52 protein-coding genes and 2 pseudogenes are annotated in these 57671 nt (G+C 40.4%); 24 read left to right on the plus strand and 30 right to left on the minus strand.

Features of this window, described 5'->3' with window-relative positions:
* The coding region (locus tag I8751_RS20475; RefSeq protein ID WP_214440955.1) for a transposase at positions 1-294 on the plus strand (294 nt) is incomplete at its 5' end.
* A 110-nt stretch (positions 295-404) separates the two neighbouring features.
* Here the strand turns inward: I8751_RS20475 and I8751_RS20480 are convergent.
* The 10 genes from I8751_RS20480 to I8751_RS20520 form a co-directional block, all read right to left on the minus strand.
* Complete coding sequence (locus I8751_RS20480; RefSeq protein WP_214440956.1) at positions 405-5525, minus strand: nSTAND1 domain-containing NTPase; 5121 nt, start codon at positions 5523-5525, stop codon at positions 405-407.
* Between the two features lie 750 nt (positions 5526-6275).
* On the minus strand, positions 6276-6596 hold the full coding sequence (locus I8751_RS20485; protein ID WP_225894284.1) for a DMT family transporter: 321 nt from the start codon (positions 6594-6596) through the stop codon (positions 6276-6278).
* 407 nt (positions 6597-7003) lie between these two features.
* A complete protein-coding gene (locus tag I8751_RS20490) occupies positions 7004-7360 on the minus strand; it encodes an iron uptake porin (protein WP_214440957.1) in 357 nt (118 codons plus the stop codon).
* Positions 7361-7490: 130 nt separating this feature from the next.
* The gene (locus I8751_RS20495; RefSeq protein ID WP_225894285.1) at positions 7491-7745 is read right to left on the minus strand and encodes an MFS transporter; all 255 of its coding nucleotides are present in this window, start codon (positions 7743-7745) and stop codon (positions 7491-7493) included.
* Positions 7746-7826: 81 nt separating this feature from the next.
* A complete protein-coding gene (locus I8751_RS20500) occupies positions 7827-8825 on the minus strand; it encodes an ABC transporter permease subunit (protein ID WP_214440958.1) in 999 nt (332 codons plus the stop codon).
* The gene (locus I8751_RS29775) at positions 8822-9082 is read right to left on the minus strand and encodes a hypothetical protein (RefSeq protein WP_225894286.1); all 261 of its coding nucleotides are present in this window, start codon (positions 9080-9082) and stop codon (positions 8822-8824) included. Before I8751_RS29775 ends, I8751_RS20500 begins: the two co-directional genes overlap by 4 nt.
* A gap of 48 nt (positions 9083-9130) precedes the next feature.
* Positions 9131-9631: an ATP-binding cassette domain-containing protein gene (locus I8751_RS29780; RefSeq protein WP_225894287.1), complete on the minus strand. Its 501-nt coding sequence runs from the start codon at positions 9629-9631 to the stop codon at positions 9131-9133.
* A 136-nt stretch (positions 9632-9767) separates the two neighbouring features.
* Positions 9768-10103 carry a hypothetical protein gene (locus tag I8751_RS20510; protein WP_225894288.1) on the minus strand — a complete coding sequence of 112 codons (336 nt, stop codon included), beginning with the start codon at positions 10101-10103 and terminating at the stop codon, positions 9768-9770.
* Positions 10039-10455, minus strand: a complete 417-nt coding sequence (locus tag I8751_RS20515) for a type 1 periplasmic-binding domain-containing protein (protein ID WP_318780351.1) — start codon at positions 10453-10455, stop codon at positions 10039-10041. Before I8751_RS20515 ends, I8751_RS20510 begins: the two co-directional genes overlap by 65 nt.
* A gap of 724 nt (positions 10456-11179) precedes the next feature.
* Positions 11180-11500, minus strand: coding sequence for a DUF1815 family protein (locus tag I8751_RS20520; protein ID WP_214440959.1), 321 nt, complete (start codon positions 11498-11500; stop codon positions 11180-11182).
* A 136-nt stretch (positions 11501-11636) separates the two neighbouring features.
* Between I8751_RS20520 and I8751_RS20525 the strand changes: the two genes are divergently transcribed.
* Complete coding sequence (locus I8751_RS20525) at positions 11637-12665, plus strand: LacI family DNA-binding transcriptional regulator (RefSeq protein ID WP_214440960.1); 1029 nt, start codon at positions 11637-11639, stop codon at positions 12663-12665.
* Positions 12666-12719: 54 nt separating this feature from the next.
* On the opposite strand, the gene I8751_RS20530 is transcribed toward I8751_RS20525, so the two are convergent.
* From I8751_RS20530 to I8751_RS20545, 4 genes are all read right to left on the minus strand, one after another.
* Complete coding sequence (locus tag I8751_RS20530; RefSeq protein WP_214440961.1) at positions 12720-13106, minus strand: nuclear transport factor 2 family protein; 387 nt, start codon at positions 13104-13106, stop codon at positions 12720-12722.
* 32 nt (positions 13107-13138) lie between these two features.
* Positions 13139-14329, minus strand: a complete 1191-nt coding sequence (locus I8751_RS20535) for an FAD-dependent oxidoreductase (protein WP_214440962.1) — start codon at positions 14327-14329, stop codon at positions 13139-13141.
* Between the two features lie 82 nt (positions 14330-14411).
* The gene (locus I8751_RS20540; protein ID WP_214440963.1) at positions 14412-15755 is read right to left on the minus strand and encodes an aromatic ring-hydroxylating dioxygenase subunit alpha; all 1344 of its coding nucleotides are present in this window, start codon (positions 15753-15755) and stop codon (positions 14412-14414) included.
* A gap of 177 nt (positions 15756-15932) precedes the next feature.
* Complete coding sequence (locus I8751_RS20545; protein ID WP_214441020.1) at positions 15933-16295, minus strand: Lin0512 family protein; 363 nt, start codon at positions 16293-16295, stop codon at positions 15933-15935.
* A 210-nt stretch (positions 16296-16505) separates the two neighbouring features.
* Between I8751_RS20545 and I8751_RS20550 the strand changes: the two genes are divergently transcribed.
* On the plus strand, positions 16506-17528 hold the full coding sequence (locus tag I8751_RS20550) for a S66 peptidase family protein (protein ID WP_214440964.1): 1023 nt from the start codon (positions 16506-16508) through the stop codon (positions 17526-17528).
* 171 nt (positions 17529-17699) lie between these two features.
* On the opposite strand, the gene I8751_RS20555 is transcribed toward I8751_RS20550, so the two are convergent.
* The 4 genes from I8751_RS20555 to I8751_RS20570 form a co-directional block, all read right to left on the minus strand.
* Positions 17700-18320: a Uma2 family endonuclease gene (locus I8751_RS20555; RefSeq protein WP_214440965.1), complete on the minus strand. Its 621-nt coding sequence runs from the start codon at positions 18318-18320 to the stop codon at positions 17700-17702.
* A gap of 517 nt (positions 18321-18837) precedes the next feature.
* Positions 18838-19227: a type II toxin-antitoxin system VapC family toxin gene (locus tag I8751_RS20560; protein ID WP_225894289.1), complete on the minus strand. Its 390-nt coding sequence runs from the start codon at positions 19225-19227 to the stop codon at positions 18838-18840.
* Between the two features lie 2 nt (positions 19228-19229).
* Positions 19230-19448 (minus strand): type II toxin-antitoxin system VapB family antitoxin, encoded by a 219-nt coding sequence (gene vapB, locus I8751_RS20565; RefSeq protein ID WP_214440966.1) that lies wholly within the window; start codon positions 19446-19448, stop codon positions 19230-19232.
* Positions 19449-19805: 357 nt separating this feature from the next.
* A complete protein-coding gene (locus tag I8751_RS20570; protein WP_214440967.1) occupies positions 19806-20381 on the minus strand; it encodes a hypothetical protein in 576 nt (191 codons plus the stop codon).
* Positions 20382-20505: 124 nt separating this feature from the next.
* Here I8751_RS20570 and I8751_RS20575 point away from each other — a divergent pair, with 124 nt between their 5' ends.
* The 3 genes and pseudogenes from I8751_RS20575 (at position 20506) to I8751_RS20585 (ending at position 22959) form a co-directional block, all read left to right on the plus strand.
* Positions 20506-21522 (plus strand): hypothetical protein, encoded by a 1017-nt coding sequence (locus I8751_RS20575; RefSeq protein WP_214440968.1) that lies wholly within the window; start codon positions 20506-20508, stop codon positions 21520-21522.
* A 122-nt stretch (positions 21523-21644) separates the two neighbouring features.
* A pseudogene (locus I8751_RS20580) lies at positions 21645-21758 on the plus strand (LD-carboxypeptidase); the annotation flags it as partial.
* A gap of 103 nt (positions 21759-21861) precedes the next feature.
* A complete protein-coding gene (locus I8751_RS20585) occupies positions 21862-22959 on the plus strand; it encodes a hypothetical protein (protein WP_225894290.1) in 1098 nt (365 codons plus the stop codon).
* Here the strand turns inward: I8751_RS20585 and I8751_RS30490 are convergent.
* Positions 22916-23194 (minus strand): DUF1345 domain-containing protein, encoded by a 279-nt coding sequence (locus tag I8751_RS30490; protein WP_404800444.1) that lies wholly within the window; start codon positions 23192-23194, stop codon positions 22916-22918. The two genes, I8751_RS20585 and I8751_RS30490, sit on opposite strands and share 44 nt — an antisense overlap.
* 161 nt (positions 23195-23355) lie before the next feature.
* Positions 23356-24873, minus strand: a complete 1518-nt coding sequence (locus I8751_RS20595; RefSeq protein ID WP_214440971.1) for a phenylacetate--CoA ligase family protein — start codon at positions 24871-24873, stop codon at positions 23356-23358.
* 218 nt (positions 24874-25091) lie between these two features.
* Between I8751_RS20595 and I8751_RS20600 the strand changes: the two genes are divergently transcribed.
* The 3 genes from I8751_RS20600 (at position 25092) to I8751_RS20610 (ending at position 29691) form a co-directional block, all read left to right on the plus strand.
* The gene (locus tag I8751_RS20600; protein ID WP_214440972.1) at positions 25092-26786 is read left to right on the plus strand and encodes a serine/threonine-protein kinase; all 1695 of its coding nucleotides are present in this window, start codon (positions 25092-25094) and stop codon (positions 26784-26786) included.
* A gap of 93 nt (positions 26787-26879) precedes the next feature.
* Positions 26880-29036 carry a serine/threonine-protein kinase gene (locus tag I8751_RS20605; RefSeq protein WP_214440973.1) on the plus strand — a complete coding sequence of 719 codons (2157 nt, stop codon included), beginning with the start codon at positions 26880-26882 and terminating at the stop codon, positions 29034-29036.
* A 196-nt stretch (positions 29037-29232) separates the two neighbouring features.
* The gene (locus I8751_RS20610) at positions 29233-29691 is read left to right on the plus strand and encodes a DIP1984 family protein (RefSeq protein WP_214440974.1); all 459 of its coding nucleotides are present in this window, start codon (positions 29233-29235) and stop codon (positions 29689-29691) included.
* A gap of 327 nt (positions 29692-30018) precedes the next feature.
* Here I8751_RS20610 and I8751_RS20615 read toward each other — a convergent pair whose 3' ends face one another.
* Positions 30019-31014, minus strand: a complete 996-nt coding sequence (locus I8751_RS20615) for a DnaJ C-terminal domain-containing protein (protein WP_214440975.1) — start codon at positions 31012-31014, stop codon at positions 30019-30021.
* Positions 31015-31138: 124 nt separating this feature from the next.
* Positions 31139-33196 carry a molecular chaperone DnaK gene (gene dnaK, locus I8751_RS20620; RefSeq protein ID WP_214440976.1) on the minus strand — a complete coding sequence of 686 codons (2058 nt, stop codon included), beginning with the start codon at positions 33194-33196 and terminating at the stop codon, positions 31139-31141.
* A 318-nt stretch (positions 33197-33514) separates the two neighbouring features.
* Between dnaK and I8751_RS20625 the strand changes: the two genes are divergently transcribed.
* The 5 genes from I8751_RS20625 (at position 33515) to I8751_RS20645 (ending at position 37223) form a co-directional block, all read left to right on the plus strand.
* Positions 33515-34363 (plus strand): M28 family peptidase, encoded by an 849-nt coding sequence (locus I8751_RS20625; protein ID WP_214440977.1) that lies wholly within the window; start codon positions 33515-33517, stop codon positions 34361-34363.
* A gap of 110 nt (positions 34364-34473) precedes the next feature.
* Positions 34474-35697, plus strand: a complete 1224-nt coding sequence (locus tag I8751_RS29785; protein WP_225894291.1) for a site-specific DNA-methyltransferase — start codon at positions 34474-34476, stop codon at positions 35695-35697.
* Positions 35698-35717: 20 nt separating this feature from the next.
* Positions 35718-35993 carry a hypothetical protein gene (locus tag I8751_RS20635; RefSeq protein WP_214440978.1) on the plus strand — a complete coding sequence of 92 codons (276 nt, stop codon included), beginning with the start codon at positions 35718-35720 and terminating at the stop codon, positions 35991-35993.
* 5 nt (positions 35994-35998) lie between these two features.
* Positions 35999-36652, plus strand: coding sequence for an XcyI family restriction endonuclease (locus tag I8751_RS20640; RefSeq protein WP_214440979.1), 654 nt, complete (start codon positions 35999-36001; stop codon positions 36650-36652).
* Positions 36653-36800: 148 nt separating this feature from the next.
* Positions 36801-37223 (plus strand): XcyI family restriction endonuclease, encoded by a 423-nt coding sequence (locus tag I8751_RS20645; RefSeq protein WP_214440980.1) that lies wholly within the window; start codon positions 36801-36803, stop codon positions 37221-37223.
* Between the two features lie 3 nt (positions 37224-37226).
* Here I8751_RS20645 and I8751_RS20650 read toward each other — a convergent pair whose 3' ends face one another.
* From I8751_RS20650 to I8751_RS20670, 4 genes are all read right to left on the minus strand, one after another.
* Positions 37227-38123, minus strand: coding sequence for a bestrophin family protein (locus I8751_RS20650; RefSeq protein ID WP_214440981.1), 897 nt, complete (start codon positions 38121-38123; stop codon positions 37227-37229).
* A 991-nt stretch (positions 38124-39114) separates the two neighbouring features.
* Positions 39115-39582 (minus strand): serine hydrolase domain-containing protein, encoded by a 468-nt coding sequence (locus tag I8751_RS20660; RefSeq protein WP_214440983.1) that lies wholly within the window; start codon positions 39580-39582, stop codon positions 39115-39117.
* Positions 39583-39862: 280 nt separating this feature from the next.
* Complete coding sequence (locus I8751_RS20665; RefSeq protein WP_214440984.1) at positions 39863-40243, minus strand: hypothetical protein; 381 nt, start codon at positions 40241-40243, stop codon at positions 39863-39865.
* A 540-nt stretch (positions 40244-40783) separates the two neighbouring features.
* A complete protein-coding gene (locus I8751_RS20670; RefSeq protein ID WP_214440985.1) occupies positions 40784-41848 on the minus strand; it encodes an NAD(P)/FAD-dependent oxidoreductase in 1065 nt (354 codons plus the stop codon).
* Between the two features lie 124 nt (positions 41849-41972).
* Here I8751_RS20670 and I8751_RS20675 point away from each other — a divergent pair, with 124 nt between their 5' ends.
* The 4 genes and pseudogenes from I8751_RS20675 (at position 41973) to I8751_RS20690 (ending at position 45599) form a co-directional block, all read left to right on the plus strand.
* Positions 41973-42815, plus strand: coding sequence for a YaaW family protein (locus I8751_RS20675; protein WP_214440986.1), 843 nt, complete (start codon positions 41973-41975; stop codon positions 42813-42815).
* A complete protein-coding gene (locus I8751_RS20680; RefSeq protein ID WP_214440987.1) occupies positions 42797-44155 on the plus strand; it encodes an O-antigen ligase family protein in 1359 nt (452 codons plus the stop codon). Before I8751_RS20675 ends, I8751_RS20680 begins: the two co-directional genes overlap by 19 nt.
* 471 nt (positions 44156-44626) lie before the next feature.
* Positions 44627-44977, plus strand: a pseudogene (locus tag I8751_RS20685) (MBL fold metallo-hydrolase); the annotation flags it as partial.
* A 76-nt stretch (positions 44978-45053) separates the two neighbouring features.
* Positions 45054-45599 (plus strand): protein-tyrosine phosphatase family protein, encoded by a 546-nt coding sequence (locus I8751_RS20690; protein WP_214441023.1) that lies wholly within the window; start codon positions 45054-45056, stop codon positions 45597-45599.
* A 183-nt stretch (positions 45600-45782) separates the two neighbouring features.
* Here I8751_RS20690 and I8751_RS20695 read toward each other — a convergent pair whose 3' ends face one another.
* Complete coding sequence (locus I8751_RS20695; protein ID WP_225894293.1) at positions 45783-46292, minus strand: GNAT family N-acetyltransferase; 510 nt, start codon at positions 46290-46292, stop codon at positions 45783-45785.
* Between the two features lie 367 nt (positions 46293-46659).
* Here I8751_RS20695 and I8751_RS20700 point away from each other — a divergent pair, with 367 nt between their 5' ends.
* The 5 genes from I8751_RS20700 (at position 46660) to I8751_RS20720 (ending at position 52187) form a co-directional block, all read left to right on the plus strand.
* Positions 46660-47010: an ArsR/SmtB family transcription factor gene (locus I8751_RS20700; protein WP_214440989.1), complete on the plus strand. Its 351-nt coding sequence runs from the start codon at positions 46660-46662 to the stop codon at positions 47008-47010.
* 349 nt (positions 47011-47359) lie between these two features.
* Positions 47360-48151: an IS5 family transposase gene (locus tag I8751_RS20705; protein ID WP_214440990.1), complete on the plus strand. Its 792-nt coding sequence runs from the start codon at positions 47360-47362 to the stop codon at positions 48149-48151.
* A gap of 42 nt (positions 48152-48193) precedes the next feature.
* Positions 48194-48931 (plus strand): peptidylprolyl isomerase, encoded by a 738-nt coding sequence (locus I8751_RS20710; protein WP_214440991.1) that lies wholly within the window; start codon positions 48194-48196, stop codon positions 48929-48931.
* Between the two features lie 444 nt (positions 48932-49375).
* Positions 49376-50914, plus strand: coding sequence for a phytoene desaturase family protein (locus I8751_RS20715; RefSeq protein ID WP_214440992.1), 1539 nt, complete (start codon positions 49376-49378; stop codon positions 50912-50914).
* Positions 50915-50966: 52 nt separating this feature from the next.
* The gene (locus I8751_RS20720) at positions 50967-52187 is read left to right on the plus strand and encodes an FAD-dependent oxidoreductase (RefSeq protein ID WP_214440993.1); all 1221 of its coding nucleotides are present in this window, start codon (positions 50967-50969) and stop codon (positions 52185-52187) included.
* A 50-nt stretch (positions 52188-52237) separates the two neighbouring features.
* Here I8751_RS20720 and I8751_RS20725 read toward each other — a convergent pair whose 3' ends face one another.
* Both I8751_RS20725 and shc read right to left on the minus strand, forming a co-directional pair.
* Positions 52238-52912 carry a phosphate ABC transporter substrate-binding protein gene (locus tag I8751_RS20725; RefSeq protein ID WP_263973530.1) on the minus strand — a complete coding sequence of 225 codons (675 nt, stop codon included), beginning with the start codon at positions 52910-52912 and terminating at the stop codon, positions 52238-52240.
* Positions 52913-53773: 861 nt separating this feature from the next.
* Positions 53774-55696 (minus strand): squalene--hopene cyclase, encoded by a 1923-nt coding sequence (shc, locus tag I8751_RS20730; RefSeq protein ID WP_214440994.1) that lies wholly within the window; start codon positions 55694-55696, stop codon positions 53774-53776.
* A gap of 118 nt (positions 55697-55814) precedes the next feature.
* Between shc and I8751_RS20735 the strand changes: the two genes are divergently transcribed.
* Positions 55815-56984, plus strand: coding sequence for a glycosyltransferase (locus I8751_RS20735; protein WP_214440995.1), 1170 nt, complete (start codon positions 55815-55817; stop codon positions 56982-56984).
* A gap of 16 nt (positions 56985-57000) precedes the next feature.
* Here the strand turns inward: I8751_RS20735 and tmk are convergent, their stop codons facing one another.
* Positions 57001-57639 (minus strand): dTMP kinase, encoded by a 639-nt coding sequence (gene tmk, locus I8751_RS20740; protein ID WP_214440996.1) that lies wholly within the window; start codon positions 57637-57639, stop codon positions 57001-57003.
* Positions 57640-57671 lie beyond the last annotated feature (32 nt).

A 57671-nucleotide genomic window follows, 5' to 3' on the forward strand; every position in this document is an offset into this window, starting at 1 on the left:
CAAGATATCCATATTATTCAGTTAGATAATGGAGCTTTTCATTTTAGCCAGCATCTTCAAATACCAGAAAATATCATTTTATTATTTCAACCTCCACACACACCCCAAGTTAATCCAATTGAGCGATTATGGGAGGAAATTAAAAGGCATTTAGCTTGGGAAAGCTTTGGAACTTTAGATGAGTTAAGACAATTTATCTGGAGGCGTTTGGAAAAATTAAACACATCAATCGTTGCTTCTATTACAGGTTGGGATTTTATTCTTGATGCTTTATTTGAATCAAATTTTTCGTGAATTGGTATAACGTATCACTGATGATTTTAATTAACCATAATGTAGCTTGAATGGCGATCGCAGCACAACATTTTTGGTCGCCATTTGTTTTGATTGGTGATGCACGTTAATTAATCGCCAAAACAACGTTGATATTCTTCTTGAGTGATATTGGGGTTAGTTATGAGATAATCGTGCAGGCGATCGCAAGCTTGAGTGAGTAATTGATTGAGATCTAATGTTTGTAGCTCTATCCCTTCCAGATTCCAGAGTTTGACTGTAGCATCCTGTCCACCAGAAGCCAGCATTGTGCCGTTAGGGCTAAAACTCACGCTTCTGACACCACCATGATGACCTGAGAAAGTTTTGAGCAAAGTCCCATTAGCAACATTCCAAAGTTTGATGCTGCCGTCATCACTCGCTGAGGCAATCATTTTACCATCTGGGGAGAAATTCACATTGGCAACCAAATCACTATGTCCCTGGAGGGTTTTGAGCAACTGACCATCCAGGCTCCAGATTTTTACAGTTTTGTCTTGACTGGCTGAGGCGAGAGTTTGACCATCGGGAGCGAAGCTAATACCCCAGACACTAGCACTATGCCCTTGCAGGGTTTTGAGTAGACGACCATCTAGACTCCAAAGTTTGATGGTTTTATCTGCACTGGCGGAAGCAATAGTTTTGCCGTCTGGGCTAAATTTGATGTTTGTTACCCAACCATTATGCCTTTGGAGGGTTTGGAGCAAGCGACCATCCAAACTCCAGAGTTTGATGGTTTTGTCAGCACTGGCTGAGGCTAGGGTCTTCCCATCTGGGCTAAAATCCATGCTCATTATCCATTGGGTATGACCCCCAAGGGTGCGGAGCAAAGTACCCTCACGCCTACGAATTTGGATAGTTTGGTCTGTGTTGGCTAAGGCAACTATGTTGCCATCGGCAGAAAAGCTAATACTGGTAACATTGTTAAGTGGAGAGATTAAGGTTTTGAGCAACTGACCATCCAAATTCCAGAGCTTCATAGTGTTATCAGCGCTAACTGAGGCAATGTTACTGCCATTAGAGATAAAACTAACGTTACTCACACTGCCTCTATGTCCGTAAAAGGTTTTTGGCAATGTTCGCTCTAGGTTCCAAAGTCTGACTGTGTTGTCATCACTAGCTGAGGCAATAATCTTACTATCTGGACTAAAACTTAAACTATTCACTTCATGGTTATGTCCTAGAAGAGTAGTCAGCAAGTTGCCATCACGACTCCAGAGTTTGATAGTTTTATCAGCACTAGCAGAGGCAATTATCTTCCCATTTGGCGAGAAAATAACTTGCCAAACACGATCTTTATGTCCCTCCATAGTCCGCAACAAAGTACCTTCACGACTCCAGAATTTAACAGTATAATCGGCGCTGGCAGAAGCAATTGTCTGTCCATCAGGGCTAAAACTAACACTTAAAACTCCTTTGGTATGTGCTGGTATGGTTGTCACTAGGCGACCATCCAAACTCCAAAGTTTAACTGTACCGTCATCACTAGCGGAGGCAATCATATCACCTGCTGAAGAAAAACTAACTCTGTTCACACCTTGGCTGTGTCCGTTGAAAGTTGTGAGTAACTTGCCACTAAGACTCCACAGTTTGATGGTATTGTCGTTGCTACCAGAGGCGATGAGTTTGCCATTAGGTGAAAAACTAACGCTATTGACTCCATCTAAATGTCCATTAAAAGTTGCAAGTAATTTACCACTGCGATTCCAGAGTTTGATGGTATTGTCAGTACTAGCAGAGGCTAAAATTTGACTATCTGGTGAGAAACTAACGCTGTTGACTCCATCGCTATGTCCGTTAAGAGTTGCCAGCAACTTACCACTAGGATTCCATAGTTGAATGGTGTTGTCAGCACCAGCAGAGGCCAGACTTTGACCATCTGGTGAGAAACTGACGCTAGTTACCCAAGAATTATGAATTAAACGATTGCGTTCTTGAGTTCCATAAACTGCTTGCTGGAGGATGGTTGCAGTGTGAGTTTGAACATCTGCTGGGATTGCGGGGACAATTTGCTGTAATTCCTTCCCGGCTTGCACACTAGCTAATAATGCTTCTAGTTGCTTATTGGAGAGAAGGAAGTTTTCTGACAAGGAATTGAGAGCCTGTATTTCTTGCAACTGGGCTTTTTGAGTTTGTTGGTAAGCTAAAACAGCTAAACCGAAAGCAGTTAGTCCTAAAATACTGATCATTGCTACAGCTCTTTGAGCTTGTCTGAGTCTGCTTTTTTCTTTTTGTTGTTGTCTTTGTCTGGCGATTAAGCAAGCTTCAATAAAACATTGCACATCAAAAGATAATTCATCGATGCAATTGACATAAATTTCTTCTGCCTCTGCTAGGCGCACACCTTGTAAAAGAAAATCAGCTTGTTCGTTGTTGTGCTTCCACAAAGCGGCTGCTTGCTCAATTTGACGCTGCGATCGCAAACGGGTACGATTTTCTTCTAGCCACCATCGCAATGTTGACCAGTAACGAATTAATACTTCGTGAGCTACTTCTATAGTTACAGGGGAATTAGGAAAGAAAGAATTGCTGTTTAGTTCTCCTTTGCTTCTTTGCCTGTCGTCTCCTTCTAAATTCACAACTACCAGTTTGGCAGCAGTTAAAACTTGCAATGTTCTTTCAACTAATGCCACAGGATATTTTCTAACGATTAACTCGGATTTGAGTATTCGTCGTCTGGTATCTTCTGTACCTTCACCTAACTGCGTCAGTGACAAAAAAATCCAGCGGGCGCACTCTTGTGCTTCTGGGTCTAAACTGTCGTAAACTTCTTGTGCTTTATTTTCTAGTGCCCCTTTAATGCCACCCAAGTTTTTTTGGTACGCCTGTAAGGTAATTACACCATGCTCACGACATTCCCACAATTGTTCTAATACAAATTCTAATAAAGGTAAATCTCCCGGTGATTGATTTAACTCTTGGATTAGCACTTCCACTAATTCTGACTCGACTGTTAAACCTACTTGTTCAGCGGGGTTAACAATGATGCGGCGATATTCTGCTTCAGTTAAGCAAGGGGGAAGCAATACACTCGATTGCTGTAAAAGCTTAGCTAGTGTGGGTATTTCTAAACAAGGCGCAATAAAATCGGCTCGCAAAGTAATAAGCAATTTAAACTTGTCTGGTGCATACTCTAGCGTCCCTAAAACAAGTTCTAAAAAACGCTGTCTATCTTCATTTGGTGCGAGGGTGAATAATTCTTCAAATTGGTCTATCACCAAAACTACCATTGGTTCTGGTCGCTGAAGTACCCAGTGAGCAAATCCTTTGACTCCTTGGTACAACATTCCTTCTAGCTGCATTTGCTGGTAAGATTTTTCTCGCTCTGTCCCGCTATCTACTAAGCAACGCGATAAAGCGTCTGAGGGATTTGTCCCAGGGCGAAAGCTTTTCATCCACCAGTCTTGACTACCTAGTAACTGTTTACCAAGTCGCAATTGGGCAATTAAACCCGCCTGCACTACGGAAGATTTACCACTCCCGGAAGCTCCCACCACGGCGATAAATGACTTCAATACCAAATCGCTAATTAGCTCTTGAGTAATGGTTTCTCTACCATAAAAATATTGTGCATCGGCTTCTTTAAAAGCCCGCAATCCCCGGTAAGGACAAATTCCTAAATCAATATTACCTGGAGACTTAATGCTTTTACTAGCGGGTATAACTTCAATAACGCCTTGTATGCCAGATAGCCAAACATGCAATGGCAAAACATTTTTACAAGCTAATTGTAATTCTGTAATCCAAGCGGCTGCTGATAAGCTATTTTGTTGGGCTGCTTGCAAAGTTGAGTGTAAAGCTTGGGCAAATTGTTCGGGGTGTTCTTTAGGGGAATTAGCAGCAATGATACATTGTCCTTGCTCAGATTCTAGTTGTAAGTCTTCTACCCAATCTTGTAAAACCTCACAACTTTGTGCTTCGATCAAGCAATCTAAGATAATGATTTGTTGGGTATAGGGAGAACGTCGGAGTTGTTGTCTTAGCCAAGAACGACTCAGGCGGATGTCTTCTACCATGACTAAGGCAGCTTCACCAACTTCAGATTCTTCAAGTCTGCCACGCAGATATAATAGTACTGTGGCAAAAGTGTCGAGATGACGTTGAGTTTTTGATTCAGTGGTGTCTAAACATTGCCCAATAGCTGCGTGTAAATCTTTAACAGTATGACTTGGCGTAGACGGCCAATACTCTAACTCAAAACCACCAACACTCTGGAGTAGTTTACCCAAAGCCAGGGTAGTTTGGTTGGTCAAAAGTCCTTCTAAAATTAGCGCCTGTCGCGGATGGGATAATTCCACAACCGCTGGTTTGAATCCCAAAATTACTTCTCCCACTCCTTCGACAATACGCTTGGGAGTTTGCTGTGGGTATTCAGAATAAAGTTTGGTATCGCCTCTACTTCTATTTTGTTGATTAATTAGCCGTAATTGTTGATTTGTTTGTTCAATATATTGCCGCGTCTGATGATAAACATATCGATAAAGTCCGTCAGCATCAATTAAACCCTGTGCATCAGCGGCTTCACCACGCAATCCGCGCATCAAATAATAAGTAACTACTCCATGTCCCAATTCGGGAAATTCCCAAGATTGTTGATTGGTATCACAAGAAAGTAGAGCATAAAATCCTTTGCTTTGTTTGGCTCGTTGGCGTAATACTTCCACCATAAGGGGTGTAGGGTTGGGCAAAGATGTTACTGTTGGGTTGCTTCTGGCTCCTCTAAATGTCAAACTACCACTATGACAAGCGTCTAGCCAGACTAACTGAGTTTGCGCCTCACTGTTTCCCAACAATTGCAAAAGTTCTTGTAAACCTAAACTGGTGTTGAGTAGGTTATCTGTTTGAGTATCTGTGAGGCACAAAACTGCTTGCTGCGAATTTGGCTCTAGTATTCCGTGTCCCGAAAAATAAAATAAAATTGTGTCTTGTGGTTGAGCCGCAGCAGTAATTTGGCTTAAACTAGCGCGCACAGTAGCAAGGGTGGGCAACTGTGAAGCAAAATCGTGGTAAGCTCGTTCTTCTCTATGGGGAAATCCTTGGGTAGCATCTGCTAAAGCGGCTGCTAAACCTTGACAATCAACAGCTGAGTAGCGGAGGGATGGTAGTCTTGGATCTTGGTATTGGTTGACTCCCACCAGCAACAGCCAAAGTTTAGTTTCCCCTACTTCTAGAATATGAGTTGAGTGACTGGTAGCAACACCGAGTGGAGACATACCGATTTGGGATGGGGAATTGGTAAATTGTGTAATTCAAAAAGTAGTAGGCGATCGCTAACAGCAAAAGCTCTTTTGTGCGATATTTACCCTATAGTTAACATGTTTGCTGATTTCGTTCAGCAATTTTTGTGTCAATAATTATATTATGAATACCATCTTGACATACTGTGGTGTCTGCTATGTGAAGTTATCATAAATCAGGTAGACAAAAATAGATACAAGTGTGTTTTAGTTATAAAAATCTTCATATCGGTGTTGACGCACTAACTACAAACTGTAACAGTTTGATGGCTATCTAAGTTATAGTTCCATCTTGGTTTTCAGTTAAGCAAAATTACATTGGCCGGATTGCGTCATCCATAAGTTTTCACAAGACCTCAAAAACCTAGTTTTTGAATGTAATCATGTTTGAACCTAAATTATTTATAAAAAATCAGCCAATTTGGCTACATTCATTTGATTACCTCTGCTAAAGTATGAACAGTAAATGACATAAAGGTTTTCTCCTTTGAGATTTACTACTCCTGGAAAAGCAGATGAAGCAGTATTTAAATCTGCTTAACATGCTTTCGCTAACAGCTTACTACTGTTCTTGTGGTAGCGATTGTCATAACTCCTCCTTACTTCAAAAGTAACAACTAGTAAAAGTCCTTGTTGGTTTAGTTATTGCTTACCTCGTCCATTTTAAGATGGATGAGGTATTTTCATTTGAGGCGATCGCTGTTCTTACCCTCAAACCATCTATATTTATTTCCTTGAGTTTAGTCCAATTACCCCTATAATAATTAAAATAATGGATAAAAATTTGACGGGTGTAAAAGATTCCCGAAACCAGAGAACACCAATAGTAGCAATTAAGGTAGTTCCTAACCCTGACCACACCGCATAAGCAACACTAACTTCTAATCTTTTAAGCGCGAAAGTCAAAAAAGTAAAACAAATTCCATAAAATACAAATATTAATATTGAAGGAACTGTTTTAGTGAATCCTTCAGAAAGTTTCATGCAAGTTGTGCCAGAAACTTCAAATATGATTGCTGCAATGAGATAAAGCCAACTAATTAACATAACTGTTATGGATGCTTGATAATGATATAAGAGCAACAGAAAACTTAATTATTTCTATTTAGCAGAAATACATTAGGTTATAGATTTTATGTTGAGTAATGTAAATACTTCTGCTACTATTACGACAAATTAATTTTGTGAATTCTTCCATATATCAAGAGTAATAATTTATTTATAGCAATTCTCGGTTATTTATATTTTGAGGAGTCATGCGTCTCATTTGCTAAAAGTATGTCTGACAAGCTTTGTTGGAGGTAATAGCAATGATGGGTATATTTTGGTTTTTGATTTTTTGCTTTTTTTTGCTGATTGGCTTAACGCTGTGGGCAGAGAGTTGGTTCTATGAAGAAGAGCAACGTTTATAGAAGTAGCTAATCCATTAATGAGATTTGATATTGAAACAGGAGTCAAAATACAGAAAAACTCTGTGTTTTGACTCCTGTCTTCAATAAATCGATTATACTGCAAATTAAAAATCGTAAAGTTGTACGAACTACCCCCACATACTGGGTATCATTATTGCTATTATTCTCTGGGTTAAGAATCACCCACAAACCAGGGGTTACTGAGATGTTGTCATTGACCCGCCAGCGATAAAATGCTTCGATGTGGTAAGCATTGTCATTCTCTTTAAGGACATCGCTATAGGAAACGTGCGGTGGTACACCAAAAAGGATTCCTGGCAAATTTCTCCTACCTCCGATATCAGGAAAAGAGACAACTAATGTATTGTTACTATCGCTATCAAAATTCAGCCGCGTCATTCTTGTACCTGTGACAGATGCAATCTGGCTTTAATTATTGGAATTTAAGAAGTTGCCGAACTCTAGACGGACTCGCAATAAATCTTTGCCTGTGAAGCTGCTTTCAAAGTTGATTTGTGCAACTACTTAATTACATGTGTTCTAACTCAATTCCTTTAGTTTCTTTGATGAAAAAGAGAACGAAGAACAATGAGATAGCTGCCGCAGTTGTATAAAGTCCATAGGCTGCACCCAACCCGAAATATTGCAGTATGGGAGGAAATGTCGTAGAAACGGCAAAATTCGCAATCCATTGCATTGCAGCAGCAACCGAAAGGGCAGCAGCACCAGCAATTAAGATGACATAAAATGTGTTGGATTTGCGACGAGCTGTTGTAGAGGTCATAAGTTTATATATTGAGAATTGGGCATTGGGCATGGGTGCAGAAAAAAGGAATTTCCCCCTGCTCCCTGCTCCCCTGCCTCTTTACCGTCTGGAACGTCTGCGGAGTCGGTCGATCATGACTGCAACGATAATTACTAAGCCTTTAACGACTAGTTGCCAGAAGTAGGACATGTTCAACAGAGTTAAACCGTTGTTGAGAACAGCAATGATTAATGCACCAAGAAGGGTACCGCCAATAGTGCCAATCCCGCCGGTGAAGCTGGTTCCACCAAGAATTACAGCTGCGATCGCATCTAATTCGTAGCCTTGACCTAAGATACCAGTAGCACTATAAAGACGGCTGGCACTCATGATGCCGGCTAAACCTGCCAGTAATCCACTTACACCATAGACAAACAGCAAGACGCGATTGACTTTGATACCAGTTAATCTGGCTGCGCGGTCGTTACCACCAACAGCATAAATTTGCACTCCTAAAACAGTCTGTCGGAGGACAAACCAACTAACTAACACAGTTAGTAAAGCAATTATCACTAGCCAGGGAAGGGGGCCTACATAGCTATTACCTATCCAAGCAAAGTTGATGTCACGGTTAATGACTGTTGTGCCATTGGCAACTAAAAAAGCCACACCCCGCAGAGCTGTTAGTGAACCCAGGGTGACAATAAAAGGTGGCACATCTAAATACGTGATCAAAGCGCCGTTGAGTAAACCCAAACACAATCCTGCCAACAAACCAGCAGGTACAGCTGCCCAACCTAAAGCCGGAACTAGCGATACTAATACTGTCACTACGGCAGAAACAGCCAATATTGAACCAACTGAAAGGTCAATACCACCAGTCAGAATCACAAATGTCATGCCAGTTGCCAGGACAATATTGATTGATGCCTGACGCAATATATTCACAGCGTTGCCTGCTGTGGGAAAATTGGGACTCAAGAATGAAAATAAGATGCAGATGAGTAGGAGAATTGGCAGAATACCTGCCACTTGCAGTAAATTGTTGATTGATCTACGCTGGCGTGCCTTGGGATGCTCAGTGGGTCTATTGTTTACAGGTTTTAAGGTTTGACTCATGATGCTAGTACCTCCGCTGCTCCAGTTGCATAGTACATAATGTTTTCTTGGGTAATTTCTTTACCAGGCCTGTTATCTAGTTCGCCTACTAGCTGTCCTTCTCGCATTACAAGGACGCGATCGCTCATGCCGACAATCTCTGTAAGTTCGCTAGAAACCATCAAAATCGCTACGCCTTGGGCTGCTAAATCGCTGATAATTCGGTAAATTTCGCTTTTAGCACCGATATCTACACCCCGTGTCGGCTCATCCAACATTAAAACTCTGGGTTTAATGGCTAGCCAACGTGCTAGCAGTAATTTCTGTTAATTGCCACCAGAAAGATCCACGGCTCTAATTTCCAAATTGGCTAGGCGGATATTGAAGTTTTCTACTGCTTGTGTCGCCAATTGATTGACTGAACCCCAATTCACAACGCCAGCCTTGGCATCCTGTTTAAGTGTGTTGAGGGCAATATTCTTACGAGAACTCATTTCCAGAAATAAACCCTGGTCTTTGCGGTCTTCTGGAACGTAGCCAATGCCAACATCAATGGCATCACCGGGCGAATTAATCTCCAGTTTTTTGCCATTCAAAAATACTTCACCACTTGCTTTGCGGTCAGCACCAAAAATCAGTCGGGATACTTCTGTGCGTCCTGCACCAACTAGCCCCGCTAGACCAAGAATTTCTCCAGCATGAAGTTTAAAACTTGTCGGCGCAACCTTGCGTCCGTCGCTAACATTTTTGACTTCCAGCACTACCGGACCAGGGTTGGTTTGCCGTTGATGTTCGTAAAAGTCTTGCATAGATCGACCGACCATCATTTGCACTAACCCTCTTTTATCACTTTGGGAGAACCCAATCGCTGAAAGCCTTTTGAGGCTTTAATTTCTAAGTTTTGGCTATAAATTTTAGTTACTGTTAGAAAATAAAGCCTCAAAGCTTGGCTCAATCAAAGTTTCAGAATATTGCTTCGATTATTGTTTTCCGAGAGTGACAGAACAGGGCTAATCGCTGGGGAGAAATTTCCTCACGTGTGAGACTGCCAATATATTGACCATCACGCAACACGCTAATTCGATCAGCTAACGCATAGATTTCTTCCATGCGGTGGCTGATGTAAATAATGGCAATGCCATCATGCCGCAGTCTGCGAATTACCTCAAATAAATGCTGAGTCTCGCGGTCAGATAAGGCTGCTGTTGGTTCATCCATCACTAAAACGCGACTGTTATCCTTTAACGCCCGTGCAATTTCCACCTGTTGCTGTTCGGCGATCGCCAGTATCGGCAGCAATAAAATTTTCTATTTGATTAAATTGTTGGTTGAGGTCGTAACCACTAGAAACGATGGTAACTCTAATATCATCACCGCCGATTTTTTTGGCTTCTTTCTCAGCCCCCTCTCCCATGACAACGAAAAAAGGGTTGCTTAAATCCCCAACAGTTACACTGACCGATCGCAATTTTATATCTTGGCTCTGTGTACTAACATTAGTAGCAGTTTTGACACCTGAATTATTACCAGTATTGCCATTTGGTGAAGTATTTGTACAGCCGACAACAGTACCGCTAACGATACCTAATATGCTAGCTGCGGTTGCGCGAAGCACGGTAACAGGGGCGATCGCAATTTTTTTTGCATTCATATCTCTCCAACAAAGTATTTGATTTTCAAGAAAATTAGCAGAATACTAATTCTGCAAAAAACATTTTATTATTTTGTGAAAACAACTTTGTAACACTGCATTGAAAAACAGCTTATTTTTAATTTTTATTGGTTTTTACTGCATCTTAGACTTAATTTGTCTTGAAATAACTTTAATCAACAAAGAAAAATTACTTATCTATGTCGTTCAAGTTATTTCTATTTAATTTTTGGCAGTAATTGAGTGGTTTTAAGCTTATTTCTCAGTTTAATCAAATTCATAACCTAATATAAAAATGTATTTATAAAAGTTAACGAAATAAAAATAAATATTTATTTTTAACAGTGAATTTTTGTATAGCAAAGGGCATATATCTTAGGACATATTGAGGGACTGAATATCAGGATTAGTAATATTTTTATCTCCTGCTTAATGCCTTATACTCTAAGTCTTAAATTGTAATATATTGAGTTTTCATCATTATTCTAAACACTCTCAATCATGAAGATTTCTTCTTCTGATTACTTAATGGAATAGCGATAAAAATTTTGCCCAATTTTTGACAAAGGCTTAATCTAAATGATGCTTACGTCATTTCATAATTCTTTTATTTTTCAGTAGTTTTACCTTTTAATTAATTTCTTATTTATCTTTGCACACGTGTGCAAAAACTTTTGTTAAGTTTTTTTATTCATGTATAGGGCTAATGCAAATCAGAAGAAATTTAATTTGTCAATATAAAATTAGGATACTTAACAATATCAGCCAATTTTTCTAACTGCTTTACCGCTTCTGCGCCTTCCAATTTCATTAATTCACGATCATTTCGCATTTCCATCCAAGTAATACCGTAGTCAGATACTAAAAACCGAATCAAGTGCTTTTCTTCCAAGCTAACCATAAATGAAGCACTTTTCATTTGGCTACTACCTGTATAAAAAGATGCGTGATAACCACGTTTTTCAAGTATGATTGACAAGGCTTGCAGGCTGATTACTAGGTTTTGGACGAATTGCTGATGTTGTTGCGCTAATCTGAGAAACATTAGTTTTCTCCTATCGCTATGGTGATGCGATCGCTTAATCGCTTGAGATTACTTTTGATGTAATTTAGTTGCCAAAACATGATGTTTTCGTAGAAAATATTATATGCACACGTGTGCAATAATTGAGTAAAGAACAATGGGTAAACGAAAAATCTCAATAGAAGATATTGCTCGAAGAGCAGGCGTTTCTCATTCTACAGTTTCACGTGCTTTGCGAGACAATCCTTTGATTAGCTCTCAGGTACGAGAAGAAATTAAGCAAATAGCGCGGGAAATGAATTATGTACCTAATGCTATTGCTCAAAGCTTGCAAAATCAGCGTACTAGTACCATTGGGGTAGTAGTAACTTCCATCGCAGATCCTTTTTTTGCGGAAGTAGTAGAAGGAATTGAACAAATAGCCAAATCAGCAGGCTTGAATGTTTTGTTAAGTACTTCCCACCGGGATGTTGAGCAGGAAATAGCAGCTATTGATAATTTTCATCGCCGGAGAGTAGACGGTATTTTAGTAGCCGATTCCCGAATTAGCAAACAGCAGAGGGAGCAAGTAGCGCAAATTGCTGTACCAACAGTTGTTATTAACAGCCAGATTGAAGATCAACCAGAAATATTTTATTCAGTAGCCATAGACGATCGCTTAGGCGCTCAATTAGCGGTAGAACATTTAATAAATCTGGGACACACCGCTATTGGTTACTTGGGTGTAGGCGATCGCAGTTTGTCAAACCAACAGCGCCTAGAAGGATACCGCATGGTTCTGAGGAAAGCAGGTATACAACAAATTCCTAATTGGGTAGCAATGAATGATCAAGACAATGTGAGAGCAAACGATGTGACTACTGGTCAAAAGATGCTACCTCAACTAGTCACAGCTGGGGTAACAGGCATCTTTTGTTATAACGATATGGTAGCAGTTGGCGCTCTCTTAGCCTGCCACGAATTAGGTATTTCAGTACCGCAAGATTTAAGTCTGGTCGGATTTGATGGAATTGCTCTAGGTTGTTACGTGACTCCGCCATTAACAACAATCAGCCAGCCAATGTTAGAACTTGGTCGCTCTGCTATGCAAATATTGCTCGATTTATTAGCAGAAAAAACTGTAGAAAATCGTGTTTTATCTCCTTGTCTGGTCAAGCGGGGTAGCAGTGCGCCAATAAATAATTGACAAATATATTAGCTGTAGAGACGGCGATTTATCGCGTCTCTCCAACCATCAATTTTAAGAACGCAGTTGAGCTATCATCTGAGCAGGGTTCCAGTAGGCGCGAGTTGTTTGAATTTTACCAGCTTCATTAATCTCAAAAATCGTGATGCCCTCGAAGGTTACTACCTTCTCACTCTTACTAATTCCTTTCATTGTCCACTTGACTGCTGCTTCATTGCCAGCAATGAAAATATGCTCGATAGTCGATTCTAGTTTTACAAAGACTGCTTGCAATTGCCCGATAAACTGACGGAATCCTTCATGAACTTTTGCAGGTGGTTCACCAACTGGATCATGGCTCAAGGCATCTTCGGCAAAGTTTTCTACCCAGCCTTCTGGATTCATCGCTTCAAAGTTGGCAAAGTAGGCATTCACAATACTTTCTATGGCTGCGGGTGTCATAGTATTAGTTTCCTTATTTCTCAGGCACAAGTTTAATTTCTCATGAATGGTTGGTATTGATACATCCAATCTTCAAACTCTGGCTGACTCACCTGCGCTTGATCTAATGCTTCCCGCAAAAATGTTTGGTTGTCAGACTCATAGGCGCGGCTTCCCTGAAAGGCGCTACGAGCCTGAATTACTTGGGTTCTTTGTATCCGACTGCTGTCATAGCTAGTCAGGGCTGATTCAATATTGGGCGCGTGGGTGAGGTACTGGGAGAGTTCCCAGGCATCTTCAAAAGCTGTATTTGCACCTTGTCCTAAAGACGGTACCATCGGATGGGCTGCATCGCCTAATAGTGTGACTCTACCTTGACTCCATCTGCGCAAAGGTGGTCTGTCCCAGATTGGGCGTTCCACAATATCTTCGGCGGGTGTTGCTGCAACGATCGCCTGTACTGGTTCTCCCCAACCAGCAAATTTTTCTAAGACACGTAATTTTACATCGGTGGTACTAGAAGCTAAAGAATCTTTCTCAGATAGCGCTCCAGCACTCCAAAAGATGTATTCATCACTGACATCGACTAACAAAAAGTTTTTGCCTTCCGGTGCTGCCATTAATACTACTTCGTCTGTAGGCAACAATTCATGACTATATTTAACTACAGCTCGCCACGATAGCCGTCCCGCATAGAGAGGAGAACCGTCTCCAATCAGTTTTTGTCTGATATTTGAGTGTATACCATCAGCTCCTATTAGTAGATCTGCCTCTACTATTTCGCCATTATCAAAAGACACTTTAACGCCACTGTCAAATTGCTCAAAGCCAATGCAACGATGATTGAGGTGGATGACATCGCTGGGAAGTGCAGCAGCCAAAATCTCTTGCAAACGTGACCACCGAATGTTTAACATTGGTTGCCCGTATTTTTCCATGAGAGTGATTGAGTTTTGTGCAATCATCTCTCCGGTACTTTTTTTAAAGTTGGTGACGCGGGTTTGGCTAGCTGCGTGTTTTAAAGAATCAACTATCCCAGGAGCGATCGCCTCTAAACTATTCAAGCCGTTGGGAAACAGCGTCAATCCTGCGCCGACTGGTCGCAAAGACTGGGCTTTTTCGTAAACCTGGGCATCAATACCTTGTTTTCGTAAAGCGATCGCCACTGCTAAACCACCAAGACCAGCACCAATGATGGCAACTTTCTCTACAAGAGGATATTGAATTAGTTGATTTTCAGTCATAGGTCTGAGAGTTTTTTCAATAGCAATACCGTTCAGTTAGCCAAAAAGCTTCATGTATAGACGCGATAAATCGCGTCTATATTTAGTGGCGAGTGTAGGAACGCTCAAACTGAGTTTTAAGTTTCTGGGCAAAAACTGCCAAACCAACTGTTAGCAATGCTGCTGAGACTGTAGCTATTTTCAGTGGATAATTATCTACTAATATGGCTATAGCTGCAAGAGCGATCGCTACTCCAATAAAAGTTTGTTTCAATTTGTTTGTGATTTGATAAGCTTGATTGCAAGAACTGCAAATTTGTGTATGTTGTGAAAATCTGTCTAGGGGTGTCAAATTTAGATTAGGTTCGCTTTTATCTATGTTTTTTGCTGAAGCATAGCCTTGATAAAATGGTAAAGATGAACCAAATTTATCCAGCCACTTACGGTATTCAATTAGCAATGTGTCAGAAGTTTTGAGTGGTAAATAGACTTGTTTGAGATTTTGTCCTAAATGTTCCACTTGTGCTTTTTGTTGCACAACAAGTTGCAAATCTCCTTCCAAGATTTTGTTACGTACTAAAATATGGTCTAACCAAAGAGGCATATTTTTGAGTTTCCAAGTGAAGAAATTACCATAGTTTCTCAGTAAAATTCGGCATCTATCCTTACCAAGAGGGATGGAATACAAAGCTACTCCTCCTAGCCAACCTTTTTGTACAATGTTGATTTTATAAATAATTAAGTTGGGAGCAATGAAATCTAAAGAATTCCAAGATGCATTAGGTGTACGCGTATATTTATATCTTCCACGAATCCCTTTATTAGAGCTTTCAATGACTTCCATTTCTAATGGTTGAGCATCGTCTCTTCTCCCCATAATGCCATCATGACTAATGGGAATGTGAGCCGGATCAATCACATTTTCGATGAAATAGCTTTGGTCATAAGGAAGGTCGCGCATATAATCTGTGCTGACAAATATTGGGTTTTCTAAATCAGCTAAAGTCGGGATAAGTTCTTCTACAGCGGCTTCACCTGCTTGCGCCCATATCCAAATGATGCCTTGATGTTCTACAACTTTAAATGATTCTACGCAAGCATTAACAGGGATTTTTACATCCGCAGGTAACTGAGGAATATGCAGACATTGACCGTCTTGGCCAAACTGCCAACCGTGATATGAACATTCGATTTTGCCGTCAATAATTTGCCCATCAGAGAGTCTAGCTGCGCGGTGAGGACAACGGTCTGTTAAACAAATTAGTTGTCTATCTTTGTTTTTGAATAAAACAAAGGATTCATCGTATAAAGAAAAGCTATAAGGATGATCTTTTGGTAAATCTTGTGCAAAACAGACAGGATACCAACATTTTCTCCAATTAAATTCTTGTTTTTCTTCAGTTATCTCTAAGGTAGAAGTCGGTGTTATCTGGATTTCTGATGTCATAAATTTGCTTTAAGTAACGATTATCCAAAATTATCTGTCCTGATCTTATCTAAAAAAGATTTGGACAGAGATTCTAAATAAATTTTCAGTCCAGAAAGCTAAATTTTCCCAGAGTTAACCCATAAATACAGTAGTTGTGACTTCATATTTTACAGTTTAGTCTTCAAACTAAATCCTTCAATTTTCAATCAGAACTGTAACAGCCGCGATCGCTATTAACATTTCATCATTTTTATCTTTGAGAGATGCAATTGCTCGTCCTTGCACTACCATTCCCCCTAATTCTACGGTGAGGCTTTTTTTACCAAACGGTAGTACGGCTAATACCTCTGCTTCTCTGACTTGTTCTGGATAGGGTACTGCTACTTTAACTTCGACAATCATCTCGTCCGGACTACTCAAGCCAGCGACTTCCCAAACACCAGGTAAAGCATTGTGAGCGATCGCGTTACGTACAGCTCTTGCTGCTGCTACAGTCGGCTCTTGTCCATGCTGATCTATTCCCATCCCCATCTCGATAATCAAGCGTTTACGCTCCACTGTTACCTCCTGCAAATCTTTCTTTTTCACTTTATCGCTCAATAAGACAGCAGCATACTTCCTTTTAGAGAGATTATTGAGCCTTAAGATAGATAAATCACTAAATAACACCAGTTTTCTAAAATCTGACAACAGATTTAAACCCAAAAAGCCAAATCAAATCTGAATTTCTTAATTAATTACGAATTACGAAGGGGCTAAACTTTCATCATGAAGATGAAGCGCCGACAATTCCTCGCCACTTGCAGATTAGCTACCTTAGCTACCCAAATTACACCAATTGCTGCTCAAGAACAGCAATTATTGCCCAACATCATCCTTAAACCACCCCGCCTGCGAGTTGGTGATACTGTAGGATTGATTGCTCCGGCGGGTATCGTTGATTTAGAAGATATTGCAACAGCGAAGCAAGCGATTACAAAATTAGGATTAAACGTCAAAGTTGGGGCGCATATTGCAGATCGTTATGGTTATTTAGCAGGTAAAGATGCTGATCGCGCTCAAGATATAAATAATATGTTTAGCGATCGCTCTGTGAAAGCGATAATGACTATGCGTGGTGGTTGGGGATGTAATCGCCTTTTACCTCTACTTAATTACACCCTAATTCGCTCTCATCCCAAAATTATCATTGGCTATAGTGATATTACTGCCTTGGTGTTAGCAATTCATGCTCGTAGCCGAGTGATGACTTTTCATGGCCCCAATGCCACCTCTACCTGGAATCCATTTACTATAGATTACCTCAAGCGCGTTCTCTTTCATGGTGAAGCTGTATCAATGACAACTGTTCAGCCTAGTGATGTGCAAGTGCAGACAATCGCGCCAGGAAAGGTGAAAGGTAAACTTATGGGTGGTAACTTGTCGGTGTTATCAGCAATGGTGGGTTCGCCTTATTTACCTTCTTGGTACAAAAGCATTTTGTTTGTAGAAGACTTAAACGAAGATGTTTACCGAATTGACCGAATGCTGACTCAGTTAAAAAACGCTGGCATACTTAACCAAATTGCTGGTTTTATCTTTGGACAATGCACTGATTGTAGTTTAGGAGATGAGCCATCGTTCACTTTAATGCAAGTATTGCAAGATCACATACTTCCTTTGGGTATTCCTGGCTGGTATGGTTCGATGATTGGTCATATTCAAAATAAATTTACCTTGCCAGTTGGTGTAGAAGTTGAAATTGATGCTGATGCTGGCACAATTAAATTGTTAGAAGCGGCTGTTAGTTAAGCTTAACAACCTGCAACGCCAAATTATATAGTTATTTTTGCATTAATTAGGCGATCGCTTTGTGGATAAAACACCAATTTCAAATCAATAAAATGTTCGCGGTATAAAAATTACGAATTACGTAACTTGCTTTTCGCCCTTGGCGAGTATTACGAATTACGAATTAAAACGCTACACCACACCAGCTTGAAAAATCTGGGTTGGAGTGAGATTTAATTCAGGGAAAGTTTGGGAGATAATGCGGTCGCTATCTCGAAACTTATTTATCTGATATTCTCCATCTACTAAGTTACACACAGAGATTGTCGGTTGTTTGGGATTGCCGATAAAATTGCGTCCACCCAATGCCGCATAGTCTATAATCCAGTACTCCGAGATACCCATCTCTTCATAATCAGCATATTTTAAGTGGTAATCGTCCCGCCAGCTAGTTGATACAACTTCGATAATTAGAGGTATTGATGCACCTAAAGTGACAATAGATTCTTTTTTCCACAATGGTTCATTTACCAGATTTGTCCGATTTAGCACCAACACATCAGGAAAATAACCAGAATCTTTTTCGAGAGGTCTAACTATAACTTGATTGGGGACAATATAGGGGAGTCCTAAACGTTTAATTTCAAAAGGAATTTCGATACCTAAAAACCCTTTAATTTCTTCGTGGTCTCCTACTGGTTGTGCCATTTCCACAATATTTCCATTATGCAGTTCGTAGCGTAAGCCAGCGTTTTCAGGCAGCCAATCAACAAATTCCTCAAAGGTTACTAGCTTGGGTATGGCTTGAGTCATAGATGATAGAGAGTTACTGAATCATAGAAATATTATCTCTAATTCAGCGATCGCATTGCTTGTGAATTAGCTTAAACTAAGGTTTTTCCGAACGTTCCTAGTGGGTTAGTAAAATATGAGGGAGATTTCAACCCTACTTCTCGGCGTATGCGTTTTCCACGGGGAACATGGATAGATCAACCTGCTCCATTCTGGACAGCTTTCGGTTTTCAAGGCCAATTCGACAAAAACTTAGAAACGTTTTCTGGGAAAATGGTTCATCATAGTTGCAAAACTATTAATCTAAGCAGAAAGGACAGCTAAAACAAATCTATTGAGTTTAGTACACGTCACTGTCAAAGCGGTTCGGAAATATCGACACCTAATGTTAGGTTTTACTTCGTTCTATCCAACCTACGAATGATTAAATTCCATACCCTTTTTGTAGTGAGATGTACTTAGTGCGCTGCTCTTTTAGATTGGGTTGAGATAACGTAGCACAATCCCGTAGGATAACTGAACATTGTTTTTATGAATTTCAATCCCATAGCCTTTGAATGGGATAAGCATCAAACTTGACATCTTTGCTAATCACAACAAGAGAGTGATTTATGGCTTGAACAATTAACATTCTATCAAAGGGATCGCGATGATTTGATGGAAAATTTAGCCCTGAATATAACTCAATATCTTTATCCATAATTGGCAATATTTGAATGTTTATATATTGCAATTCTTTAGACAAATCTTCAATTGAACGATGAATTTTTAACTTACCTATATTAATTTTAATAGCAATTTCCCAAAGGCTAACAATACTAAAATATAAGTTGTCTTTTGTATCAATAATGTCCTTAACTTTAATCGATAGATTGGGATCACCTAGTAAATACCACAGCAAAGCATGAGTATCCAAAAGAAATTTCATAATTACATATATTCTGCTAAATCTTCTAATGGTTCATCAAAATCATCTGACATAATGATTTCATTTGCCCAGCTACCATAACCATGACCAGTTTCTATCTTTTCCTGAGATTGTTGATGTGTATACTTTTCTCGTAAATATTCTGCATAATGTAATAGTTCTGCCTTGAGAGATTCCGGCAGACTAATAAAGACTTTCCATAAAGCTAGGTCAGTATTCATAACTTTTATTTTCTTAAAATTAAGTACAAGTATCTAAATAATACAAGTTGCTAGTTATGTAGATATAGTTTGTAAATTTTGTAATTGCTAATTACTTGTTACTTTTTATGGACTACCAATCCTTAAATTGATGACTAGCAACTTAGTTTATTAAAATTATTTATTTTATGATTATAACAGATGCAGTCTTGTAGGTTGCACCCTCCGACAGCGTAACGAGGACGTAATAAAAATATGCTACTCGTTGGCGATTGATAACAAGCGATGTCACCAAGCAAGGAGCATCTAACCTACGGTTTTGGGTGATGCGTTAGCGAAGCGCGTAATGCATCCTACAATATCGGGCGATCGCACCTTTCAGTTTGTCAAACTTACCACTCGTTGCTGCAAAACTTGTACAGAACCGATCGCAATTTGAATTAAAGGCCAGCCTATTAAACATATAAATGCTGCTCGTTGAGTAGTAATATCTAAACCTTGGCGCACTGCGACAATTACCGCCAATAAACTCCACATCGCCAATATCAGCTCGATTGGTCGTCCTAGTAAGGGAATAAGGGTTAAAAAATTTAGTAATTGCGGTGCATAGGCAAAGCCTAGGGGAATAAGTAAGTCACCATAAGTAGGATCGATTGGTTTGAGCCATTGCCCAATTTTCCAAATTGTGAATGTCCAAAAATAGTATCCTGTAACAATAGCGATCGCATCAATCAAAAGACCCGCCAAAAGTACAAAAACCGTAGCTCGATTGATTAATAAAATTACACCAATACCTATGGCATGAGAAACAGCAGCTAAAATTACAATACTTAAGGCTAACCTCCGGTTTTGCTGTGTATTGAGAGCATTTTCATAGAAGTCGCCATTCAAAGCTAGAGCATACCAAAGTGTACTACACAAACTTGATCTTGATTTTTTATTATTGCTGCTCATTTTTTCTAACTAATGAAGGATGAGAAATTACAAAACGCAGAATTTTATAAAATAAGCAATCAAAAATCAAAGCTTTAAGCTCAAAATTATTTTATTTATTAACTATATAAAACAATAATCTCAAATGCGTAGAATTGGCGGACAAATATTGCTATTGTTGCAGAGTGGAACATTAAAGTTGTTGGTTTTTGCAGGGATAATACTTCTTGCCTGGGGAACTGTTGCCCCTGTTGGAACTTTAGTATGGTGGTTGAGTCAAAGTTCTGAAAGTTTGGGGATTAAAAAAAACCTAGCGAAAAATTTATCCAGAGATAGCCGTTCACCTAAAGTTGATAAATCAGAAAATATTGATTGCTACATAGTTTTTTTACCAGGAGTGGGAGATTTTTCCGCCAACCAATTAACTCCAGGTGAAGAATTTTTTCTACATAAATTAGAGCAAATTCATCGTAATTGTGTAGCAGTACGAGATGTTTTTCCTTATTCTATTGCTAACGAAAGTTTAGGAGGGCGACGGTTATTAGCACCTCTGTGGAGTGCCGCTGAAAAAGCAGATGGTTGGTTCTCTAATACAGATATTTTAATTAAAATTCGTAATCTCTGGCGGTTTGCTATTTCTGCCGATGAACGCTATGGACATATTTATAACTTGGGAATTGCGGATGTGATCGTTAATCGCATGAATGCCGTACATCCTTTATCTAAACGTCCAAAACAAGGGCTAAAACTGATTTTAGTTGGAACCAGTGGCGGAGTGCAAGTCGCTCTTGGTGCGGCTCCTTATCTTGATAGGTGGCTAAATGCTCAATTATTTGTTGTCTCCATAGGTGGTGATTTTGATGGTGAAGAAGGCTTTGAGGTAGTTGAGCATGTGTATCAACTCGTAGGTCGCCGAGATTGGATTGAAGATCTTAGCCAGATTGTATTTGCTTCACGCTGGCCAATCACAGTAGGTTCACCTTTCAATCAAGCTCGTCGTCAAGGACGTTATACAGTTGTGAAGACAGGTCCTCATGCTCATAGCGGTTCTCAAGGCTATTTTGGTACAACAACAATCGGACAAAGCCAAACAACTTATGTAGAATTAACACTCAAAAAAGTAAATCAATTGCCAATTTGGTCTAATCAAAATCAGAAGTAATAGTTTTGATGGTTCAAACACATCATTTGTCATCTTGGCATCACCACAAACGTAGTAATTACATTGCTGATGATTCAATATCTTCGACACTTTTGGGCGGTGAGGTGTATATTCTTGGCTAGTATGGTTCGATGATTGGTCATATTCAAAATAAATTTACCGTGCCAGTTGGTGTAGAAGTTGAAATTGATGCTGATGCTGAGACAATTAAATTGTTAGAGGCGGCTGTTAGTTAAAGGCTTTTTTCTCAGGGCTTAAGTGCTAAACATATCTACTGCCGTTTAACTCAACTGTTAGCGTCACGATACGAGAGTGTGTATGCGAGTAAATGCTATTGTAATGACTCTGGTGGTCTCATTTGCTACGGCGCGGGGTGCTTACGCACAAGATACCGACATCACGAGCGAACCATTCATGCGGGCCGCGCTGACGCTGATGACGTTCGACTACTTCGCCACGAAATGCCAGCAGGGTCGCGGCTTCGTTGCTAGCGATGCCGCCAAGATCGAGGCGTGGCAAACCGCGAACGGTGTTGCTCAGCTCCGCGTGCGCCTGAGCGACCTTGATCGGTACCCCACCCAAAAGCAGCAACTCGATCAGGCTTTGACTGGGCTCACTGAAAAGATCGCCGATCAACGCGTCAATATAGATGCGTGCGCTGCGGCATTGTCGGTGTCGAAGTTGCCAGACGCGCAGTTCGCTAAGGTTTCGCCACAAATCCTCGCGCCGGTGAGCAGTCCGTCTAAAACACCCAAGAAGGCTGAACGATCGCCTTCCAGCACGTCTGCAATTGTTCCTTCCCAGTTGGATGCCAAAATGATGGCTCAGATCGATAGCTTCGGCTTCGATTCGCGCATGAAAATGGGCATTGGTGGCTTCTTGACCGTCGATGTCTATCCTGTCGTGTTCTTTCGGAATGGCGATGCGCTCACCAATGTCAAAGGGCTTTCGTTCAGCGGCGGACTCGAAGCTCACAAACGTGCCTTACCGGGCGAATGGACACGTTGGCGTCGTCAGGGTGGCAAGCTGCAACTTGCACGCAAGCGCGGCTGGAAAGCATTACCTTTCCAGACGACCTATCCGAAATTGCCAGATGATTTCAAGCTTGATGGGTTCTTTCGCTCACTTTCTGGTGCAGGGACGGTTGCGATCGGAGGTAGCGAGTCGATCGCCGTTTGGAATGACTATCGCTTCTCGGCCGATGGTCGAGTTATACGCGGCAAAGGTGCCAGTGGACGTGCGGAGTCCGGTGATGCATCTGTTGTTACCAGCAACTTAGCGCCGAATCAGCGTGGTCGCTATCGTGTCGAAGGTCTGATGTTGTACATCACTTACGATGACGGTTCAAGCGAGCGTCGCATCCTGATCACCGATCCGAAAGATCCAAAAAGTGCTATTTGGCTCGATGGGGTTGCCTATCCACGCCAAAAGCAGTGATGACTGAAAGGATTATATGTAGCGTCAGTAGAGTTGAGGAGATACCTTTTTTATTATTGAGCAAAAATCCAATAGCTAAAACACTAACACAGGCGGTAGTAATAATGATTGTGAATATACCCCAACGACCTTCATATTCATGTTGGGCATAGCGGTGTATCTTTTGGGGGTTGCTTTCACCATCTTTGCTAAAGTCAAGCTTAAGAAACAAATAGTACCAAAATTCCAGGCACAAAGAATTCGAGTAGCTAAGTGTAGCTAACTTGGTAGTAATGCTGAAATTACTAAAGAAATCCCAACAGAAACGAGCATTCGAGATCGAGCATCAAAATTTTTGAACAACTTCGGTAAGTCAAAATGGGTTTATTTTTACAAATGATTTAGGATTGCTATATATCAACTGCGTGTATAACGATGCTTCACTCCAACGGGGAAGTATTCTGCATCGCCTGTTGCAGTTAATGTCACTTGTGGCATTTGATATTCTGAAGGGACATAGTTAGCAAATTCGCTATTGAGGCGCAATAGTTGGGTAAGAATTGAAGATGCTATGGTCTGTCGTTTGTCTTCGCTACTTTCTACTTTTGGTGCTAATTCCACAACTATTGATAAAAATCGGTTTTTATCGATATCTTCTCTAACTTGCAAGACAAACTTACCTGTCACCCATGCTTGAATTGCTGGTTGTTCTAATCCCACGGTCACATTCTCAGGATAGATATTAGCCCCAAAGTAAGAAACAGTAAAGTTAGAACGTCCGAAAACATAGACGAAAGGTAAAGAATGAATACCTCTAGGTGATTGCTGATTCTCAGAACGCAGTTTTTCCAGGGGATCAAATCCCCATTTTGCCAAAAACTGGAGCATAGCATCGTAACTAATTAATCCGCCAGTATCTAAGATGTCATAACGCACTAACGGAATACCATTATTTCCCGAAAATAATAATCTGCCATCTTGAACTTCAAAAAAGCGGCTTATAGGGTCATACTGCACCAATGTAGGTAAGCGAGATTCCCCAAATAAAGCTTTAGCAGCATCGGGATGTTCTGCTAAAAAGCGCCGGATGCAAATACTTAAAGGTGTTTCATTACCCAAAATGCCTGCATCCGCAGTACCGTAGAGAGATGCAAAATCATAGCAAGGATTTTGAGAACCAACTCTATCACCAACTAAACTCCGCCATTCTTCACTGAATACTTCCCCCGCCATGACTAATTTAATTTGATATTGCTGCCACTCTACACCACGGGAAATGCCAGTATCAATTACATCTTTGAGAAATGGTGGATATCCCAATAATACAACTTGCTCAAAATTTACACCCAATTCTTGGACAACACGCAAAATTTCTTCTTTGTTATTACCAGGAGTAATTACGGTGACAAGATAATTTTTGCTAGCAAGATAACGACAGCAATTAGTGGTGAACATTCCCCCTACCCAAGTACCTAGGGTGAAACAAATCACCGCTAAGGTGCGTCTAGTATCTGCTTTAAAACTATCGTGAAATATCTGCTCAAAACGTGTAGCGATTTGTAGTTCATCTGTGAAAAAACGAGGCCAAAATGTTGGTTTACCTGTGGAACCAGAGGAAGCAGCAATCATATCGCATCCTTGCAACTGCCCATAACGGCATAACTCAGCCAAGGGATAACGCGATATATAATTTTCCTTGGCGATCGCTGGTAGTTGCTGAAAATCTTCAAAGCTTTGAATAGCACCGGGATCAATTCCTTGTGCGGCTAAAAAAGCCTTGTAAGCAGGTACATTGGCAGCCACATCGTAAAATAAGCTTAAGGCTGCTGATTGGCTAGAAGTCTGGAGATGTTGTTGTAGTAATCTTTCTAAGGGGGTAGATACAAAATCTTCAAATGCCTTAATTGCCCGCTGACTTGGTGAATTGCAGTTCATGACGCTTGTTGCTTATCCTGAAGTAAAAACAACACCTTCTCTTGGGGGAATTAAAAATTCGTCTTGAAAAGTTGGGCGGGACGGAAACCGACACCGCCCACTTTCCGCAAAATTAAAAATTAAAATCCCCATAAATAAATTGATGATTCAGAGGGTGTCCGTAAATGAAACTGCATCCATTGTAGTAACTTAATAAAACCCATTTATCCTTCAGCACTATGCAGGTTTATTGCACTAAACAACACGCAAACAATGGCAGTAACCGTTTTTGTACTCAATGCGGTGAGCCATTGCCTTTAGCTGTAGGGCAGGTTATAGATAATCGCTATCAAATTATACGTCAACTTGGTCAGGGCGGCTTTGGTCGCACGTATTTGGCGGAGGATAAAAACCAATTTCATCAAACTTGTGTACTAAAAGAATTTGCACCCCAAGTTAAAGAACCACAAGATTTACAAAAAGCTAAAGAGTTATTTGAGCGAGAAGCAAACGTTCTTAAAAAACTCCAACATCCCCAAATTCCTCGTTTTCATACCTCGCTGCAAGTGAAATTAGGCAATAAGGATTTTTTCTTGTTGGTGCAAGATTATGTAGATGGTGATGATTATTCTCAATTATTAGAACAGCGTCAAAGTCATGGAAAGACTTTTAGCGAAGAAGAAGTTACAACCTTACTAAGACAAATTCTACCAGTCTTATCTTACATCCACTCTTTAGATGTAGTTCACCGCGATATCTCTCCCGATAATTTAATTTTACGCAGTTCTGATCATCTGCCAATGCTGATTGACTTTGGTGGTGTCAAACAATTACCAGCTTCTCAAGGGTTTTGGTTCACAAAGTTAGCTGGGAATCACACTTTATTAGGTAAAAAAGGTTACGCTCCAGAGGAACAATTACGACAGGGAAAAGTATATTTAAATAGCGATTTATACTCTTTGGCGGTGACTATATTAGTGTTGCTCACAGGCAAAGAACCGCAAAAATTATACGACAGCTATCAGGGGCTTTGGTATTGGGGCAAGGAAATCAACGTCAGTCCCCAACTAGAAGCAGTGTTAAAAAAGATGCTGGCTTATAAACCGAGCGATCGCTATCAAACAGCCGAGCAAATTCTCAAAAATTTACCCTTATTAACTGCGACTAAACCTCCAACTACTCATCTTACTAAGCTCAAAACGATGATTGTTGCGCCGGGACGACAACGTGCCAATGCTTTAGTCAGTAAATTCCACAACAAAACACAAGCGGTAGCTAAATCTATACCTTTGCCTGTTTGGATCCGCCCTTTTGCGGTGAGTCTTGGGGGAACAGCTTTAGTAGTTTTAACTGGTGCAGGTACTTGGGCAGTAGTTAATGCAGTTATTCGCAGTGTGACATCAATCACCATACCATCAATTTCATTACCGGAAATCCCGCAATTACCAAATCCCCTGGGGCAACCAGTCAGTGACAAAGGTACTAAAGATAATACTCAAATTATTAGTCGCCGCCAACAGCTAGAAATTCCTGAAGTCTTCTTTATCAAAATGGTAGACGAATTATTTTATACTAGTAAGCCAGAATTAAAAGGACGTAGCTTGACATCGAAGGCAGAAGATACCGCTTTAAGAAATGAGTGGTACGACGTTGCTAGTAACTTCTTGGATAAACTAGAACAAGCTAACCTCAGTACAGCGACTCGTCAAAAACTGGGGAATTATAGGTCACAAGATTACGAAATCTGGAGACGGCAAGCAAGAGCAGGGCAATTAGGGAACTATACAATTAGCCAACTTAACAAAGATACCAATGAAAAATTTGATCGTTTGTTTCCTGGTCAACAGCGTGGGAAACTGAATCAACAAACTTTCGGTCAAATTTGGTATGCGATCGCAGCTGATCAAGTCAGTAAATTAAAATCTAGCAATTAAAGCACAGGAGCATAAGAAGCAGAGGAGAAATGCCCAATGCCCAATGCCCCATGCCCTCTAACCAATGCCCCCTGCTTAACTATATAAACTTATATGCATCCTCTTTATTGTTCTCAAGGACATGAAAATTCTCCAGGTAGTCGTTTTTGCCTCCAGTGTGGTGAAAAATTATTGGATACGCCCATGAGTTACGGTATTCAACCAGGGCTAACTTTAGGCGATCGCTATGTGATTGTACGTCAACTTGGTCAAGGCGGATTTGGACGTACTTATTTAGCTGAAGATACCAATCGCTTCCGGGAACTTTGTGTTTTAAAAGAATTTTCTCCCCAAGTTCAAACTGCTTACGTTGTCCAAAAAGCTGAAGAACTGTTTGAGAGAGAAGCTAATGTCCTCTACAAACTGCAACATCTCCAAATTCCCCGCTTCCGAGAATTGTTTCACATCAATCTCGAAGGCAAAGAATACTTATTTTTAGTCCAAGATTATGTAGAAGGGCAAACTTATAGTTCTTTATTAAATACTCGCCTCCAACAGGGTTTGCGATTTACGGAAATAGAAATACGCCAACTATTACAGCAACTATTACCAGTTTTAGAGTACATCCATTCCCTAGGTGTGATCCATCGAGATATTTCTCCCGACAATTTAATGCTGCGCGCTGTTGACCAACTGCCAATGTTAATAGACTTTGGCGGTGTCAAACAAGTAGTGGCAACTGTCGCCTCTCAATATTACCAACCCGGTGCGATCGCATCTCCCCCAGCACCAACTCTATTGGGTAAGGTGGGATTCGCTCCCCCAGAACAGATGCAAACTGGTATGGTGTCTCCCCACAGTGACTTGTATGCTTTAGCAGTTACGGTACTAGTTTTACTGACAGGTAAACAGCCACAAGATTTAATTGATACCTATACCCTGACTTGGCAATGGCGAGGAGAAGTCAGCTTAAGCCCACTATTGGGACAAGTCATAGATAAAATGCTAGCTCCCAGACCAGGCGATCGCTACCAATCAGCAACTCAAGTGCTGCAAGCCCTCAACCCACAACCAGTTAACTATTCCCCGACTTATTACCCTACTCCTCCTACTTTAGATCCTACATCGGCGACTGTGGCTGTCTCTCCTTCTCCCAACGCCCCAATTCCCCAACACACTATTTCTCCAACTCCTCCACCTCCCCAACCTCAAAGTTGGTGGACACCAACAAAAGCATTTTTAGCAGTGCTAGTTTTAGCCAGTACTGTGGGAATAATTTTGTGGGGAGTGAATCGCGGCGATCGCAATCCGGAAGAAATCGAGCCTACCCCCACCCCAAGTATTACTCAGCCGACTGATCCTTTAGCGAACTATTCACCAGAAGAACGGCAGCGTAAAGAAAGATTAAGCGATCGCCGTCAACAATTAGGACTTGATCAAAGCTTCTACATTAATTTGGTAAATCAACTTTTCTGGGATAAAAATCCTAGTTTAAAAGGACGCACTCTCAGCGATGACCCCGAAGATGAGAGTTTACGGGCACAATGGGATCAAACCGCTGACCAATTGTTAGATAAATTGGCGATACTGAGTACTAAAGCACGCCGGCAATTAGGTACTTACACAACAGCCGAACGCGATCGCTGGAAGGTGGAAGTTAACCAAATTAACGTTGGCAGTCGTTCTTTGTATGATTTAGGAGATGCTGCCTTTTTCAGTCAATTTCCTGAACAGCGCGGCAAAAATTTTCTTGATCAACCCATCGGACAAGTTTGGTACGGGTTTGTTAGCGATAAACTCAGTGCTATCCTCGCTGGGAGTGCTTTCCAAAAACTTGCTTTTGATCCAGGCGCTACAAGCAAAACAGTAAGTGGGACTCTTCAACCCGGTGGTGGTAAGGTTTTCATTGCTGATTTAGCCAAAGAGCAATCTATGGAATTAAAACTACAAGCAAATTCCCAAGTTTTGCTTTCAGTGTATTCTCCTTCTGGCAAAATCATATTTTTAGAAGATTCAAAACAACGAACTTTATCAACTAAATTACCAGAAAACGGATTTTATGAATTTGTCGTCGTTTCCACAGCATCAGAAACTGTAGATTATCGACTCACCATCACAGCAGAAACTCCCATACCTGAACCTACGCCTACACCACCTCCCACAGAAACTCCTACAGAAACTCCTACACCTGAACCTACGCCAACTCCCACCCCTACACCAACCGAAACACCCACACCTACAACGACAGAGACACCAACTCAAAGTAATTAAAAGTTTGTAGTGAGGACTTTAGTCCTTTCTAAGAGACGCTACACGGCGAGTACAGCTATGCTCACAAAGTTTTACAAAAAGGTCTAAAGCCGTTACTAATTTTGCGTAAGTTTTGTTAATGTTAAAATTCCCTATAGCATTACTGCGTGGAAGATACCAATTCTCTGAGTACTCCCATCAGAATAGGAGTTAAATAATGAAGCTTGCCGAAGCTTTAGTAGAGCGCAAAGCTGCTCAAACCAAGATTGGCGAGTTAAATGAGCGATTGCAGCGTATCATTCTCGTCCAAGAAGGTGAGCAACCTGCAGAACAACCGACCACCTTGCTACAAGAACTCGACGACGTAGTTCATCGCTTAGAGGCTCTTATTGTCGCAATTAATCGTACCAATGTACAGGTGCAGTTGCCAGATGGACGTAGTATCATGGCAGCAATTGCCCAACGCGATGTCGTGCGTATGCAGATCGGCGTGCTTGAGACGCTTATACGCTCGGCAAGCAGCCCGCAATTTCGCACACGCGGTAGCGAGATCAAGTTTGTTGTGACACTCGATATCGCTCAATTGCACCGTGAGCGCGATCAACTAGCCAGAGCTTATCGCGAGTTGGATACTGCTATCCAAGCGGTGAACTGGAGTGCTGATTTAGTAGAATAGCTTAGTAAGAGGGTAGCGTTGGTGTATGGGTGTATGCCAAAACCCGTTGCGGGCGCGGGTAATCGTACCGTAAATGCTGTTGCTTTGGCTACACAGACAGAAACCGTACCGGGTAAGCAGCATCGTGTACGTGAGTACACTAGATAGCGTAAGCTGTACAGACCAGGCATAAACATGCAACAGCGTGAGGGTGGGAAAGGGGTTTTATCACTTAGCAGTTTTTTTAAACTGTAAGGGGTTATGTTGACATATATTCATAGAATTGTTTGTCGATGAACCATGTCTAAATTTAATGTCAAAGTAGTCATGACCTCCACTTCGTCGTATTTAACTCAGTAAATCGGTGCGGGGTTTGAAGGTTTCAATTTCCCGTAATTTTTCGTAAAGTTCTCGTTCTTGAGGACTAATATTTTTGGGTGTAACTATTTGAATTTCCACCAATTGATCACCACGTTTACCGTTGTCCGTGGGGTAGCCTTTATTCGCCAACCGGAGTCTTTGACCAGATCTAACTCCTGGTGGAATAGTCATTTTAACTGGGCCGTCAAGAGTTGGTGCTTCTACTTGCCCTCCCAAAACTGCCTCACTAGGAGTAACTGGTACTTGGCAGAAAATATTAGTACCTTCTAATTTAAATAATGGATGAGGAACGACGGTAATTTTTAAGTATAAATCGCCACCACCAATGCCTTGGTTTCGCAGACGAATAGTTTGACCTGTTACCATACCTGGGGGCATATTTACTTCTAGCGATCGCCCGTCTTCGAGGCGAATGCGTTCGTTACCACCTTGATAAGCTTTTTCTAAAGGTAAGGTTAATCTAGCTTCGATATCCCGACGGGCTTGTTTTGGCGGGTTTTTAGGAACAGTGTATTCAACTCTACTCTTAGGAGAGCGAAACGGATCGTTACTAGTGCTGCTACCACCATTTTTAGTATCTTTGCGACCGCCGACACCAATAACTTGATTAATAAAGCTCTCAAAGTCAGAAAATTCGCTTGGGTCTACTTCCTGAGTGCTAGTACGACCATTAGGACGATTATCCCATTGCTTAGTCTTTGGGGTTTGTTTGCCAGCAAAGCCTTTTTGCTTCCAGTAGCGACTAAACTGGTCGTACTGTGCCCGTTTGGCTGTATCCGAAAGGATTTCATAAGCCTCACCGATATCTTTAAATTTGTCCTCCGCTGCTTTATTTCCAGGATTTAGGTCAGGATGATACTGCCTTGCTAAGCGTCGATAAACCTTTTTAATTTCTTCACTTGAGGCTTCTTTAGGTACTCCCAAAATCTCGTAGTAATCGCGAAAATTCTGCAAATTTTGCATAGCCAGTTATTTAACTTTAAATTTTAGATCTTGGTTATCTAAGTTCCGAGTTAGGAATTATGGGTCATTTAACTCCCAATTCCTAACTTCTAATTTCTAACTCCTAACTATCATTTCAGGAGTACTACAGCCAATCATCATCGTCATCCCAATTATCCTGATAGCTGGGGCGAGATGATCTACGAGGAGGACGGTTGTCATAGGAGGGTGAACGGCTGTCTCTGCCATTATCTCTGCTGTAGTCCCTGCTATATGGATCGCGTTCCCTGTATGGGTCACGGGAAAAATCGCGTTCTCGCTCTTTTTCTTTTTCGCCTGTAAAGATGTCACGAATAGTACCAAACAAATCGTCGTCTTCGTCTTCAGCGTAATATTGGCGGACTTCCCGATTTAGTTCATAGAGAGCATCTTGCAAGTCAGCGTAAGCTTGGTCAATCCCGCGATCGTCGTTTTCCTGTAAACTCTCCCGCAGTTCCCGGCAAATAGTATCAATGCGTTGGCGGCGATTGCGAGAAAACTGCATCCCAAATTCCAGCGCTACTTCTCGAAGTTGTCGTTCTGCTTGTAAAATTAACGCTTCAGAACGCGTCCGCTTTTCTACCCGTTCTTTGCGTTCGCGATCAACATCGGCATATTTTTGAGCGTCCTGAATCATCTGATTTACTTCCGACTCGCTCAAAGTAGAAGCGCCTTGAATTGTGATACTCTGCTCTCGGCCAGTAGTTCTATCTAAGGCTGTTACCTGTAGTATCCCATTGGCATCGATATCAAAAGACACCTGAACTTGCGGGATTCCTCGTGGGGCTGGCGGGATACCATACAGCTTGAATCTTCCCAAGGATTTATTATTGGCTGCCATTTCTCGTTCGCCTTGGACAACGTGAATTTCCACAGTATTTTGATTGTTTTCGGAAGTGGAAAAAATGTCAGAGCGACGAACTGGGATAGTAGTGTTGCGGGGAATGAGTTTTTTCATTACGCCGCCAATGGTTTCTAATCCCATCGATAGCGGAGTGACATCCAATAGCAATACATCCTTCAGTTCACCCGCCAGAATGCCAGCCTGAATTGCTGCACCAACTGCTACCACTTCATCGGGATTAACGTTTTCGTTAGGTTCAATGCCTATTAAATCCCGTACTAACTGCTTCACCATTGGCATCCGTGTAGAACCGCCAACTAGCACGACTTCTTCAATATCCATAGCTGATAAACCAGCATCTTTCAAAGCCCGTTTTACTGGTGTACGCACCCGTCCTATTAAGTCAACACACAAACCTTCAAACTGGGAACGAGTCAGGCGAGTTTCCAGATGTTTCGGGCCTTCCTGGTCAGCAGCAATAAAAGGTAAGTTAATATCAGTAACGCTGACAGAGGAAAGTTCAATTTTGGCCTTTTCCGCAGCTTCCATCAGCCGTTGTAAAGATTGTCTCTCGCGTCTTAAATCTATCCCTTCGGTTTCCAGAAATTGCTCTGCCAACCAATCTACTATTTGTTTATCAAAGTCATTACCGCCGAGTTGGGTATCTCCACTGGTTGCTTTGACTTCAAAAATGCCATCGCCAACTTCTAAAATTGACACATCAAAGGTACCACCACCCAAGTCAAATACTAAGATGGTTTCGGTATCACCTCGATCTAAACCGTAAGCTAAAGATGCAGCAGTCGGTTCATTCAAAATCCGCAATACTTCCAAGCCAGCAATTCTTCCTGCATCACGGGTTGCCTGCCGCTGAGAATCGTTAAAATAAGCGGGAACTGTAATCACTGCCCCTGTGACTGGTTCACCCAAATAACGACTGGCATCATCTGCCAATTTCTTCATTACCATCGCCGAAATTTCTTCTGGGGCAAATTCCCGATTCAAACGAGGACAGGCAATTTTAATATTCCCTACTTCGTCTTTACGAATAGTGTAGGGTACACGCTTTGATTCTGGGCTTAGTTCACTATACTTGCGCCCAATGTAGCGTTTTACGGCAAAAAAAGTATTTTGTGGATTGAGGACAGTTTGTCGCCGTGCCATTTGCCCAACAACTCTTTCGCCTTCTTTGCTAAAGCCAACCACGGAGGGGGTTGTTCGCATTCCTTCTGCATTGGCAATTACCACCGGCTTGCCACCCTCCATTACGGCGACTACTGAGTTGGTTGTACCCAAGTCGATGCCGACTACCTTGCCCATGCGTTACTCTTCTCCTAGTGTGACTTATACATTTATTATGATTGGGCGGGACTACCTCTAGCTATTTGCTATTGGATGAAAACGCCTCAATGGTATAATAATCATCATTAAGGCAAGAAGTAGAGGAATTTAAGCTTGAGGAGCTAGTTGCAAGACTAGGATAGCATTGACAATGCTTACTATGTCCAAGCTGCATCAATTTTCTACTCTCAATACTGGCGTTTACAGTATATTTAAGTTGGGAAATCCACCCTGATAAAACTTGCTTTTACTTGATTTAACACATAAGAAAGTTGATATTGCGACTGTTTTAAACATTTGAATTTAAAAGAACGGTTACAAACTCACCTCCGTGAAATAGCCAGAGAACGCGATCCTTACATGGCGACAGCTGGACATTTTTTTGTCCAAGAATATATCCGTCAACAGTTAACTGAATGGGGGAGTGTGGATTTCCACACCTTCCAAGTGGGTAGTAAAACCTGTAAAAATCTCATTTTAAATTTACCTTCTCACTCGGTACAGAACAAGGCAAATTTACCACCTATTTTAATAGGCGCTCATTATGATGCTGTACCTGGAACACCAGGAGCAGATGATAATGCCACAGGTGTAGCCGTGCTACTAGAATTGGCTAGAAAATTTGCTGCTGAATCAGCTAGATATCCCTTACGATTAGTTGCCTTCGATATGGAGGAATACGGCTTGCTGGGTAGTAGAGAATATGCAACCTTGTTACGTCAGCAACAGCAACCACTACGTTTAATGATGTCTCTAGAAATGTTGGGATATCGTGATTCTAGTCCTGGTTCTCAAAGTTATCCACCGCCATTAGAACGCTTTTATCCCAATCACGGTGATTTTATTGCTTTAATTGGTAATTTGCGGACAATTCCTGATTTGATTGGCATGAGTCGTTGTATTCGCAAAGTTGGTATACCAAGTCAGTGGCTGCCAGTACCGAATAGAGGTTTAATCGTGCCTCAAACCAGACAAAGTGATCATGCACCTTTTTGGGATGTGGGTTATCCAGCAATTATGGTGACAGATACAGCTTTTATGCGAAATCTACACTATCACAAATCTAGTGATGCGATCGCCACTTTGGATTTAGATTTTCTGACAGGTGTATGTGCAAGCTTAGAAGTTGCTATTAGAAGTTTATAAAATTTATATATTAGACTTTAAAAACTGTTTAATATAGTTTGAAATAAGCAAAATTAATTTTACTAATATTTATATGGTAAATTAAACTTAGTTAAAGAATAAAATAAACTATGCACTTAAAAGAAAGTGTTAAAAAAACTAAGGTGATAAATAATGATATTTCTCCGCCTTTGAGTCCAGAAATATCAATCACTTCCTCTTGTATTCAAAGATTTAAACTTTATGAAAAGTTCAAAGAAAAAATTGTTAACAATTATGATTTAGATAGAAGATTAGTTAGCTTTCAAGCTAACAAACAGATTTCCTTTTCCTCCTGTTTCAAGTATAGAGAAGGATTTTCAGAACAATTAGTTACATATCTTATACAAGAATTAAAACCAGAACCAAGTATTTTGATAGATCCATTTTCGGGATCAGGAGCATCTCTATTTGCTGCAAATGCTTTGATGTGGCAAACCATAGGAGTTGAACTTTTACCTGTTGGTATTTTTTCTGCAAAAACACGAATTATAGCTCAAAAAATTGATGTAAAATTATTAAATAAAACTATTTTATATTTAAAAGAAATAAATTTTCCTGATTATTATGATCAACGTTATAAATTTAATCATTTAAAAATTACGCATGGAGCCTTTTCTAAACAGAATGAAGAAAGTTTAGTTGGCTATATCTCTTTTTGCAAAAATTATGTCACCAATCAGGAAATTAGTAATTTACTAACATATGCTGCTTTTTGTATCCTTGAAGATATTAGTTATACTAGAAAGGATGGGCAATATTTGCGATGGGATAGTCGTTCAAATCGCTCTAAAGGAAAGAATAAGTTCAGTAAAGGAAAAATTTGGAATTTTGAAGAGGCAAGTTACCAAAAATTAAATCAAATTACATCAGATTTAAGTACTAGTTATGTCAAACTGGGTCTCTCAGATGCTAATTTACAGCCGCAATTTATAGTAGAAAAATTAGAAAGCATTGAAAAGCAAAAATTTAACCTTTACCAAAGTTCTTGCTTAGAACTTCTTCCAGTTTTAGCAGAAAATAGTATTGACTTTGTTGTAACATCTCCGTCTTATGTTAATCGCTATGACTACACTCGTACTTATGCTCTTGAACTAGCTTTTTTGGGATGTAGTGAAGAAGAACTAAAACATTTACGTCAGACAATGCTGTCATGTATAGTAGAAAATAATGACAAGCGTAATTATTTAGAAGATTATTATACTAATATAAAACGTTATCAGGACTTTTTGATAATAGATTCAACTTTCCAAAATCAGGCTGCGTTACAAGAAATACTAATGATTTTGGAAATTTATAGAAAAGAGGTAAGTTGAATAATAAAAATATTGTCCGAATGGTACGTAATTACTTCTATGAAATGTGTTTCGTAATCTATGAAATAGCTCGTATACTTAAAATTAGTGGCATGGTGGCAATGGTAAATGACAACGTTAGATATGCTGGAGAGGAGATTCCTGTAGACCTAATCTTATCTGACATAGCGGAGTCTTTTGGGCTTCAAACGCGCCACATTTGGACATTAGAGCGAGGAAAAGGTAATAGTAGCCAGCAAATGGGACATCATGGTCGCTCTGAACTTCGTAAATGTGTATATATTTGGGAAAAATAAGTACTGTGACAAAAGAGGAAACTAGTCTCTTGAATGAGGCAAATCGTATAAACTATCGATTGCGTTCAACCTTCTTTTACCGCAAACTTAAGGAATATAACACGCTATCCTTTCGTGCAAAAATTAATGCATTATTACCTGCAAAGCATTTATACAATTGGGAAGATTGGACAAGTTGGGGTATTGGAGAAGATACATTTATCTATATAAATGAACATCCTAATTTGCAACTTATTCAAGTGTTATGTCACCCAAGATTAATTAGAGAACACTCTAGATTAGTAGCTTATTATCGTAATATAGCAGCACTCTCTCAGAAGGCTGTTAAGTATTTAGCAGGAATAGATGTAAAGAAGATTGAAACTGATGAAGTTAATAGATACGTTTTAACAGAAGACAAAGCACTAGAACTTTGTCGGCTTTTTAATGAGCACATCTCACTTATCATTGACAGTTCCATAGAAAGTCTTACAGAGGAAGAGCTATATGGAATACTACTAGCTTCAACAGGAGCGCAAATTGATGGTTCATGGCGTAATGCTATTGGGGAAGAAGCTGAAAAAGTTGTACAAAGACTTATTATAAAGGAAGCTAAGGAACATAACCCTGTTCTGTCACTCTCGGAAAACAATAATCGAAGCAATATTCTGAAACTTTGATTGAGCCAAGCTTTGAGGCTTTATTTTCTAACAGTAACTAAAATTTATAGCCAAAACTTAGAAATTAAAGCCTCGAAAGGCTTTCAGCGATTGGGTTCTCCCAAAGTGATAAAAGAGGGATAATCTTCTTGCTGCTTTCATCCCTCGGATGAGTACTGGAGTCGAATTATATAATTCTGATAAACTTGACGAACAACTAGGAAATATTGAATTGTATCGTGGTGTTATGTTGGCTAACCACACATCAATACTTTTTTCTAGTGAACCTGATGTTTCACTATTGAACAATCAGGGTACAACAGTCGGGATAATTGAAGTAAAAGGAGGTGCTGACCCAGCAGGAGCGCTTGAACGCTACGGTTCTGCTAAAAAATCTTTTGAGGAAGCTTGTCGTAGAAATTCAGAGGTTAAAACTATTCTCGTTGCCAGCTGTATCACCACTGAAGTACATACTCGTATTCAAAGTGACTCAATGATTTCTGCTTATTTTAACTTGACAGAAATCCTGACTGAAAATTCAAGACAATATGATCAGTTTGTCCAAACAGTCTTTTCACTCCTAGAATCATAAGTTTCAATTATACAATTCAATACTAGGACTCAGGCTAATTAAATCATCAATATTGCGTTTCATCGTGTTGCAAATTGTATCTAAAGGCAAGTCATTAGCATCGTAACCGAAAGGATTTTCTATCTCCAATCCAATAGCTTCAATGCCAAATAAAGTAAAACTAATCAATGCCACAATAACTCCTGTCCACCAACCAAGACTTTCCACAACTTGAAAAGGTAATAAGCAGCAATAGAGTAATAATAACTGCTTAAGATGAATAGCATAAGCTAGGGGGATTGGTGTTTTCAAAATCCGTTCGCATGAGCCTAAATTATCCACTAACTTATTCAATAATTCTTGCATAGCTGTTAATTGGTAGCTATTTAGGCAATTTTGATTATATCGTTGCTGTAAATAATCTCCAATCCAAAAAGCAACTTCTAGCGGGGGATTATTCATATTTTTGAGTTTTCTATATTTAGAATCTGGTATTAATTCTTGTAATTCATTCATTATCGGCTCTTCGCGCAAATGTAATTTAGTTGCTACAGCAAAAGCTACTAATAAATATAATGCCGCAATTTTACTTTCTCTATCTTCCGCAGATATTTCATCAATAGATACCCAAATATGCCTAGCCAAATTTCGTACATTATTTACTATAGAACCCCAGGATTTCCTGCCTTCCCAAAAGCGTTCGTAAGCTGTATTAGTACGAAATACTAATAATAAACCTAAAACAATACTAGGGATAACACTTCCTAAAATTGGCTGAGATACAGATAATTTAAAATGATAAAGAACAGAAACAAAAACACCAAATAAACCACATCCGAGAACGCGTTTATAAATGGCTGATATGACTGAGCCTTTTAGTTGAAAAGCTATTTGAAACCATCGTTTTTTTTCGACTGTCATGCAACTAACCTAAAATAATATTTAGTGAATATATCTAAGTCACCATCTGATAACTTAAAAACTCTAACTCTGAAAGTAGTACAACTGCCATTGAAGAATTTACCATGACAAGAGTATCAGAATTTCGTTCACCCAGACAAAGTAGCGAATACCCTTATTAGCAACTTGGTATCATCAGCTGTTATGAAAAAATCTTCATCCCTAAACAGATGTAGTTGTGCCAAATATTTAGTAAATATTTGGGAAATTACCGCTTTAACGGTAATTACAGCAAATTAAATCACAATCATAAAGATGGGAATGAGTGTGGCGGCAAATGTATGACTGGAAAGCAAAAGCGAAGTTTGTAGCAAAAATGAGTTATACGCACCGTTTTCTTCCTTGCCAAAGAATTTAACAATACGCTGTGAATTGGATATTAAAATCGTTCTAAGATTTCTGCTCTTGAAATTATGTCGCCAGAAATGCTATACGAGTGGTTAATTGAGGTAGAGGAACGTTACAACACCCAAAACGAGGAGTTAATACTTCTCAATATTGAGGCTGTTCGCCCCTAATTGCAAGCGGCATCTGATGATGGGATTTGTTTTTGTGCGATCATTTTCATGCACAGTTACCGCTATACTGCACATGAAAAGCGGGTATTTACCCTAGCACAGAGTATTTCTACTCAAGTTTTAGTATCTCATGAAGTTACTCTTTTAGTGAAATTAGTTACCTCGTTTTTTGTTTCTCTGCTCTAATGTGTTGATTGGCTTGGTGTCTTAAACTCATAACGCCTGTTTGGCTTAACGTCATTGCAGTAATGTAGCCTGTATCATCTTTTTCAAAAAAAATATTCGTATTCACGGCTTTAGCAAAAAACTCTAGCTCAATCAACTAATACCTGTTGGGCAACTGTCGTACCGCCACCCGAATAGCGATAATCCAAACCAGGAATAATGTTGACCTCTACCCTATCGCTATTAGCTGGAGGTTCGCCATTGAGAACTTAAATCGTAGTTGGCAATAAAGCTGATTTTGAATAGCCAGGAAAGCCATGCACAGTCAAGCCAGCAGTATGACTCAATAACTGGCGCAGAGTTATCTTGGGTTGCCAATCTGCGATCGCGGGCACACGCCATGAGGTGAGATAATTGTTAACATCCTCATCAAGATTAAGCCGTCCCTCCTGCACAAGATGCATAACCGCTAAAGCAAAAACAGGTTTGCTGATTGAGGCTGCTTGAAATAATGTATTTGATGTGGTTTCACAGGTTTTTCCAGCCTCACACGCCCCAAAGCCACGCGCCCATTCGATTTCAAAATCATTAATGACGGCAATACTGATGCTTGGTGTGTGGTAATGTGCCAATCGCTCGTACAAGTTTTTCGGTAAACCGAATTTTTCTTCTAGCGCTGTCGCTGGTAAAAGATTATTGATGATACTCTCAATGCGTTGCTCAACAAATTGCTGCATCAATATCCCCTACTTCTTCATTTCTTAATGTTACTTTCAGCAGCTAAGTTTTTGCATTAATAGGTATGAAAACTACCTGGATGATATTTACAAGACCAAGACTCAATTAGCAGCAGAAATAATTACGGAACTCCAATCGCACCTAGCACTCTCTGATTTAAAAAAACTTAAGCTCTTTCCACGAATTGTATACCCAGTTAACTCGTGGAAAGAGCTTATAAATCAAAACATTTACCAGAAAACTGAACTTTGCATCCAGTCCAAGATCCGATGACTAGAATTAACCAAACCAGTGAGATGGTTCAGAATCCGGTTGAACTGTTTCACAAAGGTGATGGCTAATCCAATCTGATTTTTCCTGGAAGAGAGCATAAATACCTTGGTGAATCAAATTTTGTATATGTAGTTGCTGTTCTAAAGGACTACGAGGCAACCTGGAGTTGATTAAGCAGTCTTCTTTTTCCAAGTTTTGCAGGGACATCTGTTCTGATGAGATTGCGCTATAAAAGCAGGGAATGCGGTTGAGGACAAAGGCAATTAACTCTTGGCGCAAATCAGGAATTGCAAAAGCTTGTTGGTAAGGATTATATGGATAGGTGTCTAAAACGTTTTCAATCTCTCCTAAGACAGATTGCTGTGTTAAATTGACTACTGTTTTCATAAATTTTTAATTCCTTTTTTATCCAGTCCCTACTTGATTTGTACAGAGAAAAACACTCTAGATAGCTGTATTTTGATGACAACTAATTTAGAAGTGATTTAAGTTATAAATACTCCGATCCTGAACCGAATTTTTGATCTTGGTAGAATATGAGACATCTGGCTCTGCTGATTTGGATTGAAGCTAATACTGATTGACAGTATGACTTCTGAAAACAGCACTCAATAAATTTAATGAAGCACTGATGTTTTATATTTACATTCTAATTATTTTAATTTTTTCAGCAAAAAACTACACAAAATGCATTATAAACAATTAGGGATCAATTTTAGTGCCAAATAAAACAACATTAACAAGAGTAGTAAATGTGGCAAAATCAAACTTGCTGAGTAATTTATATTACTTATTAATGTCACTGAAAATTCTTACCATAACCTTTTAGATTTCTATCTATGTATCCTCTAAAACTGCGTTATTGATCTGCTCATTTAATCAAGAACCTACCGTATTGAGCAACCAGTCTAGCGACAGATAAAATTACTAGGTGAAAACGTTGAAAAAATTCATATTAGGTAGAAGTAGCTGACGTAGTTGATTGTTAATTGCAACCGATGCAGCCATTCCTGAAAGCATCGCACCTTCTACGAGATTGCCACCACACCAATCACCGCAGCATACTAAAGGTAAGGGAGTATTAGCTAATAAGACAGCTTCTTTTAAAGGATTTTGAGGAAAGGCATAACGCCAGCGATGCACTTGCATCCAATCAGGCTTCTCCAGCCAAGGAAGCGTCAGAGTTTGGGCTGCATACTGCAACATTTCTTGTCCCACAGCTTGTAAATCTGAGGACTCTAAATGAAGTTGAGCAAACTGAGCGCTGCTTTGCACTACAAATACTGGTTGTTGGGGGTTGTGACGCTTGCTGCTGTCTAAACCAATCCATCCTAAAACTGCATGATCGACAAAATTGAGTGCCTTCCAATGTGGGGGTGGTTGATCTGTAGTCTGATATCCAGCGATCGCAGTTATACAGGGATAAAATTCTACAGAACTCATCTGTTCCAAAAACTCTTTATCCAATAAACTTTTACCCAAGGGTTCCAACAGCATCAAAGCTTGAGGCGCAGGAATGGCAAGCACTACAGCTTGAGCAATTAATTCTTCGTTGCTAGATTCCATAGTCAAGCACCAACTATTGTCGGGAGTTGGGTAAATATTTATAACACGTTGATTCAGCAAAACTTCTAAACCTGGAGCGAGAAATTTGGCGATCGCACTCATCCCCCCAGGCGCAACATAGCGAGGAATCATGTTTTCGGGTTCATGTAAAGAACCATCTGCCGAAAGTTGATAAACCTTGTCTGTCCAGACTTCCACAAGATGGCGATCGGCCAATAACTCCACAAAACGTCCCAGCAATTCACCTTGAGGTTTGAGGTAACATGCTCCATGATCTGCCCACGTTCCATGTAAGCGACGTGTGGCAACTCGTCCCCCTAAACCACGGGATTTTTCTACAACAATCACCGAATATCCCGCTTGGCTTAACTGCTGGGCACAGACTAAACCTGCCATACCGGCACCAATCACTGCAACATCGGTCATTAGTCAATAGTCCTTTGTTATTGGTCATTAGTTACTGGTCATTGATTAAAAGACTACTAATGACTGCTGAAAGCTAATAGTAGAATAAGGTACAGGAAAACTGTACGGAAGGGAGGCAGGGACATTGGATGAGATGAGGGCTGCGCTGGAGCTAGCAACAGAAGAAGAATTGCAGGACTTAACAGCGATTCTGTTTAGTCGTAAATTTAATCCCCTAGATTATGTTCATACACCAGAACCCATTGAAGTACAAAGTCAAGACCGCAGGGCTTGGCTAGATACCCTCGAAAATCGCTTTCGGTTTTTGGCGGCCGATGGAATGACGGTATTGCGGGGACGCACAACTCAGGTGACTTATCGACAAGCATTAATTCAAGTATGTAAATATCTGAAAATTCCTTATTCAGATCAGTTAACAACCGTTGATTTAGAAGCAGAGGTATTTTTACATTTGCTTGGGCAGGTGTGGAAAAAGTTGCCAGAAAAGGAAAAACAAAAATTGACTGAGCAGGTGCAACGTCATCTGGTGAAATCAGAACTTAAACAACCGCTACCATTGTTATTGCAGCGTGACCCATTAGGATTACTTTTTAAAGGTGGTAGTGCCTTGGCTGTGACATCCGTCCTCCAGCCGCTGGTTCTACAACAAATCGCCCGTCAATTTGCTATCCACTTTGCGACTTATCAAGTAGCTAAGCAGGCAGCAATTACAGGCTCAGAAGTAGCTACAACGCAGTTTAAAAACTACGTGGCTCTGCAAATGGCGCGACGGGGTATGACTATGAGTGCAGCGCGTTATGGAGCAGTTCGCAGTGTGTTTGCGATCGCTGGCCCAATGATGTGGACTTGGTTCTTTGCTGATTTAGGATGGAGAGCGATCGCTACTAACTATGGTCGCATCATCCCGACAATCTTTGCCTTAGCGCAAATTCGTTTAACTCGTGCTGAATGTTGGGAGCCAGCTTGAAGTTAGCTTTTTACCATCCTAACCCTGATTTACAAGCCCCTTGGAATTATGCCCAAATCGGACTGATCATTTTCCCCTTGAGTCCGTTGTTGGGGGCTGTTGGTATAGGTTTTGCAGTCTTAATAACTTGGCTGCGCCAAAACCGCGTAATTATCCACCGCCCCCTCAATTGGGGGTTTGCTGCTCTCAGTGTGTTACTGATAATTACCAGTGGGTTTGCTGATGATCAGACAGTAGCTTTCCTCGGCTTATTTAATTTCTTACCGTTCTTTCTACTTTTTGTTGGACTCAGTGCTTTAATTCAGACAACTGCCCAATTACGACAAATAGCTTGGATTCTGGTTATTGGTTCTGTGCCATTAACGATTATGGGCTTCGGACAGTTGTTTTTGGGTTGGACTTTAAACTTCCAATTTTTGTGGATTGTGTTTGATTGGGCGATCGCACCTGGAGGAGATCCACCGGGGCGGATGGCTGCAATTTTTATGCACGCTAATACCTGCGCTGCTTATTTAGCGATCGTATTCACTCTAGGATTAGCCTTGTGGATAGAACAATGGCGCTTAGGCATTGGGTATAAGGTAAGACGGATTCTCAATCACTCAGTTACTATTCCCCAACCCTCACTACCCTTGCTGTTCTTAACGGCGACAGTAATTGCCAACTTTGTCGCCTTGATTTTAACTAACTCACGCAATGGATGGGCGATCGCGATCGTTGCCTGTTTAGCCTATGCATTTTACCAAGGTTGGCGCATTCTCGTTGGCGGTGTTCTCGGTGTTGCTGCTAGTGCCCTTTTGGCAGCTTTTGCTCCCTTACCAATTGCTAAAATTTTTCGTCAGGTCGTTCCTGCTTTCTTTTGGGCACGGTTAAACGACGACATGTATCCAGATAGACCAGTTGCCTTAATGCGAAAAACCCAGTGGGAGTTTGCTTGGTCTTTGACTCAGCAGCATCCTTGGACAGGCTGGGGTTTACGTAATTTCACAGCACTGTACAAAGCCCAAATGCAAATTGACTTGGGTCATCCCCATAACTTGTTTTTAATGTTATCTGCTGAAACGGGATTGCTGAATACTGTATTATTTTTTGGTTTACTTGGTTGGATCTTTTTTGCAGGTATCCAACTATTAGGAAAATCAAATTATATACCGTCAAAAGATAGATTGATAGTTTTCAGTTATCTTTTGGTATTTGTTGAGTGGTTACTATTCAATACAGTAGATGTAACTCTCTTCGATTTCCGCTTGAATACACTCTCATGGTTACTCTTATCTGCTATTTGTGGAGTGGCGTTTTACTACAATCTACCTAAGAAGCCTGCAGATGAAAAAAGCTAGCTTCAAGGTTGATTTTTAAGATCAATGGCATTGGTTATAATCAAAAATTTTCAGTGGTTATACTGGGGTAGTTTCTAAGCTCTAGTTAATAAGATTACTATATTCACATTTGTGACTGTGAGTGTGGTTAATCTAAAAAATTAGCCACTGTTGCTGATAGTTGGGAAGGTGTAGGGACAACCCTTTTGGGTTTTCCTGCATGACGGGCATCTAAATTTAGGTGCCCTTTTATATTGTTGAGATTTTTGTCAGTTAAGCATTTAGAGATTTTTTGTATCAAATGCTATTAGCCTTTCAAATTTTAAAGCATTAGCAATAGTTCATTGATAATCAAACCACAAGGAATAGCGGTTTCAATGTCTAAGCTAGCAGCTAAGTCCAAAGGGCGAGGCGATCGCACTGTTTTGAGTAAACAAGATTAACTTTAGAAGAGTGCTAAGCTATTATGCTTTTAAATGACACAATCACTTCCTACTTAATGAACTAGGACTAACTCTGCAATACTGCTTAGAAACCCACATCCACGCCGATCATATTACTGGCACAGCTAAACTGCGGGAGGCTACGGGTTGTTTGGCAATTGTACCTGAGAATGCCCAGGCTGTATGTGCAGATAAATTTATGAAAGATCAAGAAATATTGGAATTAGGGAGTGTGAAAATAGAAGCGATCGCCACTCCCGGTCATACTGATAGTCATAATGCCTATTTGCTTAATGGTACTCATTTGTTGACTGGAGATGCGCTCCTCATTCGTGGCTGTGGACGGACTGACTTCCAGGGTGAGAATGCAGGAATCATGTATGACTCAATAACGCAACGCTTCAAACTATTTGATGCCGGGTTTACAAAAGTAAACCATCTTGAAGTCGGTCGTTGAACAATTTGATGCACTCACTATGTATAAATTTGCTGCTGCTTCGGAGAATGAACCTATCGTGTTTGGCTCTGCTCGCCCTGGATATAGTAACGAGCAAGTAACTGAGTGGATTGAATTTATGCAGAATCAAAACATTAAGCGTGTCTGCTGTTTACTTTCTGAATCTCAACTGACTCGCTATTCCAATCTGCTTGAGCTTTACCGACAGACCTTCGGTCTCAACTCAGTATGTTGGACACCAATCGAGGATTTTCACTTTGCCACCCCCGAAATTCTCATCCACCAAATTTTACCGTTCTTAGCGACCGCCAACCAGAATTATGAGAAGGTGGTTGTTCATTGTTCTGGTGGAATTGGGCGCACCGGGCACGTTTTAGCGGCTTGGCTTGTGGCTGGACGCGGACTCTCCAATAAAGCAGCGATCGCAGCCGTTAAGCAAACTGGGAGAAATCCCTATGAAGCAATCATCGCCGCCCCTTTCAAGGGACGCAATCCTTGGAAAGTTGCGGCGGAACTTGATCTGCTACTGGATGAATGCAATCGATTAAGAGGCAAGTTAGCTTGATGTCGAACTCTGCACAGACACTTTCAAACTACTGCCAACACCAAGATGTAAAGCAGTCCAACGGTGAAGGTGAGCGGCAGCAGATATCTTTGAACTCAGCACCAAGATCTCTCAACTGTCCGCTCCACCACAGTGTTGGGCGGTTGGCTTTCACTATCCGATTCAATAGCTGCCACTGAAATGCTACTGTACGTTAGCTCCATATTTCTTTTCAAGATAGTGAACTTCAGGATCATCTTCCCGTTGCCCTAAATCAACCCATCCGTGCTTGAGATAAAATCTCATTGCCACTCGATTCGTAGGACTGACGTTCAAGCGGGCTGACTGACAACCCAGACGCTTGAAAAAATGAGCCGCGTGTTGATCTAACTGCTGACCAAAACCCTGACCTCGAAACTCTGGAGTCAGGTAAAACAAATTGACGTAGCCAACGCTTGAATCGTGTTGACAACGCATCATCTCAATTTGCCCAATGATTTGCTGTTCTTTCCAAACGTGTACACAACTGTTCGGGATTTCTGTCATTCGCTGTCTCAGCCACTGCAAATATTCCTCAGATCCGCTTCCATCCTCTTTATAAAACCGAGCGGCTGAACCAAAGCTGCAAATGAAAGAGTCTGCTCTGAACTGAACGCATAAATCTTGATCCCGCTCTAGGTTGAGAGGTTTGAACTCAAGCGTAGAAGATTGCAATCTTGTTTCTCCAGGCTAAATTTGTGCGTTGTTTCAGCAACTAACTGACCGTAACGTCGTCTTTGCCAACATTGCCAGAAATTTGAACATTCTGCATTAAAAGATACGTTTCAAAGTACTGTCAACACCGATAACTCAAGCCGCCCAACTATTTATTATACGGAAACTATCCGTATGATCTTTTTCTAAATTTTAATATATCAAGCATTACGCGTAATTACTGGGGAGTAGTAGTTTTAGTTTACACAGATTTGCAGATAGAAATTTGGCATTCTTCTGGAAGTGCGATCGCTCAACTGTTCGCATTTGGTGAACAGACTATACTACTATATAGTAATATAACAAAGATGCATTTTTAGTCCTCCTTATGTTAGAAAATTCACCTGCGGCCTTTGGGCCAGTTGCTGATTATTTTAAAGTGCTTTCGGAAATTAGCCGACTCCAGGTTCTCTGCTGTTTAAAGTCAGGTAGCAAAAACGTCACAGAAATTATGGAAGCAACCGGACTGGGACAGGCGAATGTGTCCAAGCATTTGAAAATCTTGGCGCAAGCTGGGATTGTTAAGCGCCAACCGCAAGGAGTGAGTGTTTATTATGAAATTGTAGACCCATTAATTTTTGAGATCTGCAAGCTGGTGTGCGATCGCCTCTCAATTCGTCTTGAACAGCAGTCACAGCAACTAAAACAACTACAAGTTTTGCGTAGTAGTCAAATATGAATACTTGGTCTGATGAAACGAGTACCCATTTGCACGCCATCAGCACCGATCACTAACATTTGATCATATCGGTGCGATCGCTAATTTTTTGCCAATTCAGTATAATTATTGATAGAATTCTCCGTAAATTGTATATTCTTGAAATTAAAATCTGAAAACGGCAAGAAACAAACATACTCATAGTCTCTTTGCAAGATGCAAATTTAGCATCTACCCCCAAAAAACATAAAACCAAACAGACAACGTATTCTGAATACGCCTAAGAGGATGTTTGAAAAGTAGGGAGTTGAGTAAAAAAAGCTCTCAGGGCATAAGCTGTAAATACGTACATACAGCACCATTGAGAGCGATGAGTAAAGCATACTCCAGTAATCTGACTTTAACCCAGTGGGAATTATTAGAACCGTTAATTCCAGTAGCCAAAACAGGTGGTCGTCCTAGAGTGGTAGAGATGTGGCAAGTTATCAACGCAATTTTTTATGTATTGACACAGGGATGTACATGGCGAAATTTACCAGGGGACTTTCCCAATTGGCAAACTGTGTACACTTATTTTCGGAATTGGCGTACTGACGGAACATGGGTGAGCATCCATGACCAACTCAGAGCCTGGGTAAGGGTGGACAATGAACGAGCTGTTAGCCCATCAGAAGCAATAATCGATAGTCAAAGTGTGAAAACTGCGGCGATGGTTAGCAAAGATGTGGGTTACGATGCTGGGAAAAAAATCAAAGGACGCAAGCGGTTTTTGACAGTAGATACCTTGGGTTTAGTACTGCGAGTATTGGTGAGTGCAGCCAGTGTGGACGAACGCAATGGCGGTAAACAAGTACTCAAAAGAGTCAAGCAGATGGGGAATATGGTGTCACGTCTTTCTACCATTTGGGTTGATGGTGGTTACGATGGCAACCCATTCATGCAGTGGGTGATGGATATATACCGATGGATTGTGCAAGTTGTACTGCGACCACATGAACGCAAGGGTTTTGTTTTGTTGCCTAAACGTTGGGTCGTAGAAAGAACTTTGGGTTGGCTGACTGGGTGTCGGCGTTTGAACAAAGACTATGAATTATTAGCCCAAACCTCGGAGACTTTTATCTATCTTGCTATGATTCGCATCATGGTGAGGCGTTTGGCATAAAATCTCACCTTTGATTAGTTTTCAAACACCCTCTAAGAGAGAATGACTGAAGTAATCCAGATCGGCAACCGGACAATCGAGGCTAGCGAACTAATTCCTTTATTAGCCAGTTACCAAATGCTGCCGCAATTGCTGCGGGAATTAATTATCGACGAGGCGATCGCACCCATAGAGTGTACTCCCGAAGAAGTAGCCCACGCTCAACAGCAGTTTTACGCCGAAAAACAGTTAACCCAAGAAGCCGACATTCAAGCATGGATGACCAATTATGGTCTAACTACAAGTCAATTAGAAATTATTACTCTTCGGAAATTAAAACTGGAAAAATTCAAGCAAGCTACTTGGGGTCATAAACTAGAATCCTATTTTTTTCAGACTAAAGGCAAACTGGATAAAGTAATTTATTCTCTGTTACGAACTCAAGATATAGGCATTGCTCAAGAACTCTACTTCCGTATTCAGGCAAACGAGCAATCGTTCGCCGAAGTAGCACGAGAATATTCACTTGGGCCAGAAGCCCAAACTGGTGGGTTAGTGGGGCCAATTGAACTAAATGCACTTCATCCAGCAATGGTGCAAATGCTTTCTAGCAGTCAGCCCGATCAAGTTTTACCCCCTACTCGCATCGCTGAGTGGTTTGTGATTTTGCGGTTGGAAAAATTTATCCCAGCACAACTGGATGAATCTATGAAAGCGCGCCTGCTCAATGAACTCTTTGAAACTTGGCTACAAGAACAGAAAAAGCAGATAACATCTTTGCCCAATGTTTCAGACAACTAAAGTAGTCTGCGTAGTCAATACAGTTTGGTTAAGGTTTTTTGATAGCTTACAAAGAGGCGATAAATTACCGTTTTTATAATAATCAGTCCTTTGTAGAGACGGCGATTTATCGCGTCTGCTGCCTTAATTTTATGGTTCCTTCCTCAGTCAGGGTTGGGATAAATTTTTTTGTGTCTGCTTTTTTACTAAATCCCTCTGAAGATTCATGAAAAACTATATAAGATTGGTACATATTTAATTTATATACTTTTTAATTCTGAAAAGAAGCATTAAACCTGCTTTCAATTTGTCTTGGCGAGCATAGTAAAAAGGCGAATGAGCTTTTAGACAAAGGAGTACTTTGTCTTATTCTCTAGTGACTCAATTCCAAAACAGCATCACATCATAGCACTCACCAAGCACAAGGGCTAGAAAAATCCTCGCTGCAACATCTGAGGGGGCGACATGAAAACAGATTACTTAATCGTAGGCAGTGGTTTGTCGGCATTAGTCTTTGGATCTCTGATGGCAAAAGCTGGTAAGAAAGTTCAAATTTTGGAGGCTCATGAGCATCCAGGGGGTTTTGGCCATACATTTACAATGGCGAAAAAATATAAGTTTAATGCTCAACTCCATTATGTTTGGGATTGTGGTGAAGGACAAACCGTCAATCGAGTACTAAAACAACTGGATTTGGACAAAGAAGTAACGTTTAATCGATACGATCCTGATGGTTTTGATCACATGAGAATGCCGGGTTACTCACTTGATATTCCCTCAGAATCCCAAGAATTAATTCAGAGATTATCTAATCTTTTTCCCCAGGATGCCGAGCAGATTCGTAAATTTGTCCTAGAAGTTAAAAAAACCAGTGAGGGTGTAAAAAAATTATCACCTCCAATCGTTCCTGGGGAATTATTTAAAAATTTTGGTGAAGTATTCTGTGCCATCACGTACCTAAATAGTACGCTTCAGGATGTTTTTGATAAATTCAAATTGCCAAAAGAAGCACAAACGCTTTTAGCACTACAATGGCCTGATTTTTTATTGCCCCCAAATCAACTTTCTTTTTATGCTTGGGTAATCTTGTTTACGAGTTATCAACAAGGAGCTTTTTACCCCACACAACATTTTGAACATGTAATCAATTCATTAGTGGAGGTGATTCAAGAAAATGGCGGCGAAATACTTCTCAATTTAGAAGTTACTAGTTTTACGCTTACAAATAAAACCATAACTGGAGTCCAAGCAATTGATAAAATCACACATCAAACCCGTGACTTCACTGGTGAAACAATTATCTGTAATATAGATCCTCAAAAAGCTGCCCACATGATTGGAGTAAAAAACTTCTCTAGGACAGTTCGCAATAAGCTCAATTATGAGTACTCACCCTCCAACTATATGGCCTATTGCGTTGTCAAGGATATTGATCTGCGAGACTATGGATTTGGCAAATGGAATACCTTCCACACTGGTCATGAAGATTTGAATCAAGCCTTTTATCAAATGTATGAAAAACATGATTTTTCCAATCCCAGTTTTGCAATTACAACACCCACGTTAATCACAGAAGATCAATCTGATTGTCCAGAAGGATGTCAAATTGTCGAATTTTTGACTGTCGCTAATTATGATTATTTTAAAAACCTACAAGCAACTAATAAAAAGGCTTATAGACAGAAAAAAGCAGAAATACTTGATTTCATTTTAGATACAGTCGAGAAAAACTATATTCCGAATTTTAGAAAATATATTGTCTTTAAAATTACTGGTAGTCCAACAACAAATGAAAGATTCTGTTGGTGTCCTAGAGGTAATTCTTATGGCTCTAATCTTACGCCTCGCAATATGGGGATTGGTAGGCTGAATTACAAGACATCTTTAAAAAATTTCTATTTTTGTAATGCTTCATCTGGCTATCCAGGGTTTGCTCCTACGTTTTGGACTGGAGCAATACTATATCAAAAATTGTCGGGAGATTTGATTCTCTCAAAGGGCTAAAGTTCATATAAAGACTTATTTTCAGAGCATACCATTAGTTCGGTGGTGAGATATGAAAATAGCGATTATTGGTGGCGGAGCAAGCGGAATGGTAACGGCATACCTGCTTGATAAAAATGGTCATCACGTTACAGTCTTAGAAAAACAACATATTTTGGGTGGGCATATTAGGACATTAAATAAAAACGTTAAACCTAATCAATCTGACTGCGATCAATTATTAGAGGGTGGTGTACTTGAATTTCCTCGTGTGTTTCACAATTTTCTGTCATTAATGCGAGAACTTGAGGTTGAATTAGAGCCAGTTTATATAGGTTCAGCATTACTTTTAAAAGATGGTCGCCACTTTCTTTCAGCTTTAGTTACTAAAAAAAACTTCGTAGGAATTCAGCATTTACTTGAATATTTTAGGCTTTATACTCTTTATGCTGGTGCTACTGGGTTATGGTTAAAGACTCATTTTCTCCATATACAGAATCTGTATAATCAGCCGATATCTCAATATTTAAAAAGTCAGTGCATACGGAATTACTGGTTAAAGCTACTGACGATGTATAGCTACTCCATGCCATTTGAATTGATTGATAATTTTCCCGCAGAGTTGGCGATTCCTATCCTCCGAGATTATGTCTTTGTCGATTGGGTAAGAATTAAAGGAGGAGTTTATTCCTATATTGAAAAGATATTGGAACGGTTTAAGGGAAATATCTTGCTCAACGTCGAGGTTAAGGAAATTTCCAGACAACCTAGTTCTGTGAAAATTGGATTGTTAGATGGTGCAACTTATCTGTTTGACAAAGTAGTCTTTGCAACACCGCCAGATCAAGTAATGAAACTATTATCTGATCCGACAAATGCTGAAATTCAACGTTTTTCAACATGGAAAAATAACCACGCTAAAACAGTTATACATACAGATACTTCCATGTATGCTAAACACCATATTAAACAAGCTTCAGAATTTGATTTTTTCCAAACTGACAATGGCTGGGGATATAACGCTTATCTCAACCAGCTTTGTGGCATAGCATCGTCTCTACAATACAACTTGGCATTTAACTTAGATGATTTGATTGCGAAAGACAAAATCCTTCACGTTCAGGAACACGAGACTCCCTTATATACTGTCGAATCCTTTAGGTATAGAAACGAAGTCATCATGACTAACGGTGAGAACAATACTTACCATGCAGGAGCCTACCTTGGAGATGGATTGCATGAAGGAGCTATCACTTCTGCAATTCAGGTTGCCCAATTAATAGGTTCATCATGAACAGATCAAAAAATGGTGTGTTTGAATTATTTGAAAAGCGTTGTAATTTTTTATAAAGGAAGAAAGCCAGTTTCTTTGACAGCTTTCTGTCCTTGGGAAGATTGGGCAAAATCAGCAAATTCTTTTACTACTGGGCTGGTTTGACGCGGTACTACTAAATAAATAACTCGACTTATAGGATAAGTGCCGTTTTTAACTAAGTCTGCATCTTGAGGAGAGATTCCATTAATGGGAATGATGCGGACTGTTTTTTGATTTTCTATTTGAGTAACCGTACTATAGCCAATACCATTGTTACCTAAAGCACGTAATATTGGTGTGGTTTCATCTTGTACTACTGTCTGGAAATTTTTACTATCAGGTGCAAAAGGCTGGCCAGAAAGCACCGTTTCTTGAAAAAATGTATAAGTACCACTGTTAGGAGATCGATTAATGACTTTTATTGGTAAATTAGGGCCACCTACTTGCGACCAATTGGTGATCTTTCCCTGAAAAATGTCTTTTAACTGCCTCATTGTTAATCCTCCTTTATAGGGATTATTAATATTTACTGCTATAGCTATAGCATCTCTAGCAATCGGCACACCTACTAGGCCACTTTTTAATTCTTTAGCTTCTAAATAACGTGAACTAGCAGCCATTAATACTTTGCCATCAATTAAATGTTGAATTCCAGCATTGGTTCCATTTGGTCTACCATCTGGTATGCCATAAGTTGTAGTCATAGAGGGATTGGCTAGATATTTATAGCTTCTTTGAAGCTTCATAACCAAACTGACTATAGTCACGCTGCCATCCATCGTTAGCAATTCTGGATTAGGCAAACTAGTATCTAAGCGTGATGTAATAGAACTTTGATCTGGTTTAATTTTAGAGGTGTAAGATTGGTTATATCTTGGTAAAGCATTGGTTAGCCAGGTTAATATGCTTTGGTCAGAAGAATTGGTATTTTGTACTAACTTGACAAGTTGGTTATCTAAGTACTTTCAGCTAAACCCTAGAAGCCCAGCTGTAATCAGAAAAGATAATAGTAGTCGGAGTATTTTTCGATTTTTACTGTCTTTATTTATCATATTAAAAATTTATTCTACTCGATAATTAATCTTAATAAGATCAATTTAAAACCATTCAGATAAGTCACAGATGAGCTTTAATTAAAAGATGCTTAATAATCTATGATTTTTATCAACTATTAATTTGTTAACAACTATTATTTGCTTAGATACGGTTATGACCATATTCAATTGTAATGGTACTGATATTATATTAATGTTGTGATCAAAATCAATGGCTTATTATAAATATCTACAACTAATACAAAGTATACCAATAAAGAAAAACACTTAAAATCAGCTTTTAATTACAATAAACTCAATATATCAACTTGTTTTGACTAAAATTACTTCATTAAATAAAGCTATCAATAGATTACATTTTATTTTTGCGCTAAAAGGATGCTTAATGGCCTTCCCTCCGGGTTCGCTCTTAGCGTTTCCGCAGGATAGCAAGTGGCGCATGACTTCCAGCTAAATATGATGTTTGGTGGATTAATTTTTCTTCCACCAAACATGATTATGAATAATTAATTAGCTTGACGATCGCTGCTGTAATTCTTGATAACGACCTAAAGCTATTAAAGGAAAGTATTGTTGATAGAGATGATACTTGAGATAAAAATGACTAGGGAAGCCAGTACCTGTAAAGTCTGCTTCATACCAAGTACCATCGGGTTTTTGAGTTGTCAAAAGGTAGCTAATTCCTCGCTCAATGGCCTCACGAGCTAATTTGCCAGTTGCTTCGCCAGCGGCTATTAGACCAATTAAAGCCCAAGCTGTTTGGGATGCAGTGCTGCGTCCTTGCCCTTTAAGGCGGGGATCATCGTAGCTGCGACAAGTTTCACCCCAACCACCATCTGAGTTTTGACATTTTATTAACCAAGTAGCTCCTCGCTCTATATTGACTTGATGTTTTTGAGGTTCAATTAAAGCGAGAGCTGATAAAACGCCATTAGTGCCATAGATATAATTAACGCCCCAGCGCCCAAACCAGCAACCTTCAGTTTCTTGCTCACTCAGAAGATAGACAAGGGCACGCTCTAATTTTTGATCGTCAATTGGTAGATTACAAGCACCTAGCATTTCTAACACCCTGGCCGTAACATCTGCGGTGTTAGGGTCAATCATGGCTTTCAAATCGCCATAGGGTACAGAGTTAAGCCAATCTTGATCATTATCCAGATCAAAAGCTGCCCAACCGCCTGGTTTACACTGCATAGATGCAATCCAATTTAAAGCACGGGCGATCGCAGCTTGTTTGAGTTTTTCGTTGGGGAGTTTTGCTACATGTAAAGCCATCACAACTACAGCCGAGTCATCCACATCTGGATAAAAGCGATTGTCAAACTCAAATGCCCAAGCTCCCGGTTTGCCTTGGCGATTTTTCACAATCCAGTCACCATAGTCGAGAATTTGCTTTTGCAGCAACCATTCTCCAGCCTGCACAATAGCGGGATGATCTGGTGCCAAGCCAGATTCTACTAAAGCCCGCATTACCCAAGCCGTATCCCATACAGGTGAAACACAAGGCTGTACTCGGTAACTATCTTCTGTTTCAATAGCAAAGTTATCAATTGCTTGCAAACCTCGTTCCACAATTGGGTCATTGGCGCTGTAACCCAAACACCGCAAAGCTAGCATTGAATTGAGCATGGCAGGAATAATCCCACCCCAATCACCTGTAACTTCTTGGCGTTCTAAAATCCATTTTTCGGCAGCTTTGATGCCTTCGTTGCGGAATGGAACTAAATTCAAACTTTCTGCTAACTTAAACCCTTGATCAAGAGTCAAGAATAAATCAGTCCAATTACCAGCGCGGGGTAATTCATATCGGACTTGATCAACACCTTCAGCATATAGTTCATCTAGATTGATCGTTGGTTCGGTGATAAAAACAGGTTTGCGATCGCATACAATCAGCAACGGCACAGTACTAGAACGCGCCCAACTAGACATTTCGTAGATATTAAAGGGAAAAGCTGGGGGTAAGAGCATTACCCAAGGAGGTAGGGAGGGAATGCCACGCCAATCGTAGCAGCCAATCAAGGCGAGGTGCAATTTAGTAAAAATGCGAGTTTTGCTGATGCCTCCCCGTTGGAGAATAAAATCTCGCGCTTTGATCATGGCTGGGTTATTTACTGATACACCTAGCAGTTTCAGCGCCATATAGGCCTCAACCGAGGTACTTAATTCTCCACCATCATCATAAAAAAGTTCCCAGCCTCCATGCTGCCGTTGTTGAGAGCGCAGGTAGGCAGCAACTTTGTGCAAAGGTCTTGCTTGGTCTGTTCCCCAAATTTTATGCAGCAGGACGACTTCAGCAGTAATGGTGACATTAGATTCTAACTCTGCCCACCAATAGCCCGCTGGGTACTGAGTCGAAAGCAGATACTGTTGGCTACCAGCGATCGCCGCTGCGACTTTATTGACTGTTACCCTGTCTTGTGTTTGCATCAACCGAAGGATAAAGTATGAAGTATCAAATATTAATGAAAGATACCACGGTTAGATTCTGCGGCGATCGCTAAGTATAAAATATCAAGGTTTCCTATCCTTCATATTTTCTGTGGTCATGGGTGCAATTGTATTAGGATTAACACTTTTATCCTTGATAATTTGGTTGGGATTACTGTGTTTTTGGGGGCAATTTTGGCGAACAGACCAGCAGTTAGAGATCGCAGAAACGCAGCTACAATCTTTACCTACAGTCTGTGCAGTGATTCCTGCCCGTAACGAAGCTGATTTAATCCCAACTACCATGCGATCGCTCTTACTCCAAGATTATCCTGGTATTTTCGATGTGTTTTTAGTAGACGATCGCAGTACAGATGGTACAGCCAATTTTGCCGAAGGAGTTGCCCACGCCTTAGATAAAGCCCAGCAATTACATATTATTTTTGGCGAATCTTTACCTGCTGGTTGGTCAGGTAAACTCTGGGCTATTGAGCAAGGTATTCAACAAGCTAAAACATTGTCACCAGACTATTTTTTACTCACCGATGCAGATATTAAGCATGATGTTAGTAATCTTCGCCGATTAATCGCCAAAGCAGAAAAAGAAGAATTAGACTTAGTTTCTGTAATGGTAAGACTTCGGTGTGAAGGCTCTTGGGAAAAATTTTTGATTCCGGCTTTTGTGTTTTTCTTTCAAAAACTCTATCCCTTTCGCTGGGTGAATAATCCCAAAAATCAAATAGCCGCTGCGGCCGGAGGCTGTATTTTAATTCGCGCCGCAGCTTTAGAACAAATTGGTGGTATTCAAGTTATTCGGCAAACTTTAATTGATGATTGTGCCTTAGCAAAGGCAGTAAAAGGAACTAAGAATCAAGGGCGTATCTGGTTAGGATTGAGTACTTTAACCCGCAGCTTACGCCCTTATCCTTCTCTAACGACGATTTGGGATATGGTGGCTCGTACAGCCTATACACAACTGAATTATTCCCCTTTGTTGCTACTGGGAACTTTGATAGGAATGACCTTAATTTATTTAGTTCCGCCTCTGGCTTTGATTTTGGGTGCATTGATCGGAAATTGGGCAATCGCACTTACAGGTTTATCAGCATGGTTGCTCATGACCTGGGCATATTTGCCAACTATCCGCTTTTATCAATGTTCGTTTTGGTTAGCCTTGAGTTTACCTGCGATCGCTTTTCTTTATACCCTGATGACTTTAGATTCAGCCGTTCGCCATTGGCAAGGTCGCGGCGGTGCTTGGAAGGGTCGAGTTTATCCTGTTTTATAACCGCCGATAAACGCCACTACAAAGTCAACTCGTTCAGATGTACGCGCAAAATTTCCTGAATCATTTTTTGTACAGTTTCTTGACTCAAGTTGCCATCTACTCGCACAATCCGGGATGGATAAGATGCAGCTAACTCTCCATACCCTTGTTGAACGCGCCGATGAAAAGCAATTGTCTCTTGTTCAATGCGGTCTAAACTTGCTTCGCCTCCCTTTTTGCGGGCTAGTCCTACTTCTACATCGACATCTAACCAGATAGTGAGGTCACTTGTTAACCCACCAGTAGCAATTAAGTTAAGTTGGTTGATTAAATTCATGTCTAAGCCCCGTCCATAACCTTGGTAGGCAATGGTAGAGTCTGTGTAGCGATCACATAATATATATTTCCCTGCTGCCAAATTGGGCTTGAGTTCTTGTTCTATGTGTTGTGATCTATCAGCAGCATACAACAATAATTCTGTCACCTCAGCAATTGGTTGATTATCTGCTTTTTCTAGCAACAAACGACGCAGATGCAGCCCTAACTCTGTTCCCCCTGGTTCACGAGTGGCAATTACAGAGATACCTAAACTTTCTAACCATTGACCACAAAATTGCATTTGGCTAGTTTTGCCGCAGCCTTCTACCCCTTCAAATACGATTAATTTGCCACCCATGCTGTTTTTATTAAAATCTTGTCGTGTATGCG

Origin of the sequence: Atlanticothrix silvestris CENA357, assembly GCF_016056295.1 — a bacterium.
Lineage (GTDB): Bacteria > Cyanobacteriota > Cyanobacteriia > Cyanobacteriales > Nostocaceae > Atlanticothrix > Atlanticothrix silvestris.

Coding starts and splice junctions, on each gene's coding strand:
- I8751_RS20480 (WP_214440956.1), bottom strand. CDS start 5,525: ATGTCTCCACTCGGTGTTGCTACCAGTCACTCAACTCATATTCTAGAA.
- I8751_RS20485 (WP_225894284.1), bottom strand. CDS start 6,596: ATGTTAATTAGTTGGCTTTATCTCATTGCAGCAATCATATTTGAAGTT.
- I8751_RS20490 (WP_214440957.1), bottom strand. CDS start 7,360: ATGACGCGGCTGAATTTTGATAGCGATAGTAACAATACATTAGTTGTC.
- I8751_RS20495 (WP_225894285.1), bottom strand. CDS start 7,745: ATGACCTCTACAACAGCTCGTCGCAAATCCAACACATTTTATGTCATC.
- I8751_RS20500 (WP_214440958.1), bottom strand. CDS start 8,825: ATGAGTCAAACCTTAAAACCTGTAAACAATAGACCCACTGAGCATCCC.
- I8751_RS29775 (WP_225894286.1), bottom strand. CDS start 9,082: ATGTTGGATGAGCCGACACGGGGTGTAGATATCGGTGCTAAAAGCGAA.
- I8751_RS29780 (WP_225894287.1), bottom strand. CDS start 9,631: ATGATGGTCGGTCGATCTATGCAAGACTTTTACGAACATCAACGGCAA.
- I8751_RS20515 (WP_318780351.1), bottom strand. CDS start 10,455: ATGAATGCAAAAAAAATTGCGATCGCCCCTGTTACCGTGCTTCGCGCA.
- I8751_RS20520 (WP_214440959.1), bottom strand. CDS start 11,500: ATGTTTCTCAGATTAGCGCAACAACATCAGCAATTCGTCCAAAACCTA.
- I8751_RS20525 (WP_214440960.1), top strand. CDS start 11,637: ATGGGTAAACGAAAAATCTCAATAGAAGATATTGCTCGAAGAGCAGGC.
- I8751_RS20530 (WP_214440961.1), bottom strand. CDS start 13,106: ATGACACCCGCAGCCATAGAAAGTATTGTGAATGCCTACTTTGCCAAC.
- I8751_RS20535 (WP_214440962.1), bottom strand. CDS start 14,329: ATGACTGAAAATCAACTAATTCAATATCCTCTTGTAGAGAAAGTTGCC.
- I8751_RS20540 (WP_214440963.1), bottom strand. CDS start 15,755: ATGACATCAGAAATCCAGATAACACCGACTTCTACCTTAGAGATAACT.
- I8751_RS20550 (WP_214440964.1), top strand. CDS start 16,506: ATGAAGATGAAGCGCCGACAATTCCTCGCCACTTGCAGATTAGCTACC.
- I8751_RS20555 (WP_214440965.1), bottom strand. CDS start 18,320: ATGACTCAAGCCATACCCAAGCTAGTAACCTTTGAGGAATTTGTTGAT.
- I8751_RS20560 (WP_225894289.1), bottom strand. CDS start 19,227: ATGAAATTTCTTTTGGATACTCATGCTTTGCTGTGGTATTTACTAGGT.
- vapB (WP_214440966.1), bottom strand. CDS start 19,448: ATGAATACTGACCTAGCTTTATGGAAAGTCTTTATTAGTCTGCCGGAA.
- I8751_RS20570 (WP_214440967.1), bottom strand. CDS start 20,381: ATGAGCAGCAATAATAAAAAATCAAGATCAAGTTTGTGTAGTACACTT.
- I8751_RS20575 (WP_214440968.1), top strand. CDS start 20,506: ATGCGTAGAATTGGCGGACAAATATTGCTATTGTTGCAGAGTGGAACA.
- I8751_RS20585 (WP_225894290.1), top strand. CDS start 21,862: ATGACTCTGGTGGTCTCATTTGCTACGGCGCGGGGTGCTTACGCACAA.
- I8751_RS20595 (WP_214440971.1), bottom strand. CDS start 24,873: ATGAACTGCAATTCACCAAGTCAGCGGGCAATTAAGGCATTTGAAGAT.
- I8751_RS20600 (WP_214440972.1), top strand. CDS start 25,092: ATGCAGGTTTATTGCACTAAACAACACGCAAACAATGGCAGTAACCGT.
- I8751_RS20605 (WP_214440973.1), top strand. CDS start 26,880: ATGCATCCTCTTTATTGTTCTCAAGGACATGAAAATTCTCCAGGTAGT.
- I8751_RS20610 (WP_214440974.1), top strand. CDS start 29,233: ATGAAGCTTGCCGAAGCTTTAGTAGAGCGCAAAGCTGCTCAAACCAAG.
- I8751_RS20615 (WP_214440975.1), bottom strand. CDS start 31,014: ATGCAAAATTTGCAGAATTTTCGCGATTACTACGAGATTTTGGGAGTA.
- dnaK (WP_214440976.1), bottom strand. CDS start 33,196: ATGGGCAAGGTAGTCGGCATCGACTTGGGTACAACCAACTCAGTAGTC.
- I8751_RS29785 (WP_225894291.1), top strand. CDS start 34,474: ATGCACTTAAAAGAAAGTGTTAAAAAAACTAAGGTGATAAATAATGAT.
- I8751_RS20635 (WP_214440978.1), top strand. CDS start 35,718: ATGGTACGTAATTACTTCTATGAAATGTGTTTCGTAATCTATGAAATA.
- I8751_RS20645 (WP_214440980.1), top strand. CDS start 36,801: ATGAGTACTGGAGTCGAATTATATAATTCTGATAAACTTGACGAACAA.
- I8751_RS20650 (WP_214440981.1), bottom strand. CDS start 38,123: ATGACAGTCGAAAAAAAACGATGGTTTCAAATAGCTTTTCAACTAAAA.
- I8751_RS20660 (WP_214440983.1), bottom strand. CDS start 39,582: ATGCAGCAATTTGTTGAGCAACGCATTGAGAGTATCATCAATAATCTT.
- I8751_RS20665 (WP_214440984.1), bottom strand. CDS start 40,243: ATGAAAACAGTAGTCAATTTAACACAGCAATCTGTCTTAGGAGAGATT.
- I8751_RS20670 (WP_214440985.1), bottom strand. CDS start 41,848: ATGACCGATGTTGCAGTGATTGGTGCCGGTATGGCAGGTTTAGTCTGT.
- I8751_RS20680 (WP_214440987.1), top strand. CDS start 42,797: ATGTTGGGAGCCAGCTTGAAGTTAGCTTTTTACCATCCTAACCCTGAT.
- I8751_RS20690 (WP_214441023.1), top strand. CDS start 45,054: ATGTATAAATTTGCTGCTGCTTCGGAGAATGAACCTATCGTGTTTGGC.
- I8751_RS20700 (WP_214440989.1), top strand. CDS start 46,660: ATGTTAGAAAATTCACCTGCGGCCTTTGGGCCAGTTGCTGATTATTTT.
- I8751_RS20705 (WP_214440990.1), top strand. CDS start 47,360: ATGAGTAAAGCATACTCCAGTAATCTGACTTTAACCCAGTGGGAATTA.
- I8751_RS20710 (WP_214440991.1), top strand. CDS start 48,194: ATGACTGAAGTAATCCAGATCGGCAACCGGACAATCGAGGCTAGCGAA.
- I8751_RS20715 (WP_214440992.1), top strand. CDS start 49,376: ATGAAAACAGATTACTTAATCGTAGGCAGTGGTTTGTCGGCATTAGTC.
- I8751_RS20720 (WP_214440993.1), top strand. CDS start 50,967: ATGAAAATAGCGATTATTGGTGGCGGAGCAAGCGGAATGGTAACGGCA.
- I8751_RS20725 (WP_263973530.1), bottom strand. CDS start 52,912: ATGACTACAACTTATGGCATACCAGATGGTAGACCAAATGGAACCAAT.
- shc (WP_214440994.1), bottom strand. CDS start 55,696: ATGCAAACACAAGACAGGGTAACAGTCAATAAAGTCGCAGCGGCGATC.
- I8751_RS20735 (WP_214440995.1), top strand. CDS start 55,815: ATGGGTGCAATTGTATTAGGATTAACACTTTTATCCTTGATAATTTGG.
- tmk (WP_214440996.1), bottom strand. CDS start 57,639: ATGGGTGGCAAATTAATCGTATTTGAAGGGGTAGAAGGCTGCGGCAAA.